We start from the raw sequence: 57,671 nt of genomic DNA, 5'->3' as shown, positions 1-57,671 counted from the left end.
CCGGCCAGCACCGCCGAGGTGTACCTGAAGCTGTCTCTGCTGTCCCAGCGTCTGGTCAAGCCGCACGGTCTGAACCTGACCGGCATGTTCGGCCTGCTGCCCAACGTGGCCTGGACCTCAGAAGGCGCCATCGCCCTGGAAGACCTGCCCCGCCGCCAGCTGGCCGCCCGCGCCCAGGGCCGGGTACTGGATGTACTGTCGGTGGACAAGTTCCCGAAAATGGCCAATTACGTGGTTCCGACCGGCACCCGTATCGGCGACGCCTCGCGCATCCGCCTCGGTGCTCATGTCGGTGAAGGCACTACCGTCATGCATGAGGGTTTCATCAACTTCAACGCCGGCACGCTGGGCGTGAGCATGGTCGAAGGCCGCATCTCCGCTGGCGTCGTGGTCGGCAACGGCTCCGATATCGGCGGTGGCGCTTCGACCATGGGCACCCTGTCCGGCGGTAACAACGTGGTGATCTCGGTCGGTGAGAACTGCCTGCTCGGCGCCAACGCCGGTCTCGGCATCCCGCTGGGCGATCGCTGCACGCTGGAAGCCGGACTCTATGTCACCGGCGGTTCCAAGGTCACCGTACTGGATGACCAGAATCAGGAAGTGGGCGTGATCAAGGCATCCGAGCTGGCCGGCAAGACCGACCTGCTGTTCCGCCGCAACTCCCAGAACGGTCGCATCGAGGTGAAAACCAACAAGAGCGCGATCGAACTGAACGAAGAACTGCACAAGCACAACTAAACCGGACGGGGCGGAGTGTCTGCTTCGCCCCTCCTGCGAGGCCCTACCTGTCATGTCCACACGCTCGGAAACCCTGGAACTCACCTGCGAACTGATCAGCCGCCCCTCGGTCACTCCCGACGATGCCGGTTGCCAGGCGCTGATGATCGAACGCCTGGAGAAGCTCGGCTTTCATATCGAGCGCCTGCCGTTCGAAGAGGTGACCAATCTCTGGGCACGTCGCGGCAGCGAGGGGCCGCTGTTCTGTTTTGCCGGCCATACCGATGTGGTGCCCACCGGGCCCGCGGAGAAGTGGAGTCACCCGCCGTTCGAGCCCACCGTCGAGGAGGGCTACCTGTACGGCCGTGGCGCGGCGGACATGAAGGGCAGCATCGCCGCGTTCATGACTGCACTGGAGCGCTTCATCGAACACCACCCGGATCATCAGGGCTCCATCGCCCTGCTGATCACCTCCGATGAGGAGGGGCCGTTCATTAACGGTACCACCCGCGTGATCGACCACCTGGAAGCGCGTAACGAGAAGATCGACTGGTGCATCGTCGGCGAGCCCTCCAGCACAGACAAGGTCGGCGACGTGATCAAAAACGGCCGTCGCGGCTCGCTCAGCGGTACACTGAAGGTGCGCGGCATCCAAGGCCATGTGGCCTACCCGCACCTGGTGCGCAACCCGATCCACGAAGCAGCACCGGCGCTGACCGAGCTTGCCGCTACGGTATGGGACGAGGGCAACGCGTTTTTCCCGCCCACCAGCTTCCAGATCTCCAATATCCACGCCGGCACCGGCGCCACCAACGTGGTACCGGGCGAGGTCGAGGTAGCGTTCAACTTCCGCTTCTCCACCGAGAGCAGCGCCGAGGAGCTGAAGCAGCGTGTCTGCGAGATCCTCAACCGGCACGGGCTGGAGTGGGATATCGACTGGATTCTGTCCGGTAATCCCTTCCTCACCGCCGCCGGCAGTCTGGTCGACGCCAGCCGCGAAGCGATTCGCGCCATCACCGGCCTCGAGACCGAACTCTCCACCTCCGGCGGTACCTCGGATGGCCGCTTTATCGCCCCCACCGGCGCCCAGGTGGTTGAACTCGGCCCGGTTAACGCGACCATTCACAAGATTGACGAGCGGGTGAAGGTGGCCGATCTGGACACCCTGTCGGCGCTGTACGAGAACATCCTCGCCCGCCTGCTGGCTAAGGACTGAGCACGTGATGCAACTGAGCTGCCCGGTCTGTCACACGCCGCTGCAGGTGGACGCCGAGGTCAAATCCCTGCGCTGCGAAGCCGGCCACAGTTTCGACCGTGCCCGCCAGGGCTATTGGAACCTGCTTCTCGCGCAACGCAAAAAGTCCAAGGATCCGGGCGATAACAGCGAGATGATCCAGGCCCGGCGCCGCTTCCTCGATGCCGGCTACTACTGGCTGATCGCCGAACAGCTGAATCAACTGCTGATAGCCGAGCTGTCTGGGATCCAGAGCCCACGCCTGCTTGATCTCGGCTGCGGTGAAGGCTACTACACCATGCAGATCGAAGAGGCGTTGAGCGCCGCCGGCTTTGCGCCCCAGCTTGCCGGACTCGATATCTCCAAGCATGCTGTCAAGGCCGCCTGCAAGCGCAGTAGCAGTATCGACTGGCTGGTCGCCACCGGCGCCGATATCCCGCTGCCCAATGGTTCGCTGGACGCGCTAACGCTGATGTTCAGCCGGGTGATGCCCGCGCCCATGGCCCAGGCGCTCAAGCCCGGCGGGCTGCTGATCGTGGTCTGGCCCGGCCCCAGCCATCTGATGGAGCTGCGCGAGCTGATCTACGATGAAGTGCGCCAGCGCGAATATGATCCGACAGCAGAGCTGGACAGCCTGTTCGAACACCTGCGCACCGACAGGCTAAGCTTCGACTTCGAGATCGATAACGCCCAGGGGATCGATGACCTGTTGATGATGACGCCGCACGGCCAGCGGATCAAATCCGCGGTCCATACTGCCCTCCTCGAGCGCGGGCAGCTAAACTGTCATTCGGATATCCGGCTGGGCATCTACCGTCGCCGCCAGAACCACAGCGACACGTGAACCAGTTGGGAAAATCTGAGTCCCATAGCAGATACGGCAACCTAACCGCACCCAAAACTATGCGTATACGTGAGTGGCTGCATACCCGTGCCGACAGCCCGCGCCAGAACTTCACCCTGCTGCTGTCAGGCTTCAGCCTGTTCACGCTCGGCCTGGCGCTGGTCGGTGCCGGTCAGTACCTGTTCCCCCCAGGGCTGAACGCGGAACTGATCGCCCTGGGCGGCTTGATCCTGATCGGGGGCGGCATCATACTCGCTTCATTCGGCTATCTGAGCCTGAGCGTACTTCGCATCCTCAGCTTCCTGGACAAAAAACATGAGTGAACAGCGTCATCCCGATATCGAGGTGTATATCAAGAATTGCCCGCTGGAGACGATTCTTGAGTGGCTCGGAGAGCGCTGTGACGAGGTGCGCACACTGAACAGCGTCGGCGGCACCCATGCGCTTGAGGTCAGCATCGAGCGTTGCACCGTGCCGGTGATGATCCACGAAAAGGCGGTCGGCAAAGCCTGGATCAGCATCTGGTTCCGTTCTGACAAGACCCCCTGGCCGCGTGATATCGACTGCGCTCACGAGGTCTCCAGGGCGCTCGGCACCCAGGTACGCTGTATCGCCGAAAGCTGGACAGAGAGTAACGACAACGACGAAGAGGAGTGGTGGCGGATCGAGAACGGCATCGCCGAGAAGATCCAGTGGCCCAATAGCTGAAGGACTAGCCGCCAGCATGACCCATCCAGACAATCCTCTGCACGCACTGCTGCTTGATGGCGTGGGCGGTGCCCGTGACCTGAGCGGTGCACAGATCCAGGACTGGACGCCGGAACAGGGCATACTCTGGCTCCATCTGGACTACACCGATCCCTCGGCGCAGCACTGGCTGATGCATGACTCTGCGCTGCCGGAGCTGATCACCGAAGCCCTACTCACCGAAAACACCCGCCCACGTGCGGCACAGATCGGTGATGGCTTGTTGATCGCCCTGCGGGGTGTCAACCTGAATCCGGGCGCCGACCCTGACGATATGGTCTCGGTGCGACTCTATGTCACGCCGAAGTTAATCGTGTCCACCCGCAAGCGCCGACTGCAATCGGTGACCGGCCTTGCCGAGGATTGCCGCGCCGGTAAGGCACCACGGGATGTTGCCGAGTTTCTGGTCGATCTCAGCGATCGACTGGTGATGCGCATGGGCGACGTGGTCGAGGAGACCGAGGAGACGCTAGCCGCGCTGGAGCTCGATATACTCGAGCAGCACGATACCACGCTGCGCCAGTCTTTGGCGGGCCTGCGCCGCCAGACCATCCGCCTGCGACGCTACTTTGGCCCTCAGCGCGATGCCTTCAACCAGTTGCAGAGCGAGAAGCTAACCTGGATCAGCGCGGAGCAGAAACTGCTGCTGCGCGAGGTCAGCGACCGCCTGCTGCGCCACATCGAAGACCTGGATATGATCCGCGAGCGCGCCGCCATGGCACAGGAGGAGCTGATCAGCCAGCTCTCCGACCAGCTCAACCAGCGCATGTATATCCTGTCGCTGATCGCGGCGATCTTCCTGCCGCTGGGCTTCCTCACCGGCCTGCTGGGGATCAATGTGGGCGGCATACCCGGCGCCGACAACCCTTACGCGTTCGGGCTGTTCGCGATCTTTCTCTGCATTCTGGTCGCAGCACAGATCTGGCTGTTCCGGCGCAGGCGCTGGCTTTAGCACAAGTCCGGGTGTTCAGGACTCGTTCTGCTCGCCACCTCGCTGCTGATAGATCACGGCACAGATAATCATCGCCAGACCGATAAAGGTCGCCGGCGCGATCGGCTCCTCCAGCAGATAACGAATAAACACCAGCGACAGAAAGGGTGACAGGAAGATCAGATTGCTCACCCGGCTGACGTGCACCGCGCTGCGCATGGCGCCGAGCCAGAGCATGAAGGTCACACCCATCTCGAACAGGCCGACCCAGGCCGCGCCAGCCAGCGCCCTCCACGACGGTAGCCCCAGCTCCCCCTGCCAGGCCATCAGCGCCCATACCAGCGGCGTGCCGACCAGGAAACAGATCAGCAGCATCACCGTTGCCGGAGCGGTGCCTCGCGCATTCAGAATCCAGTACAGGGCCCAGAACAGGGTGCTGATCATCGCCAGCGCCACCCCTTCGCCGCTGTCGAAGTCCAGGGCCAGCAGATCGCCACGGGTGGCGATCATCAGCGCCCCCAGATAACCGCCGCCGAGCGCGATCATATCCCGCCGACGCAGCGGCTGCTTGAGCAGCGGAACGGCCAGCAGCGACAGTGTCAGCGCCCAGGTGTAGTTGATCGCCTGCGCCTGCTGCGCCGGCAGCAGATCGTAAGCGCGAAACAGTACCAGGTAGTAGATCGCCGGATTGATGGCACCGAGCAGAAGGTAATACACAGGCCGCGCCTTCAGCGCAGAGCACAGCGCACCCCACTGATGCTGCCAGCTGACCGCGATCGCCAGCACCAGGGTCGAGAACAGGCTGGCCCAGCCGAGCAGTTGCAGCGGTGACAGCCACTGCAGCGAGAGCTTGAATGCGGTGGCCACGGTGGACCAGAGCAGTACGGCCGCACCGCCGAGCAACATGGCGCGCGACTGATTTTTAACAGACATGGAAGATCCTTAGCGGACGATAACGGACTGAATGTTCAGCGAGCCTGGACTCAGGCACGTACCTCAACCGAGTGACGCGAGCGGTCGATCAGATCGATCATCATACGGCCGCTGGAGGCGAGCGCAACCTGCTCGAAGCTGTCGGAGGCAATTCGGCCCTGACGCGGGATATGCGCCTGGGTGTCGACATGGCTGACCAGGTAAGCGTACTCGCCACGCTGGCCGCCATTGACTGAACGATTGAGACGATCGACCACCGCCTCGGTATAGAACTCGTTAGGATCCGGATAGCGGAGCGTGTCCTGTACCAGCTCGAAACTGCCATCCCCGGTCGCCGGTTGACGGACCGGCGAGTACAGCTCCTGATTGGAGGCGATCAGGCTGAGCAGCATGGCGAAACGGGCACCATTGGACGACTGCACCGCCTGGGGCAGATCCGCCGTGTAAGTTTCTATCCGTTGCTGAATTCGTTCCGTCTGCATTGCACCTCCAGAGCACCTTTTCCTCTATCGGCTTGGACGTTATATTCTTTAAATATTTTAGTGTAATCAGGAAGTTGTATGTCCCGCTGGCGTCCACCCGCACCCCGTAGCGCCCCCTACATCACGCTCCAAGGCTATGAAAGGCTCAATGCCGAGCTGAAATACCTGTGGAAAGAGAAGCGCCCCGAAGTGACCCAGGCGGTCAAGGAGGCAGCAGCCCAGGGCGATCGCTCGGAGAACGCCGAGTATATCTACGGCAAAAAACAGCTGCGCGAGATCGATCGCCGCATCCGTTATCTGTCCAAGCGGCTGGAGAATATCAACGTGGTCGACCGCATCCCCGATGACCGGGACACGGTCTTCTTCGGCGCCTGGGTCCGGCTTGAGGATGAGCAGGGCGAGCAGCGTGAATACCGCATCGTCGGCGCCGACGAGATCGGTGATGCGCCCGGCTATATCAGTGTCGACTCGCCGCTGGCGCGGCTGATGCTGAAAAAGCAGGCCGGTGACGAGATCTGGTTGAAAAAACCCGATGGTGCCGAAGAGTGGTTCGAGATCGTCGAGGTCAGCTATCGCTAAGGCGTGACGCTGGCCTGACAGCCAATTGCCGGACCGCTAACGGAGCATCGATTACCGGAGCTTTGAAAAGTAAAAGAGGAAAGAGAAAGAGAAGTGGTGGGTCGTATAGGATTCGAACCTATGACCAATTGGTTAAAAGCCAACTGCTCTACCAACTGAGCTAACGACCCGCCGGGTGAGTTGAGAGTGGTGGGTCGTATAGGACTTGAACCTATGACCAATTGGTTAAAAGCCAACTGCTCTACCAACTGAGCTAACGACCCTCTCAAACTCATTTTCCAACTCTGACGAGTTGGAGGGTTGGCTCCTCGAGCTGGACTCGAACCAGCGACCAATAGATTAACAGTCTACTGCTCTACCAACTGAGCTATCGAGGAAAAACCCTTTGTATCCTTAAATGGCGGAGGGACAGGGATTCGAACCCTGGGAGCCTCGCGACTCGTCGGTTTTCAAGACCGGTGCTTTCAACCACTCAGCCATCCCTCCGTAAGGATGGGCGCAAATATTACCGCCAAAAATTTGAGTGTCAACCACTTAGCACAACTTTCTCGTAATGGAGCCGCAGTTGATCAATCCATGTTCAGCTGTTTGCCAGATCCCTGTCCAATGCGCTCAACGGTAGTGGGCGGGCATAGTAATAGCCCTGGATCAGATCACACCCCTGCTCGCGCAGGAAATCGACCTGCTGCTCGGTTTCCGCCCCTTCGGCTACCACCTTAAGCCCCATCGCATGCGCCATGACGATAACCGTTTCCACAATGGTGCGATCGTCCGCGTCCTGATGAATATCGGCGACGAAGGAGCGGTCTATCTTCAGGTAGTCGATCGGCAAGCGCTTGAGGTAGGCAAGCGACGAATAGCCGGTGCCGAAGTCGTCGATCGCCACTTCGATGCCCAGCTGTTTGATCTCCCTGAGCTGCTCACTGGCCAGGTCGAAATTCTCCACCAGCGCACTCTCGGTGACCTCGATACAGAGCCGTGCTGGATCCAGCTTGCGGTCATCTATTCTGTCGCGCACCATGCTCAACCAGCTTTCGCTGCGGAATTGCCGCGGTGACAGGTTGATGCTGATATTGCTGCTGCGCAGTGGTTCGGTACAGGATTCGGTCGCCACTCGCTCGATCAACCAGCGGGTCAGATCGACGATCAGATCCGACTCCTCTGCCACCGGGATAAACTCCGCCGGCGACACCGGACCCAGTTCGGCGCTGTTCCAGCGCATCAGCGCTTCATAGATCCTTACCTCACCGGTCAGTGGATCCACCTCCGGCTGGTAGACCAGGCTCAGCTCTCCCCTGGCCTCGGCCTGGCGCAGCCCTTGCTTGATGCTGACCAGCCGCCGGTTGCGCGCCTCTATCCGGGCATCGAAGAAGGCGTACCGGCCGCGGCCGCTCTCCTTCGCGTGATACATGGCCGCATCCGCATTGCGCATCAACTGATCCCGATCCTCACCATCCCGCGGTGCGACGACGATGCCGATACTGCAGCCGATACCCAGCTCCTGCCCGGCAATCGTGTATGGCTGGCCAATAGCATCGATCAGCTTCTGCGCGACCACCGCCAACTGGGTTTCATTGTCGATGTGCGGCACCAGCACGGTGAACTCGTCGCCACCCAGGCGGCACGCCACATCGAGCTTGCGCAACCGGCTTTCAATGCGACGCGCCACCTGCTCGAGCAGGGTGTCGCCCAGCTCATGACCGTTGCTGTCGTTTACCTCCTTGAATCGATCCAGGTCGATAAACAGCAGGCCAAAGGGCTCGTTGTAACGCTGCATCCTCTGTACCGCTTCGCCCACCTTCTGCTTGAACGAGGCGCGGTTATAGAGCCCGGTCAGGGTGTCGTAGTAGGCCAGCTCACGCAGCGCCTCCTCGGCACGCTTTTCGGCACTGATATCCTGGTAGATGGCAAAATAGCCGCTGATTCGACCATCCCGTTCGGTGATCGAGCTGACCGACAGGCGCACCGGGTAGAGCGTACCGTCCGGATGGCGATTGACCACCTCGCCGCGCCAACGCCCCTTGCTGCGCAGCTGGTGCCAGAACTCCTGATAAAACGCCCTGTCCTGCAGCGTGGACTTCAACATATCCGGTCGTTTCCCGATCAACTGATGTTTCTGGTAGCCGACGATCCGGGCAAAGGAGTCGTTGAGTTCGACGATCTTCCGGTCGGCATCGGTGATGATGATCCCCTCCGTGGTGTTCTCAAAGATACGACGGGATATGTTAATCCGCTGTTCATTCTGCTGCTTTTCAGTGATATCCATGGCGATGGTGCAGACCCGCGCCTCCTCCGCTTCGTAAAGCGGGAACTTGACCATGAACAGGGTCCGTAACCGCCCATTCAGCACCAGGGACCACTCGAACTGGGCCGGTTCTCCACTGTCCAGTACCTGCTGGTTGGCCTTGCGATGGTTAGCAATCCAGTCTGCCGGCAGGGGGTTATGCGCTTTGTCCCCAGGGACCCGGGGATCATATCCATAGGTGCTGACGAAACGGGGATTGACGTAGACAAAACGCCCGGACAGGGTAACGATACTGACCATCGCCGGTATGTGGCGCATGATCTCGTCGAACAGCATATGCTGACTGATCAGCGCCTCCCGACTCGAGTTCAATGACTCCGACAGACCATTCAGCGCCTCGGCTATCTTGGCCAGCTCATCTCGTCCCGAGAGCTTGATCCGCTTGTCATATCGCCCGGACTCGAGTCGGGAAACACCATCGATTATCTTGCGCAGACGGCGACTGACATGGCGGTCGAAGGCAAACAGGAACAGTCCACCGAACAGCAGGATACCTATCGACACCCAGACGAACAGCTGTTCGATGCCCGATACCAGTTGGCCGCCCGTTTGTTGCAGGTCCAGCTCGATCAGCACCGCTCCCCAACTGTCACTGCGCAGACGCCCGGTGTCGGGAAAGAGCAGCGGTGCCGCACCGTAAATCGTGTTTTCCACTGGTGAGTCTGCCAGCTGAACCGATCGCATCGATACCACTCGGTCATACAGGCCAGAGGCCTCGTGCAGTGCCAACTGTTCCAGCGGTTGCCCGACCCCCGACAGCATCGACGATGCGATCACGCTGCGCTGCTGATCGACGACCAACAGATATTTGACGTCCCGCCGCACACTGTTGGCCGCCACCTCCCGCTGCACGCCACGGATATCGCCGCGCATCAACATATATTCGAGTGTGCCCTGCAACCGGTTCAACGAGTAACGGATATCGCTTTCGGTGTACTCCTTGGACAGGGAGAGCAGATAGGGACGTACGATCAGCAATGAAAACAGCAACGCCAGCAATCCGACTAACAGAATCGCCCCCGGCACCAACAGGCGCAGCGGCGGAGCAGTGACTCTCTTCATTCCCAGATACCCTGAGGGACGAAGAAGTCGCGCAGATCAACCGGCCCGGAGATCAGATCACGCCTGTCCATCACCTCATTCAGGCGCTGGGCCTGCTGTAACAACATGGAGGGTTCCTCATAGATCAAGGCCTGATTGTGCTGCCGATCGGGTATACGCAACCCCGCCAGGGCTTGCTTGACCTGCTCCGGTGACAACCTTAGACGGGTCGACATAAAGGCGTGCGCCCTGAGCGGTTGGGCTTTGATATAAGCGACACTGCGAAACCAAACATCGAGCAGATGCTTCAGCTGCTCAGGCCGGCTCTCGACCAGTTCGGGCCTGACCACCAGTAGATCAACCACCTCATCGGGAATCGCTCGGCTATTGAACAGTTCGACGCCTCCTCGATCCAGCAAGCGTGAACGTACCGGCTCGAAGGTCACGACAGCGTCGACGCGCCCCTGTAAAAACGCCTCTTCGTGCTGATTCACCTCCAGCGGCACAATCTCCACCTCAGAGCTGTTCAGCCCCTCCAGACTCAATGCCCGACTCAGCATATAAGCACCCAGCGCGTTGGTTTCCACGCCCACGCGCCGCCCCCTCAGATCAGCCACCCTTTCGCCGTTGCGGGCGATGATGGCATCGGCGCCATAGGAGGTATCGGTAATCATCAGCACCTGAGCCTCGACCCCGCCGTCCCGAAGCAGCAACGCCTCATCCAGCGTCAACGCGACCACATCCAGCGCGCCGTTACGATAGGCCCTGATCACCTCACTGGCCGACAGCAGTTCCACCAGTTGCACCCGGTCTCGCTCCAGATACCCCAGCTCACGGGCCAGGTACAGCGGCTCATACCCGGGCCAAACGTTGGTACCGAGCCGTAGCGGCGGCTCCGGGCTGTTGCAGCCAAGCATCGACAAGCCGAGAGTCAATAGCAGGAGAATCCGATGGAGCGGACGTAATGCCAATTCGAAGTCCTCACCTGACGAGGTGGAGTTTCACCCTGATCAGACGTCTGTCGAGGGAACACGTCCCTTGATTATCCAAGTTTTTCGTCGCCGGGCTATAAGCGGATAGTTTCAGTCTAGCCAAGCGCACACCGAGCACAACGCTGAAGCTTATCCACATCCGCCTGCAACGGCCCAGATCTACCCCCAGGCTACAGATCCAGTGGCGGTTACGCTCACCCTGTCAACTCGATATCCACATGCTCATCCCCGTGTGAAGGAAACGCTGCCGCAGCAGTGGAAGATGCCGTTCGGTTGCAAACAGAATCTGTGCACAAGACTCTGGACAACTTAGGGACAGCACGAGGAGACGCCCCTGCAAGCCCGATGATATCTGGCTCCGCAAAAACCGTTTAATTATTGTTCGCTGCCGTGGGCGTTATGCAAAAGATAAAGTTGTCAACAGCCAAATCGGTACTGCGACGCTGTTTACAACGCCAGAACCTGTTGATCCACAAGGTTTATCCCCAGGCTTTACCCACAGGGCACAGGCATTTTTTTCATCCACAGCCGCCGTTGCTGTGAACAACACTCAGGGGAGCGTCTGAATCGCCCGTCGAGAGGCCAGATAGTGGCTCTGCCAATAGGGGTTATCCAGAGATGAGATCATCACACCGCGACTGGTGGATGCGTGCAAAAAGTCGCCGTTACCCAGGTAGATACCGACATGGCGGACTTTCCAGCTGGTTTTGAAAAACACCAGGTCTGCTATCTGCAGCTGATGCCGCTCAATAGGGATACCGAACTGGAGCTGCTGCTCCGTGGTGCGTGGCAGGCGCAGGTCATAGAGATCATCGAATACCCGGAATACCAGACCCGAGCAGTCGATGCCAGTGCGGTCCATGCCGCCTAGGCGGTAGGGCACCCCCTGCCAACGCTGGTACTGTTCGACCAGATCGACCCGGACCTGGGCTGGCGGACTTGAGAGATGATAGGGAGCTGAGGCGTATCGAGGAGTGCTACTGCAACCAGCCAGCAGCACCAACAGCAGGGCAACACCAATCAGTCGCATACACACCTCGCTCCACTCGCTCTTACTATGTTCTAAGTAATCGGCCGACTGGATGCAAGTTAAAGCTGAGTCTGATTAGCGGGGCACGCGGGGAGGTTTAAGAGCGGCAAGGTTGAAAAAAGGGAGCCGCGAGAGGAATGCGGCTCCCTATGGCCAATCAGGCGCTCTTCGCCAGCCAGTGCTCCAGTTCGTCCGCACCGCCGACATGCTCGCCATCGATGAAGATCTGCGGCACGGTACCCCGTCCGCTGATCGCCACCAGCGAGGAGTAGGTCACGCCATTTTTGCCGAGCTGGATCTCCTCATAGGGCATGTCGTTCTCGGTCAGGTGTTTCTTGGCGCGGGCACAGTGCGGACATCCTGGCTTGGTCAGCAGGGTCACGCGCTTGGGCAGCTTCGCCTCTGCGTTGATGTAGTTGAGCATGGTGTCCGCATCGGACACCTCGAACGGGTCACCCGGCACATCCGGCTCGATGAACATCTTCTCGATTACACCATCCTTGACCAGCATGGAGTAGCGCCAACTGCGCTTGCCAAAGCCCAGGTCACGCTTCTCCACCAGCATGCCCATGCCGTCGGAGAACTCGCCGTTGCCATCCGGCAGCATGTAGATGTTGGCCGCGCTCTGGTCGCCCGCCCAGGCACTCATGACGAACGGGTCGTTGACCGACAGGCAGATAATGCTGTCCACACCCTCACGCTTGAATACCGGTGCCAGCTCGTTGTAACGCGGCAGGTGAGTGCTGGAGCAGGTCGGGGTGTAGGCGCCGGGCAGTGCGAACAGGATCACCGTCTTGCCGGCAAACAGCTCATCCGTGGTGACATTGACCCAGTCGTTACCGACCCGGGTGGGGAAAGTGACGTTCGGTACGCGCTGACCTTCACGATTCTCTAACATGTAAAGCTCCTTCTCTGATGCTCAAGGCAGATCATTTAACTTGTGGTCAGTTTACGGGCTCATAAAATCACTTAAAAATTAATTGTTGATAAACAATCAATAGTTTTGATCTATTACAAAGCATTTCAGATGCACTTTAAGCCGGGTTATCCACCCAAATTGTGGATAAGCAGAGGAAGAGTGCGGGGGTAGATCGCCAAACGCTTAGTGTTCCGCGCCACTGCGTATTTCGTTCACCGACTGATCGGCGCAGGCACCGCTTTTCTGCTAGGATGCACGCTTGTGTTATATCCCACTTTTGCGCGGAGATTCTCCCCACGTGTTCGAAGAGTTGTCACTCAATGAGCGCCTGATCAAGGCGATCGATTCCCAAGGCTTTACTGAGCCGACTGAGGTTCAGCAAGCGGTGATCCCCCTCGCCCTGGATGGCCGCGACCTGATGGTCAGCGCCGAAACCGGCAGCGGCAAGACACTGGCGTTCCTGCTGCCGATTCTGCAACGCTGTGTCGAGCACAGCGCACCACGTAGCGGTACCCGCGGCCTGATCCTGACACCGACCCGGGAGCTGGCCGAGCAGGTCAGCGCCACCTGCGTCAAGCTCGCTGCATTCACCCGCGTCAGCGTGCTTCCGGTGTGCGGTGGCGAGAACTACCAGAACCAGACTGCCAAGATCCGCAAAAACCCAGAGATCATTGTCGGTACCCCGGGGCGGATCAAGGAGCATATCGAGCGCAACACCATCGACTTCGACGACCTTGAGTTCCTGGTACTGGACGAAGCCGACCGCATGCTCGACATGGGTTTTCGCGAGGAGGTGCTGTTTGTCACCGACGCCTGTCGCAAAGAGCGCCAGAGCATGCTGTTCTCGGCCACCCTGACCCACCGGGGCGTGGGCGATATTCTGGATCGGGTTCTGCGTGAGCCCGAAACCGTGCAGTTGAGTACGGCACAAACCGAGATCGAGAGTATCCGCCAGCAGGTGATCCTCGCCGACGACGCCAAGCTCAAGGAGAAGCAGCTCGGCTGGCTGCTGAAGAACGAAACCTACGACAAGGCGATCGTGTTCACCAACACCCGAGCGCTCAGCGACGAACTCGGCCCCCGCCTGCAATCATTGGGATTGCGCGTGGGCGTGCTGCACGGTGAACTGGACCAGCCACAGCGCACCCGTATCCTCAAGCTGCTGCGCGAGGGCAAGATCAATATCCTGATCGCCACCGATGTGGCCGCCCGCGGACTGGATATCGAGGGTGTCGATCTGGTCATCAACTTCGACCTGGCGCGCAGCGGTGATGAGCATGTCCATCGAGTGGGTCGCACCGGACGCGGCGGACGCGAGGGTCTGGCGATCTGTCTCATCGCGCCCAACGAATGGAATCTGAAGGCCAGCATCGAGCGCTACCTGAAGCAGAGTTTCGAGAAGCGCACACTCAAGGGGCTCGAAGGCGGCTATTCCGGTCCGAAAAAACTCAAGGCCTCGGGCAAGGCGGCCGGCACCGGCAAGAAGAAAGAGAGCAAGAAGAAACCGGCCGAGAAACCCAAGGTGAAGAACCGCCTGCGCGACCAGAAGCAGGTCGGCAAGCGCCGGGCAAAACCGGCACCGGTCAGCGAAGACGGCTTCGCACCACTGAAGAAAAAGCAGTAACACCGACGTTCGCCGTATCGAATTAGAAGCCTCGCCATGCGGGGCTTCTTTTTTCCACCTGCCCCCCGGCTCGGGCGTTCGGCTGGCTGCAGGGTTGATCTTTGTTTTCTAAGCTTAGGTTAGAGACAGCTCCGAGGCATGGATGATGGATTTGATTTCGGACCCTATCTTACAACTGCTGACAGCGGCAGCGCTGGGCTTGCTGATAGGGCTTGAGCGCGGTTGGCACGAACGCGAAACCCGAACCGGTGGACGCATCGCCGGTATCCGCACCTTCACTCTCATTGCGATCAGCGGCCAGATCGGGGGGCTGCTCGGTACTTTGCTGTCGCCCTGGATCACGGTTACGGCTCTGATCGCCATCGCAGGGCTGCTGGGCCTTGGCTACCGGCTGAACGCGGACGAAGATCGTGACTATGGTGCCACCTCTTTTGTCGCCTCGATACTCACCTACCTGCTCGGCGTGCTGGTAGCGCTCGACCAACCGGCATTGGCGGTGGCCGCCGCCGTCATCATCAGTGTGTTGCTGCACTTCAAAGAGACCCTGCATAGCTGGCTGGCGCGGCTCAGCAGCAGCGAGCTGCGCGGCATACTGCAACTGGGGCTGATCTCGGCGGTACTGCTCCCGGTGTTGCCCAACGAGGGGTTCGGCCCCTGGCAGGCACTGAACCCCTACGAGATCTGGCTGCTGGTAGTATTGATCGCCGGCATCAGCCTGACCGGTTACTTTGCCATGCAGCTTGCCGGTACCGATAAGGGGGTCATGATCACCAGCGCCCTGGGCGGCATCGCATCAAGCACCGCAACCACCCTGAGCCTGGCGCGTATGAGCCAGAGGCTCCCACTGCACCGACTGCTGGCAGGCGGAATCATGCTGGCCAGTGCGATCATGTACCCTCGCATCCTGTTTGAAGTCGCCGTGCTCAACCGGGCGCTGCTGCCCGATCTGCTGCTGCCACTTGGCGCTATGAGTTTGATCAGCCTCGCTGCCGCGGTTTGGCTCTGGCGCCACGACGAGCCTCATGGCCAGGTCAGCGTCGACAAAATCGCCGCCTCCCCGTTCCAGCTCGGCCCGGCGCTGAAATTCGGCCTTCTGCTCGTGGTGATCATGCTCGCCGCGGAGGGGATCAAGACCCATATCGGCGAGCAGGGGTTATGGCTGGTCTCCATCATCGCCGGTCTCACCGATGTCGATGCCATTACCCTGACCCTGGCACGTATGGCCCACAACGGTATCGCCCATGATACTGCGGTCACCGGTATCACCCTGGCCGCGATCAGCAATACCCTGGTCAAGGGGATGCTGGCCGCGCTGGCCGGCGGTTGGAAGCTGATGCGCCAGCTCTGGTTCGGGCTTGGCCTCGCCCTCTGCGCCGGTGGAATTTTGCTGTTGTTCTGATCTGGATCTAAAGCCCAACAGCCGGACTCTGTTCTACCCTGTAGTTGGTTATGTAAGTTGGTCACATCAGTTGCCACTTGAGAACAGGACGCGCGAACATGGCTTTAAAACCCCTGGATAGCAACCAGCTCTACCATCACTGCGACCTCAGCGGATTCGGTTTCACGTCGACCAACGATCTGACACCGGACTTGTCAGCTCTGGGGCAACAGCGGGCGATGGATGCGATCCAGTTTGCCATCGGCATGCACCATCCCGGATACAACCTTTTTGTCAGCGGCTCCACCGGCGTCGGCCGACGGGAGCTGGTCTCGCGCACCATCAAGGAACGAGCCGCGCAAGGCGAGGCGCCGCAGGATTGGGTCTACGTACACAACTTTGAGCGCCCCCACGAACCGCGCATGCTCTGCCTGCCGCAGGGCTCGGGCCAGGGCCTGCGCCAGGATATGCAGCAGTTGATCGAGAGCCTGCTGCTGCAGATTCCGGCAACTTTCAAGAGCGACGAATACCGTAACCGGGTGCAGGAGCTGTCCGACGAGTTCGAACAGCGCGAAGAGAACCAATTCCAGGCCCTGGGTGAAAAGGCGCACCAGGAGCAGATCACGCTGATGCGTACCCCGGCGGGATACACGCTGGGCCCCCTGCATGATGGCAAGCTGATGACGCCGGAGCAGTTCAAGGCGCTGCCGCAGGCGGAGCAGGATCGGATCAAAGCCGCTCTGGAGCAGCTCAATGCGGAGCTGACCGCGCTGGTGCGCGAACTGCCTCGACTGCAGCAGGAACACCGCGAGGCGATCCGCCAACTCGACGACGAGATCACCCACAGCGTCATCGACCCGGCACTGGGCGAGCTGCGGCAGAAATATGGCAGTCAATCGGCGGTACTTGAGTTCCTCGATCAGGTACACCAGGACATGATCGAGAACGTGGATGACTTCTTCGCCCAGGACAAGGAGGAGAACGCCAAGATGCCGCTGCACAAGCTGGCACGCAGCGACACCTTCCGCCGTTATCGTATCAACCTGCTGGTCAGTCACGACCATAACGGCGGCTCGCCGGTGGTGATGGAGGATATCCCCAGCTACCAGAATCTGGTTGGCCGCATCGAGTATCAGGCCCACTTCGGCACCCTGAGCACCGACTTCAGTCTGATCCAGCCCGGTGCACTGCACCGGGCCAACGGCGGCTACCTTATCGTCGACGCGCAGAAGCTGCTCACCTACCCCTTTGCCTGGGAGGGGCTCAAGCGCGCCCTGCGCAACAATGAGATCCGCATCGATCCGCTGGAAAAGATGTACGGCATCAGCGGTACCCGCTCGCTGGAAGCGGAACCTATGCCGCTCAAACTGAAGGTGGTGCTGATCGGCGAACGCCGTCTTTATTACCTGCTCAAGGCCTACGATCCCGAGTTCAGCTCACTGTTCAAGATCTACGCCGACTTCAACGAACAGCTGGACCGCTCGCGGGAAAACCTGGAGGGCTATCTGGGACTGATCACCCAGCTGGTGCGGGAGGAGGGTCTGGCCCCGTTTGGCCGCTCAGCGATCGAACGCGTCGTCGAGCAGGGCTCACGCCGGGTCGACGACAGCGCCAAACTGTCGCTGAACCGTGGCCAGCTGATCGACCTGCTCCGGGAGGCCAGTTACTGCGCCACCCGCGCCGGCACCAGCCAGGTGGAAGCCCGGCACGTCAGCCAGGCACTGAAGATGGCGCGTACCCGCAGCGCGCAGTACTCGGAGCTGATGCAGGAGCAGATCGAGCGCGGCACCATCATCGTCGCCAGCAGCGGCAGCGCGGTGGGTCAGGCCAACGGCCTGTCGGTGTTCCAGCTCGGCGACCAGCGCTTCGGCAAGCCGTCGCGGATCAGCGCCACCGCCCGCCTGGGCAGCGGCAAGCTGATCGATATCGAGCGGGAAACCGAGCTGGGCGGCCCGATCCACTCCAAGGGGGTGATGATCCTGGCCAACTGTATCGGCGCCCGCTATGCCCGCAACTCGCCCCTGGCCCTGCATGCCAGCCTGGTGTTCGAACAGTCCTACGGCATGGTCGACGGCGACAGCGCCTCGGCCCTGGAACTCTGTGTGCTGCTCTCGGCAATCAGCGGCTTGCCGATCAAACAGTCGCTGGCGGTAACCGGCTCGATCAACCAGCGCGGTGAGATCCAGGCGATCGGCGGTGTAAATGAGAAGATAGAGGGCTTCTTCGAGTTGTGCCGAAGCCGAGGTCTGAGCGGCGAACAGGGCGTGGTGATTCCGGCCGCCAACGTGGACCACCTGATCCTCGATCAGGAGGTGGTACAGGCCTGCGAGCGCGGCGAGTTCCATATCTACGCGGTCAGCGAACTCGATGAGCTGATAGGCCTGCTGTTTGATCGCAAACCGGGCAAGGCCGACGAGGATGGACGCTATCCGCCGGCCAGCGTCAACGGCTGTGTCCAGCAGCAGCTGCTGGACTGGACCGAGCAGGCACGCAAACTGTCGGCGAAATCGGATAATTGAGAGCAGATACCAGGCAGGAGGGCGAGATATGATCAGGCGTCTGATACTGAGACTCGATCCCCGCTACGTCGAACGGTCGGAGCTCGCCATCTACGCGGCATTGGCCAGGACACTGAATGCCGAGCTGCTGGCCCAACTGGAGGAGGATGAGAGCCTGGATGAGCTGGCGGCCCTACCCTTTGCCACCGAGATCTGCCGGGCAGGCGCCATATCCAGACCGCTAAACCGCGACTCCCTGCACCGTCGTAGCGAGCGATTGATGCGCCAGTTGCGTACGGAACTGGAGGAGATCGCTCGCGGCTCGACACTGCACTGGCAGCTGATACGTACCCGACGATCGGCGCCTTTGCCGACGGATCCCGAAACGGCATTGCTGCGCGCCGCTCAGCCATTGAGGACGGCCAGCGTACCCTCCGCACTGAAGCCGCATATGGCGGTGATCCATTCCGGTGACGACGCGTCGGAACGCGCGCTGGCGTACGCCCGACGCATCGCCGACAGCGACCAGATCCCGCTGCTGTTGCTGGCCCTGCCCGACTCTCCCTGGCACAGGGCGCACGCGCTGCCGGAAGGGGTCAGCGTACGCACCGACCTGGTCGGGTACGATCCGGCAACCCTGCGGCCGATGCTGCGCGCCTGGCAGGTGGAGCTGATACTGATTCCTGCCGGGACACTGGCAGATCCGCATGATGAAGAGCGCCTGGCCCGACAACTGCCGGGTGTTGCTTTGCTGATAACGCCATGAGCGAAGGAGCGATGATGTCCCGGCAAGAACCGCGACCACCGCGCAGCGCCCTGCTTCCGATCAACCGCAGCAACCTGCCGGCGCGCGTTATCGCCAGTCTCGAGTACCAACGCCACCCGGCACCGCTGCGCATTGACGGGGTCGATAGTCTGTACGGCGATCTGCTGCAGCATCTGTCATCCTGCCGCTGCGCCAGCGAACGCCTGGAGCAGTTCCGCAACTACATGACCCTGAGATTTCGCCTGCCCGCGGACGATCTTCCCGATTCACCGCTGGATGAACCGCAACTGCGCCCCAAGGCGCACTACAACCGGCTGATCCGCGGCTGGTTGTTCGACTCAGACAGCCGCGAAGGTGCGGTCTGGAAAGGCTGGGTCGAGTCACGCTTCGGTCTGCTGACCCGCTTCCATAAGGAACCCATCCCCAGTCCGGAGAGCGACGCCTACGACCGCTTCCTGGAGGAGCGGGTACGCGGCATCCACAACACCAACGCATTGGAAACTCAACTCGACCTGCTCTATACCTACTGTCAATACGAACTGAACCAGCGCTACCCGGGTCGCAGCCATTTGCGCTTGTATCGCGGCAGTCGCGGCCAGCTGTTCGGCGAGCACAACGGCACCAAGCTCAAGCTGTTTAACAACCTGAGCTCATTCACGCTGGACCCGGAGGAGGCGCTGCGTTTCGGCGATCAGGTGTTGGAAGTACAGGTACCGCTGAGCAAAATCGTCTGTTTCGATAGCCTGCTGCCGGGCCAGTTGCAGGGCGAGCAGGAGTATATGGTACTGGGCGGACTGTTCGAAGTATCCCGGTTCAGAGGCGTACCGGTAACGGTAACGGATGACGTGCAGGACGCTCGTCGATGTGAAGGGGTTACACCTGTGTTACCTAACACACGTAACAGTTGTTACAAAAGGAAACAGTCAGGTTAAACGCCTCACAAAAAAATAATCATCCACAAAGAAAATAAAATACAGATAAGATCACTATTATTTTATAAATACACAAAAAAAGTGCATGCGCGCACAAAGTTAGTGCATAGTGATGACAAACGGTTTACGCAGCGCTGACCGATCGAGTTGCAACACTTGGAACACCCTATTGCGGTCCAGCTGGCATAGTCTTTGCTCTATCCAGCACAACTTGCGCGCCCACGGATGCCAGAGAAGGGGTTTATACGTGTCAACACACGATATCAACGATCAGTATGTTCGCTTCATCAACGTAAAGAAGAGCTACGACCAGAGATCACTGGTCGTAAAGGATTTCAGCCTCGATATACGCAAAGGGGAGTTTGTTACTCTACTCGGACCGTCGGGATCAGGAAAAACCACCTGTCTGATGATGCTCGCGGGCTTCGAGGATGTCACCAGCGGTACTATCCAGATCAACGGCAAGTCGGTACAGGATGTCGCGCCCTACCACCGCAATATCGGCATGGTGTTCCAGCACTACGCACTGTTCCCGCATATGACCATCTCGGAAAACCTCGCCTACCCGCTCAAGGTGCGAAAGCTACCGGCGCGTGACGTAAAGCAGAAGGTGAAGGATGCGCTGGCACTGGTCGAACTCGATGCCTTCGGCGGACGCTACCCGGGCCAGTTGTCCGGCGGACAGAAGCAACGTGTCGCTCTGGCCCGCTCTCTGATCTTCGAGCCCAGTATCGTATTGATGGACGAGCCGCTCGGCGCGCTGGACAAGAACCTGCGCGAACATATGCAGTACGAGATCAAACGCCTGCACGAGCAACTGGGCTTCACCGCGATCTACGTCACCCATGATCAGACCGAAGCGCTGACCATGTCCGACCGCATCGCCGTATTCAACGATGGCGTGGTGCAGCAGTGTGCTCCGCCCTCTGCCCTGTATGAAACACCGGCCAACTCCTTCGTCGCCGACTTTATCGGTGAGAACAACCATATCAACGGCAAAGTCGAATCAAACGACGGCAAGATTGCCGAGATCAGCCTCTCGCGCGGTGACCGCGTGCGGGCGCTGGATATCAACTGCCCCCCGGTTGGCGAACCCTGCATTCTCTCTGTTCGCCCGGAAAACCTGTTTATCGCCGGCAATGGCCGTGAATACGACAACGTCATCTCCGCCGAATTCATTACCCGACTCTACGTCGGCGACTCTATCCGCTACTTCTTCAAGATGAGCGATGGCGCCGAACTGATGGTCAAGGTCCTGAACGACCAGGACGCACCGGTGATCGAGGCCGGCTCTCAAACCCGCCTGACCTGGGCGACCGAGCGCGGTCTCGCACTCGACAAGCCAGCTGAAAAAAATCCTGTCAAGGCCGCATGAAGCGCGCCTTGAGGGCAAAGTGGACCAACGACTCAATGTCTGGAAGAGGTGATCTAATGAAGAAGAAACTGTTAAGCCTGGCGGCCGCCGTATCTGTCGGTATGGTTGCAAACCTGGCCGGTGCAGCCGAGTTGACTGCCGTATCCTTCGGTGGTGCCTACGGTGCAGCACAGCAGAAACACATGATCGACCCGTACATGGAGAAAACAGGCAACAAGGTTCTGTTCGAGAACTACTCCGGTGGTGTCGCCGAGCTGAAGGCCCAGGTGGAGAGCGGCAACGTGCTGTGGGACGTTGTCGATATGGAAGTTATCGACCTTGAACGCGCCTGCTCTGAAGGCCTGCTGGAAGTGTTCCCGCAGGATCAACTGCCCCCGGGCGACGACGGTACGCCTGCTGCCGAAGACTTCAGCAAGGAAGCCCTCGCCAACGAATGCGGCGTCGGCAACATCGTCTGGACCGTGCTGTATGCGTACAACCATGACACCATCCAGGGTGGCGAGCCGAAGAGCATGATTGATTTCTTCGACACCAAGACCTTCCCAGGCAAACGCGCGCTGCGCAAACGTCCGCAGGTGAACCTGGAGTGGGCACTGCTGGCGGACGGCGTACCCAAGGACCAGATCTACGACATGCTGGAAACCGAAGAGGGCCAGGCTCGCGCCTTCGCCAAGCTCGACACCATCAAGGACGACATCGTCTGGTTCGATAGCTGGTCTCAGGCGCCGCAGCTGCTCAACGACGGCGGCGCGGTGATGGTTCAGTCCGCCAACGGCCGCTTCTTCGCAGCCATCACCCAGGAGAACAAGCCGTTCGAAATGGTCTGGGACGGTCACGTCTTCGACCTCGACGTCTGGGCTGTGGTCAAGGGCGCCAAGAACAAGGAGACAGCGATCGACTTCGTCAAGTTCGCCACCGGCTCCAAACCGCTGTCCGGTATGCCTGAAGTTGCCTATGCGCCAACCCGCAAGTCATCTGCCGCCTACATCGATGCATCTGTACTGCCGAAACTGCCGTCTGCTCACCTGGACGAAGGCCTGAAAGCCTCCTCCCTGTTCTGGGCTGACTACGGCGAGTCTCTCAGCGAGAAGTTCAACGAGTGGCTGCTGAAGTAAGTTTTTAACATTCACGCGCACTACCCCGGCGCCACGTCCCCCCCGGTCGTGGCGCCGGCCTGACAGGGTTCTATTGCATGTCCAACCCAGAGCTGACACCCGACGAGATCAAGCAGGCCGACCACAACCGCCGCCGCAGCAAACTGCTGGCGACCCTTTTTGTCATACCCCTGCTGCTGTTTATCTTCGTCACCTTCGTAGCCCCGATCGGGACGATGCTGTACCGCAGCTTTTACCATCCGACCGTATACGAGCTGATTCCCAACACTCTTGATGCGCTGGACGACTGGTCCGAGGATGGCGGCGAACTGCCACCGAACCCCACCCTGAACACCTTTGCCGTCGAGTTGAAGTCGCTATTCGAAGAGCGTCTCTCCGGCAAACTGGCCGAAGAGATAAACCGTGCGCTCCCCGGTTCTTCAAGCCTGATCAAGTCCACCGCCCGCCAGGTAAGCCGTGCCGATACAGCCGAGCTGGAAATCAGCGGTGCCGCTCTACTGTTCGACACCAACAGCAAATGGCAGCAAATCGAGCTTTGGCAGGCGATCAAGAAAGCAGGCTCGGTGTTTACCGCCGACTACTACCTGACCGCCCTGGACCTGGAGCGGGATCCCTCCGGCGAGATAGTCCAACGCGGCACCCAGATCTATCTGGATCTGTATTGGAAGAGCCTGAAGATCGCCTTCTACATCACCCTGCTGACGGCGCTGATCGGCTTCCCACTGGCCTGGTACCTGGCTAACGCGCCAACCAGGGTCGCCAACACGCTAATGATCTTCGTACTGCTGCCGTTCTGGACTTCACTACTGGTACGTACCACCTCCTGGATCGCGCTGCTGCAGACCAACGGTGTGGTCAACTCGACCTTGCAATCACTGCATATCATCTCCGAACCACTGGAGATGATGTATACCCAGTTCGCTACCGTCATCGCGATGACCCATATTCTGTTGCCATTCATGATCCTGCCGCTGTATAGCGTAATGAAGGGGATCGACCCGAGCTACTTCCGCGCTGCGCTGTCGCTGGGCGCCAAGCCGATACCGGCCTTCATCCGCATCTACCTGCCGATGACGGTACCGGGTTTCAGCGCCGGGGCTTTGCTGGTATTCATCATCTCCATCGGCTACTACATCACCCCGGCACTGGTCGGTGGTACCGAGGGACAGATGATATCCAACCTCATCGCATTCCATATGCAGTCGTCCAACAACTGGGAGTTGGCAGCCGCGCTCGGTTCGTTACTGCTGTTGTTGATCACCCTGCTCTACTGGCTGTATGACCGCCTGGTCGGCATCAGCAACCTGAAGCTGGGCTAAGAGGATCTTTCGGATGGTTCAATTTCCACGCTACTTTACAATCTGGCAGAAGCTCGGCCTCTCCGGCGTCAAGCTGACCGCCTGGCTGGTGTTGCTGTTCCTGATGGCGCCGATTCTGGTGATCATCCCGCTGTCGTTCAATGCTGAGCCCTACTTCACCTTCACCGAAGGGATGCTCGCATTCGAACCTGAGGCATACTCGCTGAAGTGGTACCAGGAGATCCTGGCCGACGATAAATGGCTGCTGGCGATCAAGAACAGCTTCTATATCGGCATCATGGCCACCATCATCGCCACGGTACTGGGCACCACGGCAGCGATCGGCCTGACCCGCGCGGACATGCCGTTCCAGCGCATGATCATGGCTCTGCTGCTGTCGCCGATGATCGTACCGGTGATCATCACCGCTGCGGGTATGTTCTTCTTCTACTCCCAGCTCGATATCGCCGGCAGCTACATCGGCGTGATCCTGGCACACGCCGCACTGGGTACCCCGTTCGTGGTGATCACGGTGAATGCAGCGCTGGCGGGGTTCGACTATTCACTGGTGCGCGCATCACTGGGCATGGGAGCCAAGCCGGTGTACACCTTCTTCAAGGTGATCATGCCGCTGATCCGCCCTGGTGTTATCTCCGGCGCCCTGTTCGCCTTCGTCACCTCCTTCGACGAGGTTATCGTGGTACTGTTCCTGGCCGGTCCCGAACAGCGCACCATTCCGCGCCAGATGTTCTCCGGCCTGCGCGAGGAGATAAACCCAACCATCCTCGCCGTCGCCACGTTACTGGTTATCCTGTCCGGCTTGCTGCTGTTCACCATGGAATACCTGCGTGCACGCAGCGAGAAGATGCGTTCGGCTACCGTCTGACCCCTCAGCCCCGGACAGGTCTTGGCCTGTCCGGCGCTCTCCTGTCTCCTGCCCCACCCCGATCAACCAACTCACCACTAACGCCAACAGCGCGACTGATGCCACATCAGGCATCCATCTGCGTTACTTCCACCATCAGCGACAATGTCAACGATGGCAGGCCGCCAGAAAGCAATATATCGCTGCACTACCGGGCATCGGCAACAGCACCGACTACCACCACTACAGCTACCGGGACACCAGCCGTCAACCCACTACGCACCATGAGTGGTGCCCATAAAAAAGGCCTCGGACATTGATGTCCGAGGCCTTTCCGGTGCCAGAAAATACTGTCCGTCAGTTGGAAGAGCGGATAAAGCACGCCTCCTCGTCCCCGTCGAAAACGACCGACTGGTCATGCAGTTCCGCCTCAACCTTGCTCCTAACCAGTGCGGCTCGGACTGTCGTTCCCCGTTGCATAATCACCTCGCTTGAACTCTCTCGTACATTCATCGTCGATGCCTGCGCACCGGCCGACGATCACTCGGACGATGCGATCAGGCTGGCGTTACCGCCGGCTGCCGTGGTATCGACACAGAGATGGCGCTCGATCACATAACGCTCCGGCAGCAAGTACTCAGTGATCAGCGGCAGCAACGCGCCATCGCGCTCGGCCAGTGCCTGGCGGTATTCGCGCAGCAGCTCCACATCGGCGCAGCTGACCACCGCCTCGAAACCGTCGACGCCGGTCAGCGCCTGCGGCTGCAGCAGACCGTCAAGCCCGACCACCGGAAGCCCCGCTTCGGCCGCCTGGGCAACGCCAACCTCGGCCCCCGGCGCAACCACCACCACCTTGTTGCCCTGCGACAGTGCCACTGCCGCCTGCGCCAAGGCTGTTTCCTTGTTCGGCCCCAGGCAGAGCACGACGCCACGTGCGCAGTTGGAGAGCCGGTTCAGCTCACCGGTCGGCCCCGGCAGCAGCTCCGGCTCGGCATCCAACGGCGCCGGTGCATCTGCAAAGAACGGACGCATCGCCAGGCTCCGCGCCTGCGGCGCCTTGACCTCGAAACCGCCCAATTTGGCGATCGCGGCACTGAGGCTCTCTGCCCCTACACTGCGGCTCGACGGGTCGGCCCCGATCTGCTCGCTGTCCGCTCGCTTGAAGCGGCGTACGTAGTGTGGACCACCCGCCTTCGGGCCGGTTCCCGACAATCCTTCACCGCCGAACGGCTGTGAACCGACGATGGCACCGATCTGGTTACGGTTGACATAGGTGTTGCCCACCTTGATCCGGCTGACAATCCGCTTGACGCGAGAGTCGACACGGGTGTGCAGACCGAAGGTCAGGCCAAAGCCCTTGGCGTTGATCGCATCGACCACCCGGTCAATCTCGTCCGCCTCGAAGGTCGCCACGTGCAACACCGGGCCGAAGATCTCCTCCTCCAGCTCCTCAATCCCCTCCAGGCGGATCACCGTCGGCGCCACGAACAGCCCCTTCTCCGGCTTGGCCAGGGTCTTCAGTACCCGCCCCTTGGCCGCGAACTTTTCGCAGTGCGCCTCGATACCCGCCTTCGCGGCCGCATCGATCACTGGACCAACGTCGGTGGAGAGCAGCCAGGGGTTGCCGATTCTCAGTTCATCCATAGCACCGAACAGCATCTCCAACAGATGATCGGCGATATCCTTCTGCACGTAGAGCATGCGCAGGGCTGAGCAACGCTGACCGGCGCTCTGGAACGACGAGGCCAGTACGTCACGCACCACCTGCTCCGGCAGCGCAGTGGAGTCGACGATCATCGCGTTGAGACCACCGGTTTCCGCCACCAGCGGGGCGTCCGGTGCCATGTTCTGCGCCATGACGCCGTTGATCCGCTGCGCGGTGGCGGTGGAGCCGGTGAAGCAGACCCCGGCGATACGCGGATCGGAGGTCAGCGCGGTACCGACGGTGGCACCGCTACCCGGCAACAGTTGAATCGCCTCTTTCGGGATACCCGCTTCGTGCATCAGTTCGACGGCACGGGTGGCAAGCAGTGCGGTCTGTCCCGCCGGCTTCGCCAGCACCGCGTTACCTGCGGCAAGGCCGGCCAGTACCTGACCGGTAAAGATCGCCAGCGGGAAGTTCCACGGCGAGATACAGGAGATCACGCCACGCGCCTCGCCTGCTTCGCGGTTACGGATACCTTCGTTGGCATAGAAACGCGCGAAGTCGACCGCCTCGCGAATCTCGGCAACACCGTCCAGCAACGTCTTGCCCGCCTCACGGGTCGCCAGTGCGAACAGCTCATGGGTGTGCGCTTCATACAGATCGCCGACACGGGCGATACACTTGGCGCGCTCCTGAGCGGACATGGCCGACCAGATTGCAAAACCCTTCTGCGAAGCGGCGATCGCGGCTTCGATATCTTCGGCGGAGGCCTGGGTCACCTGACCGACCAGATCATCCGGGTCGGCCGGATTGCGCACCTCGGTCACTTGGGCACCGACAACCGCCGACGCCAGCACAGGGCCACCCGTCCATTGATGTTCGCGGAATTGACTGCGCGCCTGCTCGATCACCTCCACCTGTACCGGATCGGTAATATCCCAACCCTTGGAGTTCTGGCGGCCCTTGCCGAACAGATAGGACGGACGCACGATCGCTTTGCTGGAGATCTCACGACCCAGCTCCTGTACCTGACTGATCGGGTCGCGGGCGATCATCTCCGGCGTGATCCGGGTATCGACGATCTGGTTGACGAAGGAGCTGTTGGCACCGTTTTCCAGCAGACGACGTACTAGATAGGCCAGCAGATCCTGATGCGCACCGACCGGCGCGTAGATACGGCAGCGGGTCTTGCCGCCGCTCATCACCGCCTCGTGCAGCGATTCACCCATGCCGTGCAGACGCTGAAACTCGAAGCAGTCGCGCCCTTGGGCCAGCTCCAGAATTGCGGAAACGGAGTGAGCGTTATGGGTGGCGAACTGCGGATAGATACGATCGGTCATCCCCAGCAGTTTCTTGGCGCAGGCCATGTAGGAGACATCGCTGCACGCCTTGCGGGTAAAGACCGGAAAATTCTCAAGACCCATCACCTGGGCACGCTTGATCTCGGCATCCCAGTAAGCGCCCTTGACCAGACGCACCATGATACGACGGTCCAGCTTGGTGGCCAGGGCGTAGAGCCAGTCCAGCACGTGAGCGGCACGCTTGCCGAACGCCTGCACGACGATACCGAAACCGTCCCAACCGGCCAGTTCCGGATCGGACAGCACCGCTTCGATCACATCCAGCGACAGGTCGAGGCGATCCGCCTCCTCGGCATCGATGTTGAAGCCCATGTTGGCCGCCTTGGCCTGCTTGGCCAAGCTGAGGGTGCGCGGCACCAGCTCGTTCATGACGCGCTCGCGCTGACCGAACTCGTAGCGCGGATGCAGCGCCGACAGTTTGACCGAGATACCGGGATTGCTGCGGATGTCGGCGTGGGTGCAGCCCTGCTTCAACTCGCCGATGGCGTTGGCATAGTCGCGGTGATAGCGCAGCGCATCGCGGTCGGTACGCGCCGCTTCGCCGAGCATATCGTAGGAGTAGGTGTAGCCCTTGGATTGATACTTCTTCGCACGCTTGAGCGCCTCGTCGATGGTGCGGCCGAGAACGAACTGACGCCCCATCTCCTTCATCGCCTGATGGGCGACGGTACGCACCATCGGATCACCCATGCGCTTGACCAGCGTACGCAGGGTCTCGACCAGGCTCTGTTGATCGGAGGGGCTGATCAGCTTGCCGGCGACCATCAGGCCCCAGGTGGTGGTGTTGATCAAAGATGAGTTGGACTTGCCGCGATGGTCGGCCCATTTACCCGAGGAGACCTTGTCCTCGATCAGCTCGTGGATGGTGATGTTGTCCGGCACGCGCAGCAGCGCCTCGGCCAGACACATCAGCGCGACACCCTCTTTGGTGCTCAGACCGTACTGGGCCAGGAACTTCTCCATCATCGTCGGCTTGGAGTTGTTGCGCACGTTGCGCACCAGCTCCGCGGCGCGTGTGGAGATCGCCTCGCGCACGGATCGAGACAGCTCGGCACCGGCTATCAGTTCGCTGATCACCTTGTATTCATCGGCGAGATAATAGTCGTGGATAGCTTGCCGGCATTCGTGAATGGTCGGTGTAACTGCTTGCGCCAGTGCCATATCGATATCCTCTTATTCGTGTTTAGCCTAGGCATTCTACACAAACAAATTTGGCCACTTTTACTTTAAGATAGACGCAAACGATAACTATAGACTTTTATTTTAGGCAAAAAATAAACACTTTGCCTGCATTGTCCAGGCAAAAAGACGATTTGACTATAACGAACCAGCAACACCGCGCCGATTCTGATGGCGCCGATCCTGCCCAGCCGGAGCGGGACCGGCGAAAAAGCGATCAGCCGTTTCCTATAGCCAGCTCCTTCAGCACACCATGAGCAACCGAAAACACCGCGCAATCGATCTCCTTGCTGCCCTGCATGTCGGTCAGCATCTGCTTCCAGCGCTCGAGTATCAGACGCTTCTCATCCCACCAGCGCGCCACCAGCGACACAGCCCCCGCGCCTGACGCACGCTCCCCGGCCAGCTCGAACACACCGGCGGTCAGATAGCGCAGCTGGGTGTCCAACTCGTTGCGAAAGTTGATTGCAGCCATCAGCTGCCAGTGGTTACCCGGTCGGTAGGCTCGTATCTGTTTATCCAGCCAGACCAGGTTCAACTCCTCGCCCAACGTGAAGTAGACCGCCGCGACCTGCTCCAGATCCTGCTCCAGCTGCAGCGCGATCTCGATGATATCCATCAGCCAGTAGCGGCTCTCCGCCGAGGCGCAGTACAGTGCCAACGGCTCCGGCACGCCCTGCCGCAGGTAGTATTCATAGCGCTGATTCCAGCGATCCTCGGGGATCACTCTTTTCAGATGCTCGGCCGATGCGGTCACCGCGCTCAGCGAGCCACGATAACGTGCAATGTTGGCGGACGGGTCCAACTCGGCGCGGCGGTGTTGCAACAACCAGTAGCTGCCGCGTGAGATCAGCCCGACCATATCCTTCAGCAGCTCCACCTGCACCCCAGTGGCGACCCGACCGTCCAGCGCCTCCACCGACCGCCAGTAGCGGTCCACGTCATACACGTCCTTGACGATCAGGTAGGTCGCTGCCACCTCGGCGTAGCCGGTACCGGTGGCACGCTTCATCTTGCTGACGTAGGTGATCCCCATGCGGTTGACCAGATCGTTGGCGATCTGGGTGGCGGTAATCTGTGCCCTCAGCCGGTGGCTCTCCGCTTCATCGGCAAAACGGGTCAGCAACGAGGCGGGGAAGGCTCCGTGAAACGCGGGGGCGAAGCGCAGGTCGTCGGCGATCCAGGTATCGACCAGTGCCTGTTTCAGTTCGATCTTGGCGTAGGAGATCAGCACCGACAGCTCCGGTCGCGTCAGTCCCCGCTTTTTTGCCTGCCGTTGCCGCAGTTCGTCGTCGTCGGGCAGGTATTCCAGCTGCCGATCGAGCCTTCCGTCCGCTTCGAGCCTGCGGATGAAGCGGGCGTAGTCGTCCAGTCCCGCCGCACCGTCGGTGCCGGCAATACTCAACGCCAGCGCCTGGCGGTAGTTGTTGCCGAGTACCAGTTGCGCCACTTCGTCGGTCATCTCCCGCAGCAACCGGTTCCGTTGTTCGAGCGTCAACCGCCCCTGCTCGACCAGTTCGTTGAGCAGGATCTTGATGTTGACCTCATGGTCGGAGCAGTCGACGCCGCCGGCGTTGTCGATGAAGTCGGTATTGGCCGCACCGCCGGCCAGGGCGAACTCGATGCGTCCGCGCTGGGTAAAGCCCAGGTTACCCCCTTCCCCCAACACCTTGCAGCGCAACTGATCACCATTGACGCGCAGCGCGTCGTTGGCCTTGTCACCGACCTCTTCGTGGCTCTCCTGGCGCGCTTTGACGTAGGTACCGATACCGCCGTTCCAGAGCAGATCCACCGGCGCGCGCAGCAGTGCGCTGATCAGGTCGTTCGGCGCCAGACGCTCAGCATCGATCGCCAACACACGCCGCATCTGCGGCGAGACTGGTATCCACTTGGCCGAACGCGGGAACACGCCGCCCCCTTCGCTGATCAGCCCCACATCGTAGTCGGCCCAGGAGGAGCGCGACAGTTCGAACAGGCGCTTGCGCTCGCGGAAGGAGGCCGCCGCATCGGGCTGCGGATCGATGAAGATATGCTGGTGGTTGAATGCGCCGACCAGGCGGATCTGATCCGACGACAACATGCCGTTGCCGAACACGTCGCCAGCCATGTCGCCTATCCCCACTACCGTGAACGGCTGGGTCTGGGTATCGATGCCCAACTCCCGGAAGTGGCGCTTGACCGACTCCCAGGCGCCGCGTGCGGTGATCCCCATCTTCTTGTGATCGTACCCCTCGCTGCCGCCGGAGGCGAAGGCATCGCCGAGCCAGAAACCGTACTCTTCGGCGATTTCGTTGGCGATATCGGAGAAGGTCGCCGTGCCCTTGTCGGCCGCCACCACCAGATAGGGATCATCGGCATCGTGGCGCACCACCTCGCGCGGCTGCACCACTCCCCCCCCTTTCAGGTTGTCGGTGATATCCAGCAGGCCGCGAATAAAGGTGCGATAGCAGGCGATCCCCTCCGCCAGTTGCGCCTCGCGATCGCCGCCCCGCGGCGGCTGCTTGACGATGAAACAGCCCTTGGCGCCCACCGGCACGATCACCGAGTTCTTCACCTGCTGCGCCTTCACCAGCCCCAGCACTTCGGTGCGGTAGTCCTCGATGCGGTCGGACCAGCGCAGGCCGCCACGCGCGATCGGCCCGGCACGCAGATGCACCCCCTCTATGCGCGGCGAATAGACGAACACCTCGAAACGGGGCCGGGGTTGCGGAATATCGGGGATCCCGGAAGGATCCAGCTTGAAGGAGAAGTAGGCTTTCGGCTCGCCCGCCTCGTCGTACTGGTAGTAGTTGGTGCGCAGGGTGGCACAGATCAGTACGAAAAAGCGGCGCAGGATACGGTCATCATCCAGGGATTCGACGCTCTCAAGTGCACCGAGAATACGCTGTTCAAGCCGTGCGACGCTCTCCGCCCTGACCTCATCGGCAACCGTTCCGGGCTCGAACCGGGTTCGGAAACAGGCAACCAGATCGCGGGTGATATCCAGATGACGGCAGAGTGTGCCGGCAATGAACGGCTGACTGAAACCGAAGCGCAGCTGTTTGATGTAGCGCGCATAGGCACGCAGCAGCGCCGCCTCGCGCCACTCGAGTCCGGCACCGACGATCAGTTCGTTGAACGGATCGTTCTCCGCATGGCCGCTCCAGATCTGCTCGAACGCCTGCTGCAGCAGCACCTTGGTCGGCTCGGCCAGTTCATCGTTCGAGCCATAACAGCTCACCGTGAAGTCGCTGATTGAGAAACTCTCGCCATCGCTGCGCCGAATCGTATAGGGGTGCTCACCCAACACGCGCATGCCCAGGTTTTCCAGAATCGGAATCACATCCGACAGTACCACCGGGCTGCCTGCACTGTAGAGCTTGAACCTTGTTTCGCGCTCGGATGCGGTAACCGAGGGGTAGAAGCTCATCGGCACATCGCCCGGTCGCTGCAGAGACTGAAGCCTGAGGATGTCGCTCACGCCATGCGCAGGCGAGAAGCGCTCCCGGTAGGCGGTCGGGAAGGCACCCTTGAACAGCCGGGCAAGCCGTGCGCCCTCTTCATCACCGCAATCGGCGATCAGCTGCTCGTACAGATCTTCGTCCCATGAGCGAGCCCGCCCCTCTGTCCGGTGCTGCATGCCGCGCCAGCAGAACAACACACCGGCGCAGAGCTCTTTCACGCTCGAGCCCGAGCGTGCTTCGGGCGGTGACTGGGAATACAACTGGTGGGCAAAGGCTATCGCAGACTCTGCATCGGCTTCATCGAGCTGTTCCCGAATAGCCTGCGCAAGCTGCTCGAACAGGGTTGGGTTGAGCGGCGGACTGGTGATGGTCATGTGGATTCCCGATATTATGGTTAGCGTCACCGGAACATTCGATCAGTATAACGCTCCACTTGTAGTCGAATTCACCATATACTCGACAAGCAAGGTTATTTGGCCTTTATTGATACAGATCACAAGTACAAAAACAGCCTATTTGTGGACCATATGGACGATCTGGACAGATTCGATCACGCGATCATCGACGAACTGCAGCAAAACGCTCGCATCACCGTAACGGAGCTTGCCTCCCGTGTCGGACTGTCGAAAACTCCCTGTCAGGTGCGGATGCGACGCCTTGAGGAGCAGGGCTACATCAAGGGCTACACCGCACTGGTCGATCACAGAAAGATGGGGCTGAACCATATCGCCTTTGCCCAGGTCACCCTCAACGACACCAGCAGCAAGGCACTGGCCGCTTTCAACGCCGCCGTGCGCGGGATCCCGGCGGTGGAGCAGTGCCACATGATCGCCGGCAACTTCGATTACCTGCTCAAGGTCAGAACCCGCAATATGGAGGAGTACCGCACCGTGCTCGGTGAGCAGATCTCCGCCCTGCCCCACGTATTGCAGACCAGCACCTTCGTGGTAATGGAGAATGTCAGGGATACCGGGATTTGAGCCGGTCCGCTCCGATCAGCCAGAACACTGTCAGCGTCAGCAGGACCAGACTGAGACCTAGCATCAGATCCAGCTGAGTGGCGCCGCTGTGTAGGGACAAGCCCAGCGACACCAGCGGCGTCAGGTAGCAGTAGGCGGCGACGCTGCTCGGCATCAGCACCTGCATCGCATGCTGCAGGATCCAGAAGGTGATAAAACTGGCAAACAGCGCCAGCAGCCCCAGCACCGCCAGATCGCGACCGCTTAACAGCTTCCAGAACACCCGCCCTGCCTCGGGCTCACGCAGAGCCGCCAGCGTCATCAGGCAGGCGCCGATCAGCAGGCTCCAGAAGGTGGCCTGTAGCGGGTTTTCCGGCAGCCACTCCCTTACCACCAGAAAACGCGAGGATACGGAGTAGGCGGCGGAGCAGGCACAGCCAAACAGAAACAGCCACTCCCCGGGACCGAAGCCGCTGAATCCGCCTTCACGGCCATGCAGGGTCAGCCCCAGTGCACCGAGCGCGCCCAACAGCAACACGGCCAGACGACCTATGCCGGTGCGCTCGATCCCCACCAGTGCCGCCAACAGCCAGGCGATCGCCGGCAGGGTCACGAACAACGCCGCCACCGACAGCGCTGAGGTCAGATTAAGCGCCACAAACTGAGAACCGAAGAAAGCCGCCAGAAAGGCCCCCAGCAGGGTGTAGCCACCCCAGGCGCGCCAGGTTCTCGGCAGCCAGCCCCGGCGACGCACCACCCAGGGCAGCATCAGTGCCGCGGCGATAAAGAAACGCACCACGGTCAGCCATAGCGGTGACAGCGCCGCATCGAAGGTGGCCGCCAGCGGGAAGGAGGTTCCCACCAGCAGTGCCCAGAGCAGCATCAACAGGTGCGCGCCCAGGGTCGTTTTCAGCATGTTGTCCATTCTTGATTGTCTCCCGATCGAATCGCACGCTGCTGCGTCGTGGTCGGCGCTCGCGAGCGGATAAGGACAGCATGCCGCTATCAAGGGCGGGGGAGCGTTTAAAGATTAAAAGGCGCGTTCGGATTTTTCGATCCTGGCCGGAGCCTACCGGCGATAGTCTGACCGGGTTCAGTTATTCACAGGAGTACGACCATGTCCGAACTGCTCTATATCAAGACCAGCGCCAATGGCGAGCGCAGCCGTTCATCCCAGCTGTGCGAGCACTTTATCCGCCAGCGCCTGCAGGCAACCCCCGAGACGCAGGTGATCCAGCGTGACCTGGTCAGCGAGCCCCTACCTCACCTCGGGCCCGAACAGTGGGACGCCCTGCGCCTGCCGCCTTCGCAGCTCAGCGCTGCGCAGCTGGCCTATCGACGCTGCTCGGACCGACTGATCGCCGAGTTCGACCGGGCCGACACGGTGGTGATCGCGCTACCGCTGTACAACGCCGGTATTCCGTCGCAGCTGAAAGCCTACTTCGACCTGCTGGCCCGGGCCGGCATCAGTTTTGAATTTACCGAACAGGGACCGCGCGGATTGCTGCGCGACAAGGATCTGCATCTGATCGCGACCCGCGGTGGCAGCCTCGCCCCGGCGGACGATCACCAGATCCCCGCGGTCAAACAGCTGCTGGGACTGCTCGGCATCACCCGGATCCACAGTCTGATTGCCGACGGCCTGGACCTGTCGCCGGATAGCCGGGAGGTCAGCCTGACGAACGCCTATGAACGTCTTGCGGCGCTGGCCTGATCCCACTCAGCCGGCACGGCCGATCCGCTCATCCTTGTCGCAGATCCGCAGCAGCTGCTGACGCAGCCAGCGCCTGCGCGGACTGTCGTTGCCCGGCGCCCAGACCATATCGAAGGTGAAGTTCGGGCACCCCAGGGGTGGCTGGTTGACCTGCACCCCGGGCGGGATTCGCAGGGCCGAGACCAGGCTGGACGGCAACATCAACATGCAGGGCAGCTCCTCGAGCATATTGAGGCAGGCCTGGTAGGTGCTGGCCCAGGCCACCATGGTGCGCCGTCGGCCCAGCTGCTCCAGCCAGGTATCGACCATGTTGCGCGGCGACTGCCAGGGCGAGGGGTAGACATGCAGCGCGTCGCAATACTCGTCCAGCGTCACCTGCCGCGGGCGATTGCCCCGCGCCACACAGACGAAACGATCCTCGAACAGCGATTGCCGCTCCAGCTCCGGATGCAGCTGAAAATAGGCGCCGGGGCCCGGCACACAGAGCAGATCCAGCTTGCCGGCCAGCAGCTCCTCGGTCGGCAGTTTCTCACTCAGCTTGCGCATATGCAGGATGCGCCGGGGCGAGCAGCTCAGCGCCTGCGCCATCAGTTTGGGCAACAGCAGCAGCTCGAACGCTTCCGGCACGCACAGCTCCAGCGGCAGCTCACGATCGTCCGGCTCACCGAAGCCCTCGGCCGAGCGGTTGATCGCCTCCAGCGCGCTGCGCAGATAGGGCTCGATATGGAAGGCTCGCCCAGTCGGCAGCAGGCCACTGCTGTCACGGATGAACAGCTCATCGCCAAGACTTTCACGCAGCCGCTTCAACGAATAGCTCACCGTCGGCGGACTGATACTCAGCTCATCGGCGGTTTTACGCGCGTTGCGGGTCGCGAACAGCGACAGGAAAATGGCGATATCCTGAACGTCCAGTTTGCGCAGTTGGTTTTTGCTGAGCATCGCACCTCCCTGAATTCGCGACTTAGGTTACTCTACCTAGCCAGGGATACAGAATAACAGGATCGTCGTGAACCGGGAGGGAGATTCAGATGCAGATCATCAACGCACGCCTGCGTCAGCAGGCGTCGCTGTTCACCGTGGAGATCGACAACGGCGCTTTCAGCGCCATTCACGAACAGCAGACCGAACTTGAGACGAAGGGAGAGCAGATCGATGCCGACGGCAAACTGCTCTGTGCGCCGTTCGTCGAGCCACATATCCATCTGGACGCGGCATTGACCGCCGGTGAGCCGAACTGGAACCAGAGCGGCACCCTGTTCGAGGGGATCGAACGCTGGGGCGAGCGCAAACCGCTGCTGAACGAGACCGACATCCGCCGCCGGGTACTGCAGACCATCGGGCTGCTGGTACAGAACGGAGTGCAGCACATCCGCACCCACGCCGATATCTCCGACCCGAGCCTGGTCGGCCTGAAAACCCTGTGTGATGTACGCGACGAGCTGAAACAGAAAATCGAGATCCAGGTGGTCGCCTTCCCCCAGGATGGTCTGCTCTCCTTCCCCAACGGCCTGGCGCTGATGGAGCAGTCACTGGAGTACGGTGCCGATGCGGTCGGCGGCATCCCGCACTTCGAGTACACTCGCGAACTGGGCGAGCGCTCGATGAAAACGGTGATCGAACTGGCACTGAAATACGACCGCCTGATCGATGTGCACTGTGACGAGATCGACGATCCCAACTCCCGCTTCCTCGAGGTACTGGCCTGCGAGGCGCTGCTCCACGACCTCGGCCCCCGCCGACAACGCCTACTGCTCCAAACTGTTCCGCCTGTTGAAAAACGCCGGTATCAATTTCATCTCCTGCCCTACCGAGAGCATCCACCTGCAGGGACGGTTCGACACCTATCCCAAGCGGCGCGGGCTGACCCGGGTCAAGGAGCTGAATGAGGCGGGCATCAACGTCTGCTTCGGCGAGGACTCGATCTTCGACCCCTGGTATTCGCTGGGTAACGGCAAGCTGCTGCGCACGCTGGATTTCGGCCTGCATATCTGCCAGATGATGGGCTATCAGGATTTCAGCCAGGCGCTGGATCTGATCACCGACAACAGCGCCCGCACACTGAATATCCACAACCATTACGGTATCGAGGTCGGCAAGCCGGGCAGTTTTATCCTGCTCGACGGCGAAGATGACTACAGCGTACTGCGCAACCAGGGCGAGGTGCTGCTGTCGGTGCGCCGGGGCGAAGTGATCATGCGTCGGGAACCGACGCGGGTGACCACCCCGAACTGGATCGACAGTGAACGCATAAACCGCTAAAGCGCAGCGGCACCGCCGATTACCCGCATCTGGCTCTCCTCCCGATCGTGCCGGGCAAAGAGGTCGGCATAGCGCAGGGTCGCATTGGCGTGCTCGCGCATGATCGCCTCGGCACGGGCGCCCTGGCGGCGATCGATGGCGTCGAACACGGCGTGGTGTTGCATATGGGCAAAGTTGAAGCGGCGGTACTCCTGCTTCAGGTTGTTGCGATCGATCGCCAGCGAGCTGACCGAGGCGAACGGCAGGTGTTCGTTGCGCTGCATCGCCGAGCCGATCGCCGGATTGCAGCTCGCCTCGATGATCAGGGCATGAAAGCGACGGTTGAGGTCATGGTAGGCTTCCAGATCCTCTTCGGTGACATAGCCCTTGTCGAACAGCAGGTCGCCCCAGGCCAGACACTCGAGCAGGCCATTGCGCTGGTCGACACTGAGCCCCAGCTCAGCGGCCTGGCGCGCCGCCAACCCCTCGAGCACCCCGCGCACCTCGATGGCGCCGGCCACTTCATCCGGCGTCACCTCACGTACCCGGTAGCCGCGCCCCTCGAGCTTGATCAGCATCCCCTCCTGCTCCAGGGCGCGGAAAGCGATACGTATCGGGGTACGGGATACGCCAAGACGCTCGGCGGTGGGGATCTCGGCGATGCGCTCCCCGGCCTCCAGTTCACCGGAAACAATCATCTGTCTGAGTGTACTCAACACCCGCTGACCTGCCTTGCTCATACCTGCTCGTACCTCATGAACCCGTAATACTGGATCCAGCTTACCATATTGGATCCAATATTCCGCTTGCCTTAACGAACAAACCAGCTAGATAGAAAGGCATAAGGCAATGTAACGCACAGACAGCAATCCATTACAAAACAGTAACTAATCGATTAAAAGCAGGCATTGCATAGAAAATTACAATAGTTATTCACAATGACAATACAAATTTTCAATGGATCCATTCTGGCCTTTTTAGCGCTCTCTGAGGCAATATAGCCCTCATATTGGATCCATAACAAAAACAATCCCGTTCATAGGAGCCCTGTCATGTTCCCGAAAAACTGCTGGTATGTCGCCTGCACCCCCGACGAGTTTGCCGACAAGCCCTTGGGCCGCCAGATCTGCGGCGAGCGCATCGCCTTCTACCGCGACAACGAAGGCAAGGTCGCGGCAGTGGAGGATTTCTGCCCCCATCGCGGTGCACCTCTGTCACTGGGCTATATCGAAGATGGCCAGCTGGTATGCGGTTACCATGGTCTGAAGATGGGACGCGACGGCAAAACCATTTCGATGCCAAAACAGCGTGTCGGCGGTTTCCCCTGCGTAAAAAGCTACCCGGTTGAAGAGCGTTACGGCTTCGTCTGGGTCTGGACCGGCGACGCCAGTCTGGCCAATGCCGACGATATCCCCCACCTTGAGTGGGCAGTCAGCAAGGATTGGGCTTATGGCGGCGGCCTGTACCACATCCAATGCGACTACAAACTGATGATCGACAACCTCATGGATCTGACTCATGAGACCTATGTCCACTCCACCAGCATCGGTCAGAAAGAGATCGACGAAATGCCGGTGAAGACCCGCGTTGTAGACGGTGAAGTGGTCACCAGCCGCATGATGGAGAATGTCATCGCGCCGCCGTTCTGGCAGAGCAACCTGCGCACCAAGGGACTGCCTGACGACCAGCCGGTGGATCGTTGGCAGGTCTGCCGCTTTTCACCGCCGAGCCACGTACTGATTGAGGTGGGTGTCGCCCTGGCCGGCCACGGTGGTCAGGACGCACCTGCCGACAAACGGGTCAACAGCATCGTGGTCGACTTCATTACCCCGGAAACCGAAACCAGCCACTGGTACTTCTGGGGCATGGCGCGCAACTTCCAGCCCGAGGTGCAGGCCCTGACCGACGCCATCCGCCAGGGCCAGGGCGGCATCTTCGCCGAGGATCTGGAGATGCTGGAGGAGCAGCAGAAGAACCTGCTCAAGTTCCCGGAGCGCGACCTGCTCAAGCTCGATATCGATGCCGGCGGCGTTCAAGCCCGGCGCATGATCGACAAGATGCTGCAACAGGAGCAACAGGGCCAGATCCCGCTGGAAAGCGTCAACGCCTGATCCGGCAAACACAGATAATAAAAAGGCGTTGCGGGCAGCTTGCCCAGGTTGCCCGCGCGCCTGCTATAAATATAAGACAGTTTTTAAGCCTGCAGCGCGGGCCAAGAGAGAGCATGCTGTGATCGATATTATCGTCGTACGTAAACACTACGAGACAGAGGATATCTGTCTGTTGGAGCTGGCACGCCCGGATGGCGCGTCACTGCCCGCTTTCAGCGCCGGCGCACACATCGACCTGCACCTGCCGGGCGGTTTGATACGCCAGTATTCGCTGTGCAACCATCCCAACGAAAGCCACCGCTACGAAATCGCGGTACTGCGTGACCCGGACTCACGCGGCGGCTCCATTGCCGTACACGACCAGGTCAATGAGGGCGACACGCTCAGCATCAGCGAGCCGCGCAACCTGTTCCCGCTGGAACACAGCGCCCGTCGTCACCTGTTGATCGGTGGCGGCATCGGTGTCACCCCGATCCTGTGCATGGCGGAACGCTTGAGCCACCAGGGTGCCGATTTCGAGATGCACTACTGCACCAAGAGCGCTGAGCAGACCGCGTTTCGTGAGCGGATTATCGGCTCCGGGTTCGCCGATCGGGTCCAGTTCCACCATAGCCGCGCCACCCCATCGACCCGGCTCGATGCCGCCGCGCTGTTGAGCGATCCGCAGCCCGATACCCACCTCTACGTCTGCGGCCCGAATCCGTTCATGGACCATATCCTCGACACGGCTCGCAGTTGCGGCTGGAGCGAAGCCCAGCTGCATCGCGAGTATTTTGCCGCCGACGAGGTCAGCCACGACGGCGACAGTGCGTTCGAGGTGCAGCTCGCCAGCTCAGGCGAGGTGATCGAGATACCGGTGGACCAGAGCGTGCTCGAGGTACTGCTGGAGCGGGATATCGACATCCCCTTCGCCTGTGAGAACGGTGTCTGCGGTACCTGTGTCACCCGTGTACTCGAGGGGGAGCCGGATCATCGCGACATGTTCCTGACCACGGAGGAGAAAGCCAGCAACGAGGAGTTCGCACCCTGTTGTTCTCGCGCCAAAAGCAAGCGTCTGGTACTTGATATATAACGCCTCTACGTACTTAATAAGTTAACCAATAAAAACAACGCAGGAAGGCACTATGAACTTGAAAAAGCTGGGTACGGCAATCGCCGCGTCAACCGTAATGATGATGGGAGCCACCACCTCGTCCCAGGCAGCCGATATCACCTTGCGCTTCGGCCACATCTGGCCGAGCGTTGCCGGTACGCATAAGAATATCTTTCAGCCCTGGGCCGATCAGGTGGAGAAAGAGTCGGGTGGTCGCATCAAGGTCGAAATCTACCCTTCTTCCACCCTGGCCAAGCCGCCGGCGCAGTATGACGCGGTAAAGAACCGTATCATGGATATGACCGCTACCGTACAAGGCTACTCCGCCAACCGTTTTCCGCTGACCCAGGTGATCGAACTGCCGGGGGTGGTCAAAACCGCGGTGCAGGGTTCATGCGTGGTACAGAGCCTGTATGACGAGGGCCTGCTCGCCGACGAGTATGCCGATACCCATCCACTGTTCCTGTTCACCCATGGCCAGGGTCACCTGCACACCACCGACAAGCTGGTAAAAACACCGGCAGACCTGGAGGGGATGCGTATCCGCCGTCCGACTATCGTGGTCGGCGACATGCTCAGCCATCTCGGTGCTCAACCGGTCGGTATGCCGGCTCCGGAAACCTACCAGGCAGCACAGCGCGGCGTAATCAACGGTGTCATGTTCCCCTGGGAGGGGCAACTCTCGTTCCGTCTGAATGAACTGACCCCCTACCATACCGAGGTCGGCGGTCTGTACTCACTGTCGTTCATCGTGACCATGAACAAGGATGTGTATAACTCACTGCCAGGAGACCTGCAGCAGGTGATTGACGATGCTTCGGGACAGGCCTGGGCCAAGATCGCCGGTGTTAACTTCGACGCGGCAGACGTCATAGGCCGCAAGCAGGCTGTCGATGCCGGTCAGGAGATCTATACTGTTGAAGGCGGGGCCAACAATCCGGCCTGGAAACCGGTACTCGATGAAACCACCGAGGCGGTGCTCACCGAACTCGAAGGCAAAGGGCTGCCGGCACGCAAAGTGTACGCACGCGCACTGGAACTCAGCGATAGCTGCCCGCTGGAATAAGAACCATCAGCTCACAGCCACCGCCTGCCCACGCAGGCGGTGCGCACTCCACCACACCAGAAGCATGGCGATGACGATCGCCGGTAGCATCAGCAGATTAAGCCTTTCCCAGCCGACCAGTGACTGCAGGTGCCCCGACAGCAAGGCGCCCAGGGTCGAAAAGCCAAACACCAGAAAATCGTTCATGCCCTGCACCTTGGCCTTTTCCGCCGGATAATAGGTGTGGGTCAGCAGGGTGGTGGCGCCGATAAAAGCAAAGTTCCATCCCATCCCCAAGGCCACCAGCGCGAACCAGAAATGCCAATAGGTCAGGCCGAACTGATTGAGCAGTACGCAGGCCACCAGCAACAGGCAACCGGTTTGAATGATACGGGTATCGCCAAAACGGGTGATCAAACGCCCGGTGAAGAACGAGGGCAGGAACATCCCCAGCACATGCCACTGAATGATACTGGCGGTACTCTCGAAGCCGAAGCCGCAGGCCTGCATCGCCAGCGGGGTGGCGGTCATTACCAGCACCATCACGCCATAGCCGATGGCACCCGCCGTCACCGCCGCGACCAACGCCGGCTGAGTCAGCAGCTGCCAATACGATCGCGTCTCGCCGTGCTGCTCGGCATAATCCGGCGCCCGCAACGGCAGAGACGCTATCAGCAGCGTGGTCAGCAGATACAACCCAATCAATACGTAGAACGCACCCAGATAGTCGCTCTGCGGTGCCAGATCTCCCGACCAGACCGCCAGGTTCGGTCCTAAAATGGCGGCAATCACGCCGCCTCCCATCACCAGACCGATGGCGCGCGGGTGCTGTGCCGGCGAGCAGCCCTCGATAGCCGCGAAACGGTACTGCTGCCCCACGCCGATCGCCAGGCCCAGCAGGAAGGTTCCGATACAGAACAGGACAAACGCCTCCTGCGCCAACGCCAGCGCGGACAGTACGGCGCCACTGACACCAATCAGGTTACCGGTAAGAAACCCCACCTTGCGCCCAAACCAGCGCATCAGATGTGCCGCGGGCAGGGTGGCGCTCATCAAACCGAGAAACTGCAGCGCCGCGGGCAGTGTCGCCAAGCCCAGATCAGGGGCGATCTTCTGGCCGATCAACGCCGTCACCGACACCAGCAGGATATTGCCTGTTATCAACAGCGCCTGTCCCAGCGCCAGCCCCCAAACCGTTATCGGCAGCATCTGATTCATCCATTAATTAGATTCGAGCCCGCTAATATAGCAGCTCAATCCATGAATTAAACGCCACAACCGGCAGGGACTATCGGTGTATTCTCGCGAAATAGCGGACGGAGGCAGGATGACGCCCTATCTAGCAGGCGGCGTGCTCCTGCACCAAATCGGGCTTCGGCATACTCACATACTCGCCCTGGGAAAAATCGATACCCAACGCCAGTACCTGCTGCTGTACCGCCTCACAGTGGACGAACTCGGCCACCGTGCCGATCCCCAGGGTGCGGGCGAACTGAACGATCCCCTGGGTTACCAGGAAGGCGGTGCGATCCTGGTGCAGGTGGCGGATCAGGCTACCGTCGATCTTGATCAGATCCACGTTCAACCGCAGCAGGTGCTCGAAATTGGAGTAACCGGTACCGAAGTCGTCGATGGCAATGCGGCAGCCATAAACTTTAACCTGGTCGATGAAGTGACGGATTTCGTCATAGTTCTCGATACCGTCGGACTCCAGCAGCTCGAAAATTACCCGTGAACCGACGCCGGTCTGCTGCAACCGCTGACAGATATAGGCTGTCAATTCACTGTCCATCATGTCGGGGTAGGCCAGATTGATGGAAAACTCGACGGAGAGGTCGGCGAAGGCTTCGAAACACTTATCCACCATGATCCGGGTAATTTGCCGCCCCAATCGCAACCGATGAGCCACCCCCAGAAACTGTCCAGGTGCCACCGTATTGCCCTCGGCGTCAACCATCCTGACCAGACACTCGTATTTGGCGATATTGCCGCTTCGATTGTCCAGTATCGGCTGGAACCAGGGTTCGAAACGGCCCGCTTGCAGCGCTTCCTTGACCCTGCGCGCCCAAACCAGGTTCTGTTCGTAGGCCTGTTCGACCCCCTGCTCCGAGTCGTAGGTGTGGAAGTTAAGCCCTTGCAAACGTGCCTGACGCAACGCCACCGTCGCCTGACTAAGCAGGCTGTCAAGCCGCCCTCGCCCCTTGACGCTGGCATTGGCGATGCCCAGGGTGGCATCGACATTGAGTTCCTGCTCCTGCCACAGCAGCTGCTGATTCTGCAGAAAATCGCTGTAGCGCTGCAGCAGATCCTGCGCTTCCTCCTCGGTGTTCGGACCAAAGAGTGCAAACTCATCGCCCTGCAACCGATACAGGCGAGCCCCCGGCCATATCCTCTGCTCCCGGGCAAAGCGCTGCAGCCGTTCGGTTATATTCTGCAACACCTGATCGCCACAGCGATGACCGAACAGACTGTTGATCTCCTTGAAGCGATCCAGGTTGATCAGCATCAGGGTACCGTCGGCTGATCGGTTCAGGTCCTGCAACAGGCGCGCGCGATTGGGCAGACCGGTCAAGGCGTCGGTGTAGGACGCCTGCAACTCTTTCACCAGCGCCGAAATGCGGTAAACCAGATAGCCGGAGAGCAGCAGCATCACCAGACCGGTGATGGTCAAAATCCGATAGTTGCTGTCCCGCATCGGCACCAACACCGCATCGACCTCATCCTGGGGTACGCCGATGCCGAAGCTCATGCCGGCCGGCGTGCCGGCCAGGTACAGGGTATAGGCGCGTCCATCGACCTCCAACACGCTGGACTCCAAACTCTTTTTCGGTGCCTGACTGGTGATCAGCGCGCTGTAATCCGGCGCCACATAGCTCGGACTCTGCGCCACCAGGGCATCCATTATGTGCTGCGCGTGCAGTGGATCGCCGCTGCGGCTGAGACTCGACAGCTTGCGATTATTGCTGTCAATCAGGAAGGAGAAACTGTTTGGTGTCACTTCGACGCGGCTGACCAGGTCGATGATCTGTTCGGCCTCCCAGTCGGTTGTCACCATGCCCAATAAGCGCCCGTTGGCGGTAAACATCGGGCTGATGATCGTCAGCACCGCCTTATCCGTCTGCTCGCTGTAGTAAACAGGCGTCCAGAACTTCTGCTTTGGCGCCAACTGCTGCAACCGCTCGGGCGTCATCACCATCTCGAACCAGGGTTGCTGCCGATAATTACTAGACGCAGACGCGCCGGCGGGAAGCGATTTCACCTGACCATTGCTGCCAACGAACAGATAGGACGTATAGGCCGGCGCCCCCGCCGGTAACCGTTCCTTCTCAAACCAGATACCGATACCGGCAACCCCGGAGAAGTCCTTCAGCATGGACTTCATCGCCGTCTCGAGTTGCGGGCGCTGCTCGTCCCCAGTCAGTCGGTAGGTGAGCTCGCCGAGCCGGGCAAGCCCCTCGGTGTAGAGTCCGTATACATGCTGGCGGGAAACGATCTGATTCAGATTGGACAGAAAGATCTCCTCGATCTCGTCCCGCCGCAGATCGGCCAGTGCTTTCTGCGAATAGTTGAGATTGAGTGAGGAGAGAATCCACATGGCGGCCACGAACAGGGCTACCAGCAACAGCAGCAGCCACTTGATCGACCGTTTCGACGAAGCCTGCGCGACATCGCTCAGCCCCCGCATCCAGCGACGTAGCCGCCGCGCTCGACTTAACGGCATCAGCGACCTCCCTCCAGGGCGCGGCGCACCTTGACCCGCGCGTCCTGCAGGGTTTCGGCCGCAATCTCGACTCGCAGCCGCTGCGCCCTGATAGCGCCGTTTTCCAGCCCGTTCTGCCCAGCCAACTCGTACCAGACTGCTGCTTCGGCTCGATTTGAAATCGTATTACCCGCCTGCTCCGCCAGCTCACCGAGACGCAATTGCGCCGCAGCCAAGCCCTGTCGCGCAGCCCGTAGCACCCAGTAGCGCCCCTGCGCGGGGTCAGCCTGAACGCCCTCCCCCTGCAGCAAGATGATGCCCAGCGCCAGTTGGGCCTCCGCCTGCCCCTGTGCGGCGGCACGCTCATACCAGCCCATCGCGGCGGCAGAGTTCTGCCCGGTACCACGCCCCTCGGCGAGAAAACGCCCTACCCGATACTGCGCATCGGCATTGCCCTGTTCCGCGGCATCACGGTACCAGGTCAACGCATTAGTTTCGTCCGCATCGACCCCCTGCCCGTTTTCGTAAAGCTGGCCGAGCAGGTAGCGCGCCTCCGTGCTGCGTTTTGCCGCCAGATGCGCCCAGTTCAAAGCCTCGTCATACTGGGTCAATGAGCGTGCGATCAACGCCATATTGTACTGCGCGCGCGGATCCCCCTTTTCCGCTGGGTTGACGCAGGCCGACCGCGCGTCGCTGAAATTACCTATGGTGGTCAGCAGATAGCAGTCGTTGAGCTGCTGCGCCAACTGGCCGCTCCAGGCGATCTCCGCAGCGGGCTCGACCGGCGTCGTCACCTGTTGCACCTCACCGCTCCGGGTAGCCCGTTGTAGACGTCGGGCAAAGGCCTCTACCTGCTGAGGACAAGAGTAACTGTAACCGTTGCGGTACTGCTCCAGTGTCTGCGGACTCAGCGGCCGATTGTCATAGCGTTCCGAGATCTGCCGACAACGCTGATTGCGCTCATCCAGCACCTGCTGCAGGTGAGCCGCGCGGGACTCATCGTTACGGTAACGCTCCAGATAGCGGGTCAGAGGATCGATATAGGGCTGCTCGAACAGCCGCTGCACCTCCGTATCGTAGGCGTCGTTGCGTTCGGCGCCCCCCCAGTTGCTGAGGATCTCACCGGTCTTATCAAGCCACTGGGCGGGACGGCTGAGGACGGAATCCTGCTCCAGGCTGCTGCAGCCCGACAGAGTAAAAGTACCTAGTAACAGCAGTACAAAATGACGCAAATCCATTCTCCACTTACAGGCATCCCGCTATATTAACAATATGGATCCGTCCAAAGTACCAATCACCAAAACCGGCTCATTTTTCCCTACCCTCCTCAGAATAGCCAGAGGCGAAAAAGTTGCACCGACGCGAGGGATAGCCTGATTAACTAACAAAATAATCAACAGCTCCCCCGGCCGGTCATCACATCACAGATAAAAAAGTTTGACCACATGAAGAGACACTATCTATTGCTAGCTTAGTCTCCTATAGGCACAATTCACTATCGTTCTCGCGCATTACCTTGCTAACGCGCTAAGCTTCAACTACTCGCGATAAATCACGGATAAGACAATGCACCTTCAGATCATTATCGGCAGCGTCCGTCAGGGGCGTGCCGCCAAACCCGTTGCTGACTGGGCGTTCACCCACGCCAAGCAGCGGGACGACATGACAGTCGAGCTGGTCGATCTGAAAAATTGGCCGCTGCCGATGTTCAATCTGCCCAAGAGCCCCGCTGCGGGCGATTATGAGGATGAACAGCAACAGCGCTGGGCCAAAAGCGTCGAGCGCGCGGATGCCTATCTGTTCGTCTGCCCGGAGTATAACCATGGCTATTCGGCGGTACTGAAGAACGCGCTGGATTATGTCTATGCCGAGTGGAACCGCAAACCGGCCAGCATCATCTCTTACGGTGGCGCGATGGGTGCCCGAGCGGTAGAACAGCTGCGTTTGTCACTGATCGCACTGCAGGTCGCCCCAGTACCGAATGCCGTACATATTGCCGGCGTACACAAGAAGATCGACCACGGCGCATTCAATGGCGATGACCGCGATACGGCTCAACTGCAGCGCTCGCTGGACGAACTGGCCTGGTGGGGCAACGCCCTGTACTGGGCACGCAAGACCACCGCCAAATAACCGCTGCCGACTGTTCTGGGGCAAGTCTGATCAGGTCAGATCCATAAACGGATTGTATGCCACTTCCCAGTAGTGCCCCTCGGTATCCTGGAAGTAGCCGGAGTAACCGCCCCAGAACACTTCCTGCGCCGGTTTAATCAACCGGCCGCCGGCGGCAACGGCCTGATCAAGCAGCGCATCGACCTCTGCCTTGCTGGCCAGGTTGTGGGCCAGGGTAATACCGCTGAAGCCGCTATGCTCGGCACTGGGCAAGCCGATATCCTTGGCCAGCTCGGCGCGTGGAAACAGGCCCAGCCAGGTACCCTCCAGATCGAAGAACGCGACACCGTCGCTGTCGAACGCATACTGGGGTAAGCCCAGACCATCCCGATAAAAATGTATCGCCCGCTCCAGGTCATCCACGCCGAGCGTGATCATGCTGATCTTAGCTTTCATCCTCTCCTCCCTGTTCATCCGTCGTTTGTTGGCTGTCTATTCCACCACCCACCGCCTTGTACACGGCGATGCGCTGTATCCGCAGAGCAGCCCGGCTTTCGACCAGCTGCCGCTCTACTAGCAAGACCTGGCGCTGCGCCTGAAGTTCAACCGAGGTATCGACCAGGCCCGCCTGACGGTTGGCGGCGATCAGTCGGTGTTGACTCAGAGCGCTTTCCAACTTGCCTTGCAACTGGCGATATCGTGACTGTTCGGCGCTGTATGCACTGAGCGCATTATCAACCTCCTGCCACGCCTTGAGTATGGTCTGCTGGTAGCTCACCGCCGCCTGTTGCTGTGCAACTTTGGTCAGTTCGACCCGGGTTTTCAGTCGCCCCTGATTGAAGATCGGCAGGTAGAATCCAGGGCCTATGCTCCACCGACGGCTGGCCCAGTCGGCGAACGCCCCCTGCTCGTAAGACTCCAGCCCCAGTCCCGCCTGAAGCGTGATACGGGGATATAGATCGCCCATGGCAACACCGATATCCGCGGTGGCGGCGTGCAGTTGCGCCTCCGCCACACGGATATCGGGTCTTCGCCGGGCCAGCTCCGATGGCAGACCGAGACTCAGATCGGTGTTCGGGATCGGCTCATTGGTCGAGCCATTGGCGTCCAGCAGGCCGCCAACCGAGCCCGGACGCCCACCCAGCATCAATGCGATGGCGTTCGCCGTCTCCACACTGCGGCGACCTAGCGGCGGCAGTCCGGCACGCAGTTCGTCCAGTTGGATACGCTGACTGTCCAACGCCTGCTCACGGACCAAACCCGCATCCCGGTTAGCCTCCAGCAGCGCCAGCTGATCTTCACCGTTGGCGATCTCGGCTTCTAGCAGAGCACGTTGCCGCTGCAGAGCGCGCAGTTCGAAGTAGTTTCGTGCCAGCTCCGCGGTGAGGCCCAGCCAGGCCTGCGCCAGCAGCGCGGCACTGGCGCGGCTGTCTGCCTCGGCCGACTCGATGCGGCGACTGATCCGTCCCCAGAGATCCAGCTCCCAGCCAGCGTCGAAACCCACCTGATAGAGGGTATAGGGTTCGGCCAGCGCGCTGATCAATGCATCCTTATTGGCCGGCGCCGAGATCGCGGCCATGCGCACCTGAGCACCATGCTCGCTGAGTTTCTGCCGATTGGCGCCGCCACTGGCGTCGATAGCCACCCCGCGCGCGCTGACCGCAACCTGCCGCTGTAGACGGCTGCGGGTGAAGTTGAGCAGAGCGCTTTGCAGGTCGGGACTGGCCTCCAGCAACCGCTGTTCGAGCCGATCGAGCACCGGGTCCTCGAACTCCCGCCACCACCGTTCGGCCGGTACGGTACTGCTGTCGATAGTCAGCTCATCCAGGCTTTGGCCGCCACTGTGCCAGTCGGTCCAGCTTGCCGGCGCATCGACCTTGGCTGGCTCGAAATCCGGTCCCAGGGTCGTGCAACCGGACAGCAGCACCAGCACTGACAGCGTCAGGGCTCGGGCTGTGTTGGTGGTGGGCAACGGACGTGGTATGTACATGAAGCTCTCCATTGGCGGTCGGTTACACCAGGCGATGACGAAACAGCCAGGCGGCCAGCGGCAGCGTCACCACCGAAATGATGATCAGCGGTATCAGATCCGGCACCACATCGGCCAGCTGCGCGCCCTCCAGATAGACCTCTCGCACCAGGTGGATGGAGAAGCGCAGCGGATTGAGATAGGTCGCGGTCTGCAGGATGTCGGGCATGTTTTCCACCGGGGTCGCCAGTCCCGACAGCAGCATCAGCGGCATGATCAGCACGAAGGTATAGAGCATCGCCTGCTGCATATTGGCCGACAGCGCCGAGATCGACAGTCCGATGCCGACACTGGCGATGGTGAACATCAGCAAGCCGGCGTAGAGGGTGGCCAGCGAGCCCGCCATCGGGATCTGGAACCAGAACAGCGACACCAGCAACACCAAGGTGGACTGCACCAGACCGATCAGGATCGACGGCACCGCCTTGCTGATCAGGATCTCCAGCGGGGTGTGTGGCGTCACCAACAGCTGGTCGAAGGTACCCTGCTCACGTTCACGGGCCACCGACAGTGCGGTCAGCATCATGGTCTGGATCATGCTCAACGCGGCGATCATGCCGGGCAGAATGATCCAGCGCGTCTGCAGGTTGTCGTTGAACCAGGCACGTGACACGACCTGAATCAACGGGCCGCTGTCCGGATCGAGCCGCTGGTTGTAGCTGGCCACGATGGCGCCGATATGGCCCGCCGCCGTATTCGCCGTCGCCGAGTTGCGGCCATCAAGGATCATCTGGATCGGCGACACCTGCTGCAGGTTTAACCTTGCATCGAAATCCGCCGGTATCTGAATCGCCAGCAGCGCCTCGCCGTTGCCGATGACAGCGGCGATCTGATCGCTGCTGTGCAATGTGGCGATGCGATGGAACACGCCGGTTCCGTCGATCCTGGCAATCAGCTCGCGGCTGTGCAAGGAGTTACTCTGGTCGAGTACCGCATAGGGCGCATCGGTCAGATCATAGCTGGCGGCATAACCGAACAGCAGGCTCTGCATCAGCGGCGGCACCACGAGGATGACACGGCTGGAGGGGTCCTTCAGCACCGCCAGCAGCTCCTTGCTGCAGATATTGATTAGACGGTAGACAAACGCCATCAACCAGTTCATCGCATCAATCCAGTCGTTTACGGGTTAGGTATCGAGCCAGGCTCAGCAGCACCAGGGCATAGGCGCCGAGGATCAGGCAGTCCTTGATGATCAGGGGCCAGAAGTTACCGGCCAGAAACAGGGTCCGGATCAGCTCGATGAAGTAGGTCGCAGGCAGCGCGTAACTGATCACCTGGATGCCGACTGGCAGGTTGCGCAGGTCGAACACGAATCCGGACAGCATCAATGCCGGCAGGAAACTGGCCAGAATCGCGATCTGGCTGGCGAGAAACTGATTCTTGGTCGCCGATGAGATCAACAGACCGATCCCCAGCGCCACCAGCAGGTAGAGCATCGAGGCCAGCAGCAGCACCAGCAAAGAGCCATTGATCGGCACATCGAACAGCAGACGGCCGGCCAGCATGCACAGCACCAGCCCGAGCATGCCGACAGCGAAATAGGGGGTGACCTTGGCCAGCAACACCTCGGTCGGCCGCACCGGAGTCACGAACAGCGCCTCCAGCGTGCCCCGCTCCCACTCCCGCGCCATCACCAGCGCGGTGAGAAAGGTACCGACCAGGGTCATGATCAGCACGATCAGTCCCGGCACCAGAAACCAGGTACTGGTGTTGGCGTCGTTGAACCAGATCCGCTCGATCAGCTGTATACGCGCCCCGCCCCCTTCGCTGAGCCCTTGTCGGTCGGCGCGCTTCTGCTGCCACTGCTCAACCAGGGCGTTCATATAGTTGACGATGGGCCCGGCGCGCGGCGCCTCGGTGCCGGAGACGATCAGCTGCACCTGGGCCTGGCCGGCGCTGAGCTGGCGGGAGAAATCGCTGGCCAGGTGCACTATCCCCTCCGCTTCGCCGTCGCGCATCATCTGTTTGGCCTGATGCAGCGACGCGGCCGGCAAGGGTTGGAAGTAGCGCGACAGGGTCAGCCCGGAGACAAAGTCGCTGGCCGCCGGAGCGTGATCGTCCAGCACCACGGCCAGGCGGATATTACGCACATCCAGCGACACGCCGTAGCCGAAGATGAAGATCAGTACGATCGGCAGGCCGATACCGATCAACAGGTTGCTCTTGTCACGCAGCAGTTGCCGCGTCTCCTTGCGGACCAGCGACAACAGCCGTCGCCAGAAGCCCCCGACAAGCGTCTCGCTCATGCTAACGCTCCCCGGCCGTCATGCTGGCCATTGCGGCTGCGCTCGACGATACCGATGAAGGTCTCCTCCATGCTCAGGATCGGCTGCCCCGCCTCCCTCACCGGCTGCACCTGTTCCCGCACCTGCTGCGGTGTGCCCATGGCCAAGCGCTTGCCGGCATCCTGGATCAGGATGCGATCGCAGTACTCCGCCTCCTCCATGAAATGGGTGGTGATGATGATCGTGGTGCCCGACTCGGCCAGTGCCGTGATGCGGCGCCAGAACGCGCGTCGAGCCAGCGGGTCAGCACCGCTGGTGGGTTCGTCGAGGAACAGGATCTCCGGTTCGTGGATCAGGCCCGCCGCCATCGCCAGACGCTGTTTGAAACCGCCGGGCAGCTCGCCGCTGCGGGTGTGTTCCTGACCCTGCAGGTCGAACTGTTCCAGCACCGACGCGATACGGGACTTGAGCTGTTTGCCGTGCAGACCGTAGGCACCGCCAAAAAAGCGCAGGTTTTCCCGCACGGTCAGGTTGCCGTAGAGCGCGAACTTCTGCGATACGTAGCCGATGCGCCGCCGTGCCGAAGCGCGCGCCGTACGCAGATTGACCCCGGCCACCTGCAGAAAGCCGCTGGTCGAAGGCAGCAGCCCACAGAGCATGCGAAAGGTGGTGGTTTTACCGGCTCCGTTGGGGCCGAGCAGACCGAAGATCTCGCCCCGGCGGACATCGAAACTGGTACTGGCGACGGCGGTAAAATCACCGAAGGTGCGTACCAGATCGCGCACCTCGATCACCACCTCCGAACCGCCGCTGGCCGCCCTGCCGCTCGGAGGCTGCTCCTGTTTCAACTCCTGTTGCAATGCATCGACCTCCACGTGGACTGCGCCCAAGCGGGCTCGCAGCAGCACCATGAAGCCATCCTCCAGCTGCGGTTCAGCGGCGCGGACCGACGCCCCGCGCAGCAACTCAGACAGCTGGATTTGGGCCAGGTCGGGCTGGGTAACGAAACGCACCGCGCCGCCATGGGGCACTGCGTCGACGATCAACTGGTCGGCATCGATCAGGCGCGCCTGAAGCTGCAGCGCGTTCTGTCCAGCAGCGGGCACGGCGATAAAACAGCGTTGATCGGCATGTCGGCGCAGCTCCGTCGGGGTGCCCTGGGCCAGCAGCTCACCTTCATGCAGTACATACACCCGGTCACACAGCCCGGCCTCGTCCAGATAAGCGGTGCTGACGATGACACTGAGCTGCTCCTCGGCGATCAGCTGCTGGATAATCTGCCACAGCTCGCGACGGGAGAGTGGATCGACACCGACCGTGGGTTCATCAAGCAGCAGTAGATCCGGCGAGCGCACCAGGGTGCAGGCCAAGCCGAGCTTCTGTTTCATGCCGCCGGAGAGCTTGCCCGCCGCTCGGTCAGTGAAGCGGGCCAAGTCGGTCATATGCAGCAGGCGGCGGTAGCGCTCGTCCCGCCGAGCCTTGGGTATCCCGTGCAGGTCGGCATAGAGGTCCAGGTTCTCCTGCACGCTGAGATCCTCATACAGACCGAAACGCTGCGGCATATAGCTGATCCGGTCCTGCACCGCCTGCGGATCCCTGCCCACATCGATACCCAGCACCTCCAGCACGCCGCTGTTGGCCTGCATCAGACCGGCCATCAGCCGTAACAACGTGGTTTTACCGGCTCCATCCGGCCCCACCAGCGCGGTCAACGAGCCGCCGGGTATCTGCAGATCAACCGCCTTTAGCGCCTGCTGGGTAATACGGGTCTGCTTGTCGTAGAAGGCTTTGTGCACCGCCTCGGCCTGAACCGCCAGCTGCCCAGCATCCATCAGGCATGCCCGTCGTTATCACCGGTGGCATCGGTGTCGATATGCACAGTGGCCGGCATGCCCAGGCGTAGTCGGTCGCCTGGATCGTCGACCAGGATACGGACTTCATAGACCAGCGCCGTACGCAGTGATTCTGTCTGCACTGATTTCGGTGTGAACTCGGCCACCGATGAGATATAGCCCACACGGCCCTCGATCGGCTGCTCGGGCGCGCTATCGGTGATCACCTGCGCCGGCATGCCGGGACGGATACGGCCCAGATCGGGTTCGCCGACGTAGACCCGCACCCACTTGGGTTCGGTCAACGCCAGGGTGTAGACGGGTCGCTGCGCCGAGGCGATATCGCCAGGCTCGAGCAGGCGCGAACGGACCACGGCATCGGTCGGCGCCTTCAGGGTCGACACTGCCAGTTGATGGCGCTGCAACGCCAGATCGGCTTGCAACGCCTGGAGCTGGGCCTCGGCCCGGGCGATATCCTCACTGCGCGGTCCGGCCTTGACCAGCGCCAGCGCCTGTTCACGGTTGCTCAGTTGGGCTCTGGCTGCTTGCAGCTGTGCCCGCGCGGCATCGACCTCCTGGGCACTGATGCCTCGACCTGAGGTTTTCTGCTCCACATCCAGCACACGGCCGTGCCGGCTCCGGCTCAACCCCAGCTCTGCCTCGGCGGCCGCAACCTGCGCCTCGGCCTGGGCGATCTCCTCGGGTCGGCTGCCGTTACGCAGCTTGTCGACCTGTTGTTGCTGAGCGGCAATAGATGCCTCAGTGCGCGCAAGCTGCAGCTTCAAAGTCTCGGTATCGAGACGCGCCAGCGCCTGCCCCTGGCGGACCCTGTCGCCCTCCTCCACGCTCATCTCGGCGATTCGCTCACTGAGAGTAAATGCCAGCGATACCTGGCGGATATCTACATTGCCATACAGCACCAGCCTGCCTTCCACTTGTGCGGGCTGGGTGTATTGCCACCAGCCAACGCTACCTGCAGCCAGTGCCAGTAGCAGAATCAGAACGACTCGTTTGCGCATTGCCCGGTCCCTGTCGCTGTACCCGTTTTATCTGTAGATTAGCTTGCACAATATTAAATTCAAATTTAAATTACAACTAATAACCTAACCGTGAGACATCCCCTCTTGTTATGCCGAAAGTAGAGAACAGATCGAGACTGACACCGAAAGCCAGCGCCCGCCGCGGGCGTACCGACGGCGACGCCACCCGCGCCCTGATTCTGGAGGCGGCAGGGCAGCTGTTTGCCGAGCGCGGCTATCAGGAGACCACCAGCAAAGCGATCTGCGCCAACGCCGGTACCAATATCGCCGCGGTGAACTACCACTTCGGCAGCCGCGATGAACTCTACCTGGCGGTGATGAGCGAGGTGATGCAGCATCTGCTGAACCTGGACTATCTGACCCAGATCGCCAGCAGTGGCGACGCACCGGAACAAAAATTGGGCCGGATGATCGACGGCCTGGTACATGGCCTGATAGAGGAGCGCAGCTGGCACCCGCGGGTCTGGGCGCGAGAGATACTGACCCCTTCGCCGCTGATCGGCCGGATACTGGAGACGGAAACCCTGCCCCGGGTGGATATCGCGCTGCCGATCCTGTCGCAGATCACCGGCATCGCCGTCGATGATCCCAAGCTGCGCTATAGCCTGCTCGGCGTGATGTCACCGGCGCTGATACTGATGATCCTCAACCCGGAACTGCCGACGCCGTTGCAACCCCTATACCAGCGACCAGCGGATGAGGTCTCGGCTTATATCAAGACGTTCGTGCTCGCAGGGCTGCGAGCCCTGACGCCGCCCGGATAGCCCCCTATAGGAACTAGACCGATCCCCGCTCATAGTCGGCGACCGCTATACGGTCACGGCCAGCCTTTTTGGCATCGTAGAGTGCCCGGTCGGCACGCTCGATCAGGTCGGCTGGCTCATTGGCAGTGGAGGGCTTCAGCGTTGCCACCCCCAGGCTGATCGTCAGCCGCTCTCCCAGTGGCGAGTCGCCATGCATCAGCGCGCTGTTGGCGACCGCATCGCGCACCCGGTTGGCCAACACCAGCGCCCCTTCGGCCGCCGTCTCCGGCAGCACGCAGACAAACTCCTCGCCGCCATAGCGGGCCGCCAAATCGGCGGGACGACTCAACGCAGAGCCGATCAGTGCCGCAACCTGTCGCAGGCATTGATCGCCGGCCGGGTGGCCGTAGTGGTCGTTGAACGCCTTGAAAAAATCGATATCGATCATCAGCAGCGATACCGGCTGGCCGGCGCGGGCCGCACAGCGCCACTCGCGCGCCAGGTAATCCTCGAAACCGCGCCGGTTGGCGATATTGCACAGCGGATCGGTGATCGCCAGTTTCGCCAACAGGTCTCGGTGGCGCTTCAGTTCCAGATGGTTACGCGCCCGGATCCGGGCGATATCGATACTGACCGGCTTGGTCCAGTAATCCACCGCACCCATCTCCAGGCCGCGCCGCTCATCGGCCTCGGTATCGCGTCCGGTCAGGAAGATCACCGGCACCTGACGCAGAGCCGCATCGCGCCGCAACAGCTCCAGCAGCCGGTAACCGTCCATTTCCGGCATCATCACGTCCAGCACGATCAGGTCCGGCGCATCCTGCTGCACCAGTTGCAGCGCTTCGTCGCCGCTGCGGGCGAACAGCACCCGATAGTCGTTCAGGAACGCCTTGATCAGTACTTTCAGGTGGTGGATCTCGTCGTCCACCAGCAGAATGGTTTGCCGCTGAATCATCGCCTACTACCCGCTACACCGCTGTTCATCGCGCGCTGCCCAGGCCAACAAGATCCGTCGCGCCTCGTCGAACGCCAACTCGTCCAGCAGATGCGCCAACCGGGACAGCGGCTCGGGCAGCTCACCGTCGACGAAATGGTCACAGAGCCGTTGATAACTCGCGTACGCATCCAGATCATTGCTCGCCAGCAGCTCGATCAGTCGCTGGACCTCCGCTTCGACCTGAGCCCGTTCGCCGATCGGAATCGCCGCCCTCTTTGTCGACCGCTCCCCGCTCGGCTCCGGGTCTCCCTGCGCTTGAAGATCAGCCAACGAAGCCGATACCCGCCCCAGTTCGGCCTGCACCTTGGCCGCCAGCGGCTCGACCCGCCCGCGCTCAGCGTGCCGAATGGCGTGCTCCAGTTCTCGCGCCGCCGACGCCAGGTCATTGGCCGCGATCGATGCCGCCATACCGAGCAGGCTGTGGGCGGCCAGCTCCGCAGCGGCCTGATCCTCCGTTGCCAGCGCCTCGCGCAGGCGCTGCTCGCTCTGCCGTGCCGTGCTCGGGAACGCCCGCAACATGTCGTGATAAAAGGCCGGATCGCCACCCATCCGAGCCAGCCCCTCGACCAGCTCAATCCCGTCCAGCTGCTCCGGCAGCGCGCCGCCGGCACGGGTCGCTGCCGGCACCGGGTCGGCCGCCGACAGCGGGTCGATAGTCGCTGCGGGCCGATCGGGACGCGACGGCGCCCAGTGCAGCAGAATCGGCCAGAGCCGTGCCAGATCGATCGGCTTGCCCAGATGATCGTTCATGCCGCTGTCCAGGCACTCCTGGCGCTGGGACGCCATGGCATGGGCGGTCATCGCGATAATCGGCAGTTGCTCCGCACTGTAGCGTTCACGGATTCGGCGCGCCGCCTGATGGCCGTCCATCTCCGGCATCTGCAGATCCATCAATACCAGGTCGAAGTAGCCGTCTGCGGCCTGTTCGACCCGCTCCACCGCCTGACGGCCGTTCTCGGCGGACTCCACCTCGATCCCCTGACCATGCAGCAGTCGGTAGGCGATCTCCCGGTTCAACGGCTGATCGTCCACCAGCAGGATGCGCAGCCCCTGCAGCGCGGCTCGCTGTTCCGGTTCCAGCAGCGGGGCCGTCGTCTCCAGACCGGGTTCGATACCGCACAGCCCCAGCAGTGTATCGAACAGCTGCGAGGCGCGGATCGGTTTCTCGAGCACCGCTGCCACCCCTTCCATCGTCAGGCCACTTGCGGCATGACGGGTCATCACCACCACCCGCATTTCGCCGGCAGCGATCGGTCCGGCCTGGAGCTGTGCCAGCGTGTGCCGGAAATCGGGCGCTTCGATCCCATCGTCCAGCAGCACCAGATCGTATGCGGGGCGAGCGTCCTCGCTCTGCAGCCCCTCCTTCGGTTCGGCCTTCAATTCGGCCTTCAATTCGGAAAGCAACTCGGCACCGGTGGCGACCTGCCGGTGCTGCAGCCCCAGCGTGCTCAGCTGTTCGCTGCAGGCGTCCCGGCTCAGCGGTTGGCTATCCGCCAGCAGGATGCGACAGCTCAGCAGCGCTTCCGGCACCCGGAAGTCCTGTTGGCAGTCGATCGGTTGGCACTCGAAGGGCACCCGGAAACTGAAGGTGCTGCCCAGG

General features: G+C 60.9%; 45 protein-coding genes, 4 tRNA genes and 1 pseudogene (2 of these 50 running past the window's edge). 24 read left to right on the top strand and 26 right to left on the bottom strand.

The features are described 5' to 3' along the window. The 6 genes in view from dapD to zntB are tightly spaced (at most 59 nt apart) and all read left to right on the top strand, a layout consistent with a single transcriptional unit that may run on beyond the window. Positions 1 to 738, top strand: the 3' portion of a protein-coding gene (gene dapD, locus IEX40_RS17370) for a 2,3,4,5-tetrahydropyridine-2,6-dicarboxylate N-succinyltransferase (protein ID WP_188750579.1). The gene continues 294 nt to the left of window position 1, outside the view; 738 of the gene's 1,032 nt are visible here — the last part of the coding sequence; the start codon falls outside the window, past its left edge; its stop codon occupies positions 736 to 738. Positions 739 to 790: 52 nt separating this feature from the next. Beyond that, complete coding sequence (gene dapE / locus IEX40_RS17365) at positions 791 to 1,933, top strand: succinyl-diaminopimelate desuccinylase (RefSeq protein ID WP_188750577.1); 1,143 nt, start codon at positions 791 to 793, stop codon at positions 1,931 to 1,933. 7 nt (positions 1,934 to 1,940) lie between these two features. After that, the gene (locus IEX40_RS17360) at positions 1,941 to 2,795 is read left to right on the top strand and encodes a putative RNA methyltransferase (RefSeq protein WP_188750575.1); all 855 of its coding nucleotides are present in this window, start codon (positions 1,941 to 1,943) and stop codon (positions 2,793 to 2,795) included. Positions 2,796 to 2,854: 59 nt separating this feature from the next. Continuing rightward, on the top strand, positions 2,855 to 3,118 hold the full coding sequence (locus tag IEX40_RS17355; RefSeq protein ID WP_188750573.1) for a hypothetical protein: 264 nt from the start codon (positions 2,855 to 2,857) through the stop codon (positions 3,116 to 3,118). Beyond that, positions 3,111 to 3,503: a hypothetical protein gene (locus IEX40_RS17350; RefSeq protein ID WP_188750571.1), complete on the top strand. Its 393-nt coding sequence runs from the start codon at positions 3,111 to 3,113 to the stop codon at positions 3,501 to 3,503. The genes IEX40_RS17355 and IEX40_RS17350 overlap by 8 nt, the downstream gene beginning before the upstream one ends. 16 nt (positions 3,504 to 3,519) lie before the next feature. Then, complete coding sequence (gene zntB, locus IEX40_RS17345) at positions 3,520 to 4,494, top strand: zinc transporter ZntB (RefSeq protein ID WP_188750569.1); 975 nt, start codon at positions 3,520 to 3,522, stop codon at positions 4,492 to 4,494. A gap of 15 nt (positions 4,495 to 4,509) precedes the next feature. On the opposite strand, the gene IEX40_RS17340 is transcribed toward zntB, so the two are convergent. Both IEX40_RS17340 and IEX40_RS17335 read right to left on the bottom strand, forming a co-directional pair. After that, on the bottom strand, positions 4,510 to 5,406 hold the full coding sequence (locus tag IEX40_RS17340) for a DMT family transporter (RefSeq protein ID WP_188750567.1): 897 nt from the start codon (positions 5,404 to 5,406) through the stop codon (positions 4,510 to 4,512). 50 nt (positions 5,407 to 5,456) lie between these two features. Further along, the gene (locus IEX40_RS17335; protein ID WP_188750565.1) at positions 5,457 to 5,888 is read right to left on the bottom strand and encodes a hypothetical protein; all 432 of its coding nucleotides are present in this window, start codon (positions 5,886 to 5,888) and stop codon (positions 5,457 to 5,459) included. Positions 5,889 to 5,966: 78 nt separating this feature from the next. On the opposite strand from IEX40_RS17335, the gene greB reads away from it, so the two are divergent. Continuing rightward, on the top strand, positions 5,967 to 6,467 hold the full coding sequence (gene greB / locus IEX40_RS17330; protein ID WP_188750563.1) for a transcription elongation factor GreB: 501 nt from the start codon (positions 5,967 to 5,969) through the stop codon (positions 6,465 to 6,467). Between the two features lie 94 nt (positions 6,468 to 6,561). Here the strand turns inward: greB and IEX40_RS17325 are convergent. The 8 genes from IEX40_RS17325 to IEX40_RS17290 form a co-directional block, all read right to left on the bottom strand. Then, positions 6,562 to 6,637: transfer RNA gene (locus IEX40_RS17325), tRNA-Lys, on the bottom strand. 17 nt (positions 6,638 to 6,654) lie between these two features. After that, positions 6,655 to 6,730, bottom strand: a tRNA-Lys gene (locus tag IEX40_RS17320). A gap of 38 nt (positions 6,731 to 6,768) precedes the next feature. Further along, positions 6,769 to 6,844: transfer RNA gene (locus IEX40_RS17315), tRNA-Asn, on the bottom strand. Positions 6,845 to 6,865: 21 nt separating this feature from the next. Then, positions 6,866 to 6,953: transfer RNA gene (locus IEX40_RS17310), tRNA-Ser, on the bottom strand. 94 nt (positions 6,954 to 7,047) lie between these two features. Further along, positions 7,048 to 9,834, bottom strand: coding sequence for an EAL domain-containing protein (locus tag IEX40_RS17305; RefSeq protein ID WP_188750561.1), 2,787 nt, complete (start codon positions 9,832 to 9,834; stop codon positions 7,048 to 7,050). After that, positions 9,831 to 10,784 carry an ABC transporter substrate-binding protein gene (locus tag IEX40_RS17300; RefSeq protein ID WP_188750559.1) on the bottom strand — a complete coding sequence of 318 codons (954 nt, stop codon included), beginning with the start codon at positions 10,782 to 10,784 and terminating at the stop codon, positions 9,831 to 9,833. Before IEX40_RS17300 ends, IEX40_RS17305 begins: the two co-directional genes overlap by 4 nt. Positions 10,785 to 11,355: 571 nt before the next feature. After that, entirely contained in the window at positions 11,356 to 11,835 is a 480-nt protein-coding gene (locus tag IEX40_RS17295; RefSeq protein WP_229680814.1) for a C40 family peptidase, read from the bottom strand. 157 nt (positions 11,836 to 11,992) lie between these two features. Beyond that, positions 11,993 to 12,733, bottom strand: coding sequence for a glutathione peroxidase (locus tag IEX40_RS17290; protein ID WP_188750556.1), 741 nt, complete (start codon positions 12,731 to 12,733; stop codon positions 11,993 to 11,995). 319 nt (positions 12,734 to 13,052) lie between these two features. Between IEX40_RS17290 and IEX40_RS17285 the strand changes: the two genes are divergently transcribed. The 9 genes from IEX40_RS17285 (at position 13,053) to IEX40_RS17245 (ending at position 24,626) form a co-directional block, all read left to right on the top strand. Then, entirely contained in the window at positions 13,053 to 14,378 is a 1,326-nt protein-coding gene (locus IEX40_RS17285) for a DEAD/DEAH box helicase (protein WP_188750554.1), read from the top strand. A 142-nt stretch (positions 14,379 to 14,520) separates the two neighbouring features. Beyond that, positions 14,521 to 15,777, top strand: a complete 1,257-nt coding sequence (locus IEX40_RS17280; protein ID WP_229680813.1) for an MgtC/SapB family protein — start codon at positions 14,521 to 14,523, stop codon at positions 15,775 to 15,777. A 98-nt stretch (positions 15,778 to 15,875) separates the two neighbouring features. Next, positions 15,876 to 18,275 carry a Lon protease family protein gene (locus IEX40_RS17275; RefSeq protein ID WP_188750552.1) on the top strand — a complete coding sequence of 800 codons (2,400 nt, stop codon included), beginning with the start codon at positions 15,876 to 15,878 and terminating at the stop codon, positions 18,273 to 18,275. Between the two features lie 28 nt (positions 18,276 to 18,303). Continuing rightward, the gene (locus IEX40_RS17270; RefSeq protein ID WP_188750550.1) at positions 18,304 to 19,020 is read left to right on the top strand and encodes a hypothetical protein; all 717 of its coding nucleotides are present in this window, start codon (positions 18,304 to 18,306) and stop codon (positions 19,018 to 19,020) included. A 14-nt stretch (positions 19,021 to 19,034) separates the two neighbouring features. Next, positions 19,035 to 19,952, top strand: a complete 918-nt coding sequence (locus IEX40_RS17265) for an NAD(+)--dinitrogen-reductase ADP-D-ribosyltransferase (RefSeq protein ID WP_229680812.1) — start codon at positions 19,035 to 19,037, stop codon at positions 19,950 to 19,952. 247 nt (positions 19,953 to 20,199) lie between these two features. Further along, a complete protein-coding gene (locus IEX40_RS17260) occupies positions 20,200 to 21,327 on the top strand; it encodes an ABC transporter ATP-binding protein (RefSeq protein ID WP_229680811.1) in 1,128 nt (375 codons plus the stop codon). Between the two features lie 56 nt (positions 21,328 to 21,383). Next, complete coding sequence (locus IEX40_RS17255) at positions 21,384 to 22,442, top strand: ABC transporter substrate-binding protein (RefSeq protein ID WP_188750546.1); 1,059 nt, start codon at positions 21,384 to 21,386, stop codon at positions 22,440 to 22,442. Positions 22,443 to 22,519: 77 nt separating this feature from the next. Further along, positions 22,520 to 23,761, top strand: a complete 1,242-nt coding sequence (locus IEX40_RS17250; protein ID WP_188750544.1) for an ABC transporter permease — start codon at positions 22,520 to 22,522, stop codon at positions 23,759 to 23,761. A gap of 13 nt (positions 23,762 to 23,774) precedes the next feature. Next, positions 23,775 to 24,626 carry an ABC transporter permease gene (locus IEX40_RS17245; protein WP_188750541.1) on the top strand — a complete coding sequence of 284 codons (852 nt, stop codon included), beginning with the start codon at positions 23,775 to 23,777 and terminating at the stop codon, positions 24,624 to 24,626. A gap of 519 nt (positions 24,627 to 25,145) precedes the next feature. On the opposite strand, the gene putA is transcribed toward IEX40_RS17245, so the two are convergent. Continuing rightward, a complete protein-coding gene (putA, locus tag IEX40_RS17240) occupies positions 25,146 to 28,772 on the bottom strand; it encodes a bifunctional proline dehydrogenase/L-glutamate gamma-semialdehyde dehydrogenase PutA (protein ID WP_188750539.1) in 3,627 nt (1,208 codons plus the stop codon). 235 nt (positions 28,773 to 29,007) lie between these two features. After that, positions 29,008 to 32,607: an NAD-glutamate dehydrogenase gene (locus IEX40_RS17235; RefSeq protein ID WP_188750536.1), complete on the bottom strand. Its 3,600-nt coding sequence runs from the start codon at positions 32,605 to 32,607 to the stop codon at positions 29,008 to 29,010. Positions 32,608 to 32,760: 153 nt separating this feature from the next. On the opposite strand from IEX40_RS17235, the gene IEX40_RS17230 reads away from it, so the two are divergent. After that, positions 32,761 to 33,213 (top strand): Lrp/AsnC family transcriptional regulator, encoded by a 453-nt coding sequence (locus tag IEX40_RS17230; protein ID WP_188750534.1) that lies wholly within the window; start codon positions 32,761 to 32,763, stop codon positions 33,211 to 33,213. Here the strand turns inward: IEX40_RS17230 and IEX40_RS17225 are convergent. After that, entirely contained in the window at positions 33,194 to 34,117 is a 924-nt protein-coding gene (locus IEX40_RS17225) for a DMT family transporter (RefSeq protein ID WP_188750532.1), read from the bottom strand. The genes IEX40_RS17230 and IEX40_RS17225 overlap by 20 nt on opposite strands. A gap of 192 nt (positions 34,118 to 34,309) precedes the next feature. On the opposite strand from IEX40_RS17225, the gene IEX40_RS17220 reads away from it, so the two are divergent. Continuing rightward, positions 34,310 to 34,906 (top strand): FMN-dependent NADH-azoreductase, encoded by a 597-nt coding sequence (locus IEX40_RS17220; RefSeq protein ID WP_188750530.1) that lies wholly within the window; start codon positions 34,310 to 34,312, stop codon positions 34,904 to 34,906. A 6-nt stretch (positions 34,907 to 34,912) separates the two neighbouring features. Here the strand turns inward: IEX40_RS17220 and IEX40_RS17215 are convergent, their stop codons facing one another. After that, on the bottom strand, positions 34,913 to 35,845 hold the full coding sequence (locus IEX40_RS17215) for a LysR family transcriptional regulator (RefSeq protein WP_188750527.1): 933 nt from the start codon (positions 35,843 to 35,845) through the stop codon (positions 34,913 to 34,915). A gap of 89 nt (positions 35,846 to 35,934) precedes the next feature. Between IEX40_RS17215 and codA the strand changes: the two are divergent. Then, positions 35,935 to 37,165: pseudogene (gene codA / locus IEX40_RS17210) on the top strand (cytosine deaminase). Here the strand turns inward: codA and IEX40_RS17205 are convergent. Continuing rightward, on the bottom strand, positions 37,162 to 37,884 hold the full coding sequence (locus IEX40_RS17205) for a GntR family transcriptional regulator (RefSeq protein WP_188750525.1): 723 nt from the start codon (positions 37,882 to 37,884) through the stop codon (positions 37,162 to 37,164). The pseudogene codA and the gene IEX40_RS17205 overlap by 4 nt on opposite strands. A gap of 312 nt (positions 37,885 to 38,196) precedes the next feature. Between IEX40_RS17205 and IEX40_RS17200 the strand changes: the two genes are divergently transcribed. The 3 genes from IEX40_RS17200 (at position 38,197) to IEX40_RS17190 (ending at position 41,414) form a co-directional block, all read left to right on the top strand. Then, positions 38,197 to 39,255 (top strand): aromatic ring-hydroxylating dioxygenase subunit alpha, encoded by a 1,059-nt coding sequence (locus IEX40_RS17200; protein WP_188750523.1) that lies wholly within the window; start codon positions 38,197 to 38,199, stop codon positions 39,253 to 39,255. Between the two features lie 118 nt (positions 39,256 to 39,373). Continuing rightward, the gene (locus IEX40_RS17195; protein WP_188750521.1) at positions 39,374 to 40,327 is read left to right on the top strand and encodes a PDR/VanB family oxidoreductase; all 954 of its coding nucleotides are present in this window, start codon (positions 39,374 to 39,376) and stop codon (positions 40,325 to 40,327) included. Between the two features lie 190 nt (positions 40,328 to 40,517). Further along, on the top strand, positions 40,518 to 41,414 hold the full coding sequence (locus tag IEX40_RS17190; protein WP_373286491.1) for a TRAP transporter substrate-binding protein: 897 nt from the start codon (positions 40,518 to 40,520) through the stop codon (positions 41,412 to 41,414). A gap of 6 nt (positions 41,415 to 41,420) precedes the next feature. Here the strand turns inward: IEX40_RS17190 and IEX40_RS17185 are convergent, their stop codons facing one another. The 3 genes from IEX40_RS17185 to IEX40_RS17175 form a co-directional block, all read right to left on the bottom strand. Next, positions 41,421 to 42,602 (bottom strand): MFS transporter, encoded by a 1,182-nt coding sequence (locus IEX40_RS17185; RefSeq protein WP_188750517.1) that lies wholly within the window; start codon positions 42,600 to 42,602, stop codon positions 41,421 to 41,423. A gap of 130 nt (positions 42,603 to 42,732) precedes the next feature. Beyond that, complete coding sequence (locus IEX40_RS17180) at positions 42,733 to 45,114, bottom strand: bifunctional diguanylate cyclase/phosphodiesterase (protein ID WP_229680810.1); 2,382 nt, start codon at positions 45,112 to 45,114, stop codon at positions 42,733 to 42,735. Next, complete coding sequence (locus IEX40_RS17175; protein ID WP_188750515.1) at positions 45,114 to 46,325, bottom strand: tetratricopeptide repeat protein; 1,212 nt, start codon at positions 46,323 to 46,325, stop codon at positions 45,114 to 45,116. Before IEX40_RS17175 ends, IEX40_RS17180 begins: the two co-directional genes overlap by 1 nt. A 334-nt stretch (positions 46,326 to 46,659) precedes the next feature. On the opposite strand from IEX40_RS17175, the gene IEX40_RS17170 reads away from it, so the two are divergent. Continuing rightward, positions 46,660 to 47,226 carry an NADPH-dependent FMN reductase gene (locus IEX40_RS17170; RefSeq protein ID WP_188750513.1) on the top strand — a complete coding sequence of 189 codons (567 nt, stop codon included), beginning with the start codon at positions 46,660 to 46,662 and terminating at the stop codon, positions 47,224 to 47,226. Positions 47,227 to 47,256: 30 nt separating this feature from the next. Here the strand turns inward: IEX40_RS17170 and IEX40_RS17165 are convergent, their stop codons facing one another. From IEX40_RS17165 to IEX40_RS17140, 6 genes are read right to left on the bottom strand one after another with little or no spacing between them, the layout of a single operon-like run. After that, the gene (locus tag IEX40_RS17165; protein ID WP_188750511.1) at positions 47,257 to 47,661 is read right to left on the bottom strand and encodes a VOC family protein; all 405 of its coding nucleotides are present in this window, start codon (positions 47,659 to 47,661) and stop codon (positions 47,257 to 47,259) included. After that, positions 47,651 to 49,195 carry an efflux transporter outer membrane subunit gene (locus tag IEX40_RS17160; RefSeq protein ID WP_188750509.1) on the bottom strand — a complete coding sequence of 515 codons (1,545 nt, stop codon included), beginning with the start codon at positions 49,193 to 49,195 and terminating at the stop codon, positions 47,651 to 47,653. Before IEX40_RS17160 ends, IEX40_RS17165 begins: the two co-directional genes overlap by 11 nt. A 22-nt stretch (positions 49,196 to 49,217) precedes the next feature. Beyond that, on the bottom strand, positions 49,218 to 50,336 hold the full coding sequence (locus IEX40_RS17155) for an ABC transporter permease (protein WP_188750507.1): 1,119 nt from the start codon (positions 50,334 to 50,336) through the stop codon (positions 49,218 to 49,220). Positions 50,337 to 50,340: 4 nt separating this feature from the next. After that, complete coding sequence (locus IEX40_RS17150) at positions 50,341 to 51,480, bottom strand: ABC transporter permease (protein WP_188750505.1); 1,140 nt, start codon at positions 51,478 to 51,480, stop codon at positions 50,341 to 50,343. Then, positions 51,477 to 53,291: an ATP-binding cassette domain-containing protein gene (locus IEX40_RS17145; protein ID WP_188750503.1), complete on the bottom strand. Its 1,815-nt coding sequence runs from the start codon at positions 53,289 to 53,291 to the stop codon at positions 51,477 to 51,479. The genes IEX40_RS17150 and IEX40_RS17145 overlap by 4 nt, the downstream gene beginning before the upstream one ends. After that, positions 53,291 to 54,310, bottom strand: coding sequence for an HlyD family secretion protein (locus IEX40_RS17140; RefSeq protein ID WP_188750501.1), 1,020 nt, complete (start codon positions 54,308 to 54,310; stop codon positions 53,291 to 53,293). Before IEX40_RS17140 ends, IEX40_RS17145 begins: the two co-directional genes overlap by 1 nt. A 110-nt stretch (positions 54,311 to 54,420) precedes the next feature. On the opposite strand from IEX40_RS17140, the gene IEX40_RS22175 reads away from it, so the two are divergent. Further along, positions 54,421 to 55,095 (top strand): TetR/AcrR family transcriptional regulator, encoded by a 675-nt coding sequence (locus IEX40_RS22175; protein ID WP_188750499.1) that lies wholly within the window; start codon positions 54,421 to 54,423, stop codon positions 55,093 to 55,095. A 13-nt stretch (positions 55,096 to 55,108) separates the two neighbouring features. Here IEX40_RS22175 and IEX40_RS17130 read toward each other — a convergent pair whose 3' ends face one another. After that, positions 55,109 to 56,029, bottom strand: a complete 921-nt coding sequence (locus IEX40_RS17130) for a diguanylate cyclase (RefSeq protein ID WP_188750497.1) — start codon at positions 56,027 to 56,029, stop codon at positions 55,109 to 55,111. Between the two features lie 6 nt (positions 56,030 to 56,035). After that, on the bottom strand, positions 56,036 to 57,671 hold the final stretch of the coding sequence (locus IEX40_RS17125; RefSeq protein WP_188750495.1) for a hybrid sensor histidine kinase/response regulator. The gene runs 1,850 nt beyond the window's last position; 1,636 of the gene's 3,486 nt are visible here — the last part of the coding sequence; the start codon falls outside the window, past its right edge — the gene reads right to left on this strand; it ends in the stop codon at positions 56,036 to 56,038.

This window comes from Marinobacterium zhoushanense (assembly GCF_014641945.1).
GTDB classification, from domain to species: Bacteria; Pseudomonadota; Gammaproteobacteria; order Pseudomonadales; family Balneatricaceae; genus Marinobacterium_D; species Marinobacterium_D zhoushanense.
Note: the sequence above shows the minus strand (reverse complement) of the source record. Positions and strands in the feature narration are given on the sequence as shown.

Excerpts from the sequence above, each read along its gene's own strand:
- dapE (WP_188750577.1), top strand. The coding sequence starts at position 791 with ATGTCCACACGCTCGGAAACCCTGGAACTCACCTGCGAACTGATCAGC.
- IEX40_RS17360 (WP_188750575.1), top strand. The coding sequence starts at position 1,941 with ATGCAACTGAGCTGCCCGGTCTGTCACACGCCGCTGCAGGTGGACGCC.
- IEX40_RS17355 (WP_188750573.1), top strand. The coding sequence starts at position 2,855 with ATGCGTATACGTGAGTGGCTGCATACCCGTGCCGACAGCCCGCGCCAG.
- IEX40_RS17350 (WP_188750571.1), top strand. The coding sequence starts at position 3,111 with ATGAGTGAACAGCGTCATCCCGATATCGAGGTGTATATCAAGAATTGC.
- zntB (WP_188750569.1), top strand. The coding sequence starts at position 3,520 with ATGACCCATCCAGACAATCCTCTGCACGCACTGCTGCTTGATGGCGTG.
- IEX40_RS17340 (WP_188750567.1), bottom strand. The coding sequence starts at position 5,406 with ATGTCTGTTAAAAATCAGTCGCGCGCCATGTTGCTCGGCGGTGCGGCC.
- IEX40_RS17335 (WP_188750565.1), bottom strand. The coding sequence starts at position 5,888 with ATGCAGACGGAACGAATTCAGCAACGGATAGAAACTTACACGGCGGAT.
- greB (WP_188750563.1), top strand. The coding sequence starts at position 5,967 with ATGTCCCGCTGGCGTCCACCCGCACCCCGTAGCGCCCCCTACATCACG.
- IEX40_RS17305 (WP_188750561.1), bottom strand. The coding sequence starts at position 9,834 with ATGAAGAGAGTCACTGCTCCGCCGCTGCGCCTGTTGGTGCCGGGGGCG.
- IEX40_RS17295 (WP_229680814.1), bottom strand. The coding sequence starts at position 11,835 with ATGCGACTGATTGGTGTTGCCCTGCTGTTGGTGCTGCTGGCTGGTTGC.
- IEX40_RS17290 (WP_188750556.1), bottom strand. The coding sequence starts at position 12,733 with ATGTTAGAGAATCGTGAAGGTCAGCGCGTACCGAACGTCACTTTCCCC.
- IEX40_RS17280 (WP_229680813.1), top strand. The coding sequence starts at position 14,521 with ATGATGGATTTGATTTCGGACCCTATCTTACAACTGCTGACAGCGGCA.
- IEX40_RS17275 (WP_188750552.1), top strand. The coding sequence starts at position 15,876 with ATGGCTTTAAAACCCCTGGATAGCAACCAGCTCTACCATCACTGCGAC.
- IEX40_RS17270 (WP_188750550.1), top strand. The coding sequence starts at position 18,304 with ATGATCAGGCGTCTGATACTGAGACTCGATCCCCGCTACGTCGAACGG.
- IEX40_RS17265 (WP_229680812.1), top strand. The coding sequence starts at position 19,035 with ATGTCCCGGCAAGAACCGCGACCACCGCGCAGCGCCCTGCTTCCGATC.
- IEX40_RS17255 (WP_188750546.1), top strand. The coding sequence starts at position 21,384 with ATGAAGAAGAAACTGTTAAGCCTGGCGGCCGCCGTATCTGTCGGTATG.
- IEX40_RS17250 (WP_188750544.1), top strand. The coding sequence starts at position 22,520 with ATGTCCAACCCAGAGCTGACACCCGACGAGATCAAGCAGGCCGACCAC.
- IEX40_RS17245 (WP_188750541.1), top strand. The coding sequence starts at position 23,775 with ATGGTTCAATTTCCACGCTACTTTACAATCTGGCAGAAGCTCGGCCTC.
- putA (WP_188750539.1), bottom strand. The coding sequence starts at position 28,772 with ATGGCACTGGCGCAAGCAGTTACACCGACCATTCACGAATGCCGGCAA.
- IEX40_RS17235 (WP_188750536.1), bottom strand. The coding sequence starts at position 32,607 with ATGACCATCACCAGTCCGCCGCTCAACCCAACCCTGTTCGAGCAGCTT.
- IEX40_RS17230 (WP_188750534.1), top strand. The coding sequence starts at position 32,761 with ATGGACGATCTGGACAGATTCGATCACGCGATCATCGACGAACTGCAG.
- IEX40_RS17225 (WP_188750532.1), bottom strand. The coding sequence starts at position 34,117 with ATGGACAACATGCTGAAAACGACCCTGGGCGCGCACCTGTTGATGCTG.
- IEX40_RS17220 (WP_188750530.1), top strand. The coding sequence starts at position 34,310 with ATGTCCGAACTGCTCTATATCAAGACCAGCGCCAATGGCGAGCGCAGC.
- IEX40_RS17215 (WP_188750527.1), bottom strand. The coding sequence starts at position 35,845 with ATGCTCAGCAAAAACCAACTGCGCAAACTGGACGTTCAGGATATCGCC.
- IEX40_RS17205 (WP_188750525.1), bottom strand. The coding sequence starts at position 37,884 with ATGAGCAAGGCAGGTCAGCGGGTGTTGAGTACACTCAGACAGATGATT.
- IEX40_RS17200 (WP_188750523.1), top strand. The coding sequence starts at position 38,197 with ATGTTCCCGAAAAACTGCTGGTATGTCGCCTGCACCCCCGACGAGTTT.
- IEX40_RS17185 (WP_188750517.1), bottom strand. The coding sequence starts at position 42,602 with ATGCTGCCGATAACGGTTTGGGGGCTGGCGCTGGGACAGGCGCTGTTG.
- IEX40_RS17180 (WP_229680810.1), bottom strand. The coding sequence starts at position 45,114 with ATGCCGTTAAGTCGAGCGCGGCGGCTACGTCGCTGGATGCGGGGGCTG.
- IEX40_RS17170 (WP_188750513.1), top strand. The coding sequence starts at position 46,660 with ATGCACCTTCAGATCATTATCGGCAGCGTCCGTCAGGGGCGTGCCGCC.
- IEX40_RS17165 (WP_188750511.1), bottom strand. The coding sequence starts at position 47,661 with ATGAAAGCTAAGATCAGCATGATCACGCTCGGCGTGGATGACCTGGAG.
- IEX40_RS17160 (WP_188750509.1), bottom strand. The coding sequence starts at position 49,195 with ATGTACATACCACGTCCGTTGCCCACCACCAACACAGCCCGAGCCCTG.
- IEX40_RS17155 (WP_188750507.1), bottom strand. The coding sequence starts at position 50,336 with ATGAACTGGTTGATGGCGTTTGTCTACCGTCTAATCAATATCTGCAGC.
- IEX40_RS17150 (WP_188750505.1), bottom strand. The coding sequence starts at position 51,480 with ATGAGCGAGACGCTTGTCGGGGGCTTCTGGCGACGGCTGTTGTCGCTG.
- IEX40_RS17145 (WP_188750503.1), bottom strand. The coding sequence starts at position 53,291 with ATGGATGCTGGGCAGCTGGCGGTTCAGGCCGAGGCGGTGCACAAAGCC.
- IEX40_RS17140 (WP_188750501.1), bottom strand. The coding sequence starts at position 54,310 with ATGCGCAAACGAGTCGTTCTGATTCTGCTACTGGCACTGGCTGCAGGT.
- IEX40_RS22175 (WP_188750499.1), top strand. The coding sequence starts at position 54,421 with ATGCCGAAAGTAGAGAACAGATCGAGACTGACACCGAAAGCCAGCGCC.
- IEX40_RS17130 (WP_188750497.1), bottom strand. The coding sequence starts at position 56,029 with ATGATTCAGCGGCAAACCATTCTGCTGGTGGACGACGAGATCCACCAC.